Genomic DNA, 57671 nt, shown 5'->3' on the forward strand with positions numbered 1-57671 from the left:
GCGCCAGGCCCGAGCCGCCCGCCACCACCACGATGGGGCCGCTGTGGCGTTCGCGCAGATGCGAGGTGCCGTACGGGCCTTCCACCTGAACGCTATCCCCCACCGCCAGTTCCCGGGCCACATGGGCACTGGTGGTACCTCCCGGCACATGCCGCACGTGGAACTCGATGATGGGCTCATCCGGCCGGTTGGCCATGGAGTACTCCCGCGGCGGGCAGCCGGGGAAGGTCACCTGGGCATACTGGCCGGCGGTGAAGGTAAAGGGGCCGCCACTTTCCACCTGCAGACGGACCCGCTTGATGTCGTGGGTGACGTCGTCGAGTTCCGCCACCACACAGTCCAGTTTCTGCAGCGGGTGGGCGGCGAGTTCCTCGTCGTCGCCGAACCAGGCGAGAGTGCAGTCGCTGCGTGGCATGGCGCGACAGGCGAGCACCAGGCCGGCGTCACGCTCCTCCTCGCTGAGCGAGAAGCGCGTATGGGGGAGCATCTCGACCTCGCCATCCACCAGCCGCGACTTGCAGGCGCCGCAACGGCCGGCCTGGCAGCTGTGGGGGTAGGCGATGCCCGCCGCCAGGGCGGCATCGAGGATGGTGTCGCCGTCCTCCACGGTGATGGCCTTGCCGGCCGTCGTGATCTGAACGTCGTGACTCATGTTCTTGTTCTCCGAGCGTTGTTTAGGCGCCTCCCGCTTGGGGGAGGCGCGTCGTCAGTCAGGCAGTCAAGCGGCTTGCGTGACCGGGTGGCCAACCGGGGCGGCCTCATCCGCTTCGATCACGATCGGCGGCCGGAAGCCCTTGAGGCGCAGCGCGTTGGTGAGCACGCAGATGCTCGAAGCGGCCATGGCCACGGCGGCGAAGATCGGCGAGAGCAGGATCCCGAAGGCGGGAAACAGCGCGCCGGCGGCCACCGGGATCAGCACGGTGTTGTAGGCGAAGGCCCAGAACAGGTTCTGCTTGATGTTGCGGATGGTGGCCCGGGACAGCGCGATGGCATTGGGCACGTTGCGCAGGTCGCCGGACATCAGCACCACCTCGGCGGACTCGATGGCGATGTCGGTACCGGTGCCGATGGCGATGCCCACGTCGGCCTGGGCCAGCGCCGGCGCATCGTTGATGCCGTCACCCACGAAGGCCACCAGGCCGCCTTCGGCCTGCAGGCTCTTCACCGCATCCACCTTGCCGTCGGGCAGCACCTCGGCCACCACCTTGTCGATGCCGAGGCGGCGGGCGATGGCCTCGGCGGTGCGCCGGTTGTCGCCGGTGATCATCGCGACCTGCAGGCCCTCGGCGTGCAGCGCGCGGATGGCGGCCGGCGTGGACTCCTTGATCGGGTCGGCGACGGCGATGATGGCGGCCAGGCGGCCGTCGATGGCGGCATACAGCGGGCTCTTGCCCTCGTCGGCGAGGCGGTGCGCGGTCTTGGCGAAGACCTCCACGTCCAGGCCCAGCTTGCGCATGTAGCGGTCGGCACCGACGTCCACCCGATGGCCATCGACCTGTGCCGCGACACCGAAGCCGGGGATCGCCTCGAAGTCCTGGGTGGTGGCGGGTTCCAGCCCGCGGGCCTTGGCGGCGTTGACGATCGCCTCGGCGATGGGGTGTTCCGACTGGCGCTCGACGGAAGCCACCAGGCGCAGGGTGTCGGCCTCGTCGACGTCATTGGCCACCACCAGGTCGGTGAGTTCGGGCCGGCCCCGGGTCAGGGTCCCGGTCTTGTCCAGGGCGATCACCTTGGCGTCGCGCAGCGACTGCAGGGCTTCGCCCTTGCGGAACAGCACGCCCATCTTCGCTGCCTTGCCGGTGCCCACCATGATGGAGGTGGGGGTGGCCAGGCCCATGGCACACGGACAGGCGATGATCAGCACGGCCACGCCGTTGACCAGGGCGAAGGTCAGCGCCGGGGCGGGGCCGAAGATCAGCCAGATGCCCACGGTGACCAGGGCCGCGGCGATCACCGCCGGCACGAAATAGTTGGTGACCTTGTCCACCATGGCCTGGATGGGCAGCTTCGAGCCCTGGGCCTGCTCGACCATGCGCACGATCTGCGCGAGCAGGGTGTCGGCGCCGACCTTGGTGGCCTCGAAGGTGAAGCTGCCCACCTTGTTGATGGTGCCGCCGACCACGTCCACACCGGCCTCCTTGCGCACCGGCACGGGTTCGCCGGTGATCATCGACTCGTCGACGAAGGAACTGCCGTCGATGACCTGGCCGTCCACCGGGACCTTCTCGCCGGGCCGCACCAGCACGACATCGCCCTGGCGTACCTCGTCGATACCGATCTCCATTTCCTGGCCGTCGCGGACCACGCGGGCGGTCTTGGCCTGGAGCTTCATCAGCGCCTTGATGGCCTCGCTGGTGCGGCCCTTGGCGATGGCCTCGAAATAGCGGCCGACGAGAATCAGCAGGATGATTACCGCCGAGGCCTCGAAATAGACGTTCACCGTGCCGGCCGGCAGTACCTGGGGCAGGAAGGTGGCGACCACCGAATAGCCCCAGGCGGCGGAGGTGCCCAGCATCACCAGGGAGTTCATGTCCGGGCCGCCGCGCATCAACGCCGGCCAGCCCTTCTGGTAGAAGCGCAGGCCGGGGCCGAACTGCACGATCGAGGCCAGAACGAAGAACAGATAGAACAGGTTCTGTTGTCCCATGCTCATCTGCAGCCAGTGATGGAGTCCCGGAATGAAGTGCGAGCCCATCTCCAGCACGAAGAGGGGCAGCGTGAACACCCCGGCGATGGTGACCGCGCGCTTCAGCTCGGAGATTTCTCGCTCGCGGGCCTCGCGCTCACGGTCACTGCGGTCCGGTGCGTCGCTGGCGGCTTCGGCGTCGTAGCCCGCGGCCTGCACCGCCTCGATCAGGGCCTGCGGGGTCACGGCCTCGGCGATCACTTTCAGGGTCGCCGTTGACGTGGCCAGGTTGACGCTGGCGTCGAGCACGCCGGGTACGCCGGCGAGCTTGCGTTCCACGCGGCCGACGCAGGAGGCGCAGCTCATGCCCTTGACCGTCAGCTCGAGGGTGTCGGTGACGGCGGGATAGCCGGCGCTGTCCACCGCCTGCACGACACCGGCGATGTCCGCCTTGTCGGCGGCGAACGCCACCTGGGCGCGTTGGGTGGCCAGGTTGACGGAGGCATCGATGACCCCCGGCACGCCGCGGATCGCCTTCTCGACTCGACCCACGCAGGAGGCGCAGCTCATGCCCTCGATCCCCAGGGAGTATGAAGCGCCCGTGTCAGGGGTCTCCCCCTTGGTCGATCCTATCTTGGTGATGTTATTGGTTGGCATGGTCCAAGTTCCTCTGGTGTGCCGCAGTGGTCAGTGTGTTTAGGAACCTAGACCTTCCCAAGATGGGAAGGTCAAGGGGCGGGGGCCGGTTTTTTATAGGGGGGGGCGACGGAGGGCGGCGTGGATGTCCGGCTCGTCCAGGGCGGCGTCGAGGGTCGAGGACAGACGCTCGATGAGCCGATCGATATCCTCGGGGGAGCAGCACAACGGTGGCGCGAAGCCCAGGATGTCGTCGGCGAAGGCGCGGAAGATCAGTCCCCGTTCCCGGGCCAGGGTGAGCAGCCGGTCGGCCAGGCGCAGCGAGGGATGGGGTTTGGTCTTGCGCGCCTTGTCGGTGACCAGCTCCAGGGCACCCAGCAGGCCCCGTCCGCGGGATTCACCCACCAGCGGGTGGTCTTCCAGTTCGCGCAGGCGTTGCTGGAAGTACTTGCCCACCCGCTGTCCGTTGGCCAGCAGGCCGCCTTCTTCGTAGAGCCGCAGTACCTCCAGGCCCACCGCGCAGCTCACCGGGTGGCCGGAGTAGGTGAAGCCGTGCCCGACCGGCTTGCCCGCGGGGGCGTTGTCGGCAATACCCCGGTAGATGCCCTCGCTGAGTACCACTGCGCCCAGTGGGGCATAGCCGGACGTCAGGCCCTTGGCCATGGTCATGAGGTCGGGGACCACGCCTTCGTCTTCCAGGGCGAAGAGCGGGCCGGTGCGGCCGAAGCCGGTGATCACCTCGTCCACCACCAGCAGGACGCCGTATTCACGGCAGACCTGGTGCATGGCCTTCAGCCAGCCTCGGGGCGGAACGATGATGCCGCCCGAGCCCTGGATGGGCTCACAGAAGAAGGCCGCCACGTTTTCCGCGCCCAGTCGCTCGATGGTGGCCCGCAGTGTCTTCACGGACTCCGCGATGATGGCTTCCTCGGATGGCCCGGCGGGGTGGCGGTAAGGATAGGGAGAGGGGATATGGTGCTGGAACGGTGAGGGTCCGTCGAAGTCGTCATGGAACACCGGCAGGGCGGTCAGCCCCGAGCCGATGCTGGTCGATCCATGGTAGCCGCGTTCCAGGGCGATGAAGTGCTTGCGCTGCGGTGCGCCGGTGACGTTGTGGTAGTAACGGATGAAGCGCACGGCACTGTCGACGGCGTCCGAGCCGCCGAGGGTGAAGTAGACATGGTCGAGATCACCCGGGGTGCGCCGCGCGATGGCCTCGGCGAAACGGATGGCTGGTTCGCTGGCATAGTGGAAATAGCCGGTGGCATAGGGCAGTTGGCGCATCTGCCGGGCCGCCGCCTCGACCACGCTGTCGTGGCCGTAGCCGATGTTGACGCACCACAGGCCGGCGAAGCCGTCGAGGTACTCACGCCCCTCGCTGTCGCGTAGATAGGCGCCATTGCCGGATTCGAGGATCATTGCTCCCCGCCGCTCGTGCTCGCTCCAGGAGACCACCGGATGCACCAGGTGCGCGCGATCCAGCCCCTCTAGATAGTCGTTTTCCATGCTGTGCTTTCCCCGTGACTGCCTGTGCCCAGGCTGTGCTTTGACACCATCATCGATGGTTTACAAAATATTGTTTACAACATACCTTAGTCAATATATCTTTTACACTATGATGGTGCAAGAATCAGGAGAGTGATGGGCGGGACGCCCGCTGGTGAGTCCGTGGCGACGCGCTACATGGCAACAACAACAAGCATGAGGGCTAAGCAATAATGAGCATTCGAAACTGTTTGAAGGTGGCTCCCCCCTTTCTCAAAGGGGCGGTGGTCGCTGCCATGATCGGTCCGATGGCCGCTTCCGCCTTGGCAGCCTCCGACGGGAAGGTTGTCTTCGGCGAGCTCTTCACCCCGGCGTCGGGATGGGCGCTGGAGACCATCGATTCCTACGTGCTGTCGCGGGCCGGCTGCCTGGAATCGCTCACGTACATGGACTACGACGCCTCGATACAGCCGGCGCTGGCCGAGTCCTGGGAACAGGTGTCGCCGACAGAGTGGGAGTTCCAGTTGCGTGAGGGAGTGGCATTTCAAGATGGCACCGCCTTGACGCCGCAAGTGGTCAGCGATTCGCTCAACCGAGTGTTGAACGCATCGTCTCCGCCGCGAAGCTTCAATCCCGGTGTGATCGACTCCGTGGAACCGGCCGGTGAGCGTGCCGTGCGTATTACCACCAACGCGCCGGACGTCTTCGTGCCCAACCGTCTGGCCAGCACTGAAACCGGTATCCTCGCACCAGCGGCGTTCGACGACGATCGCATCAACCCGGTAGGGCACTGCACCGGGCCGTTCGAGATCGTTCGCGAGATTCCCCGCCAGGGCCTGGAACTCAAGCGCAACGACGACTATTGGGGCGGCGAGGTGCAACTGGCCGAAGCGGAGGTGCGCTACATCCCCGACGGGAAGGTGCGTTCCGTGATGGTGGAAACCGGCGAGATTCATATCGCTCGCCAGATGCCGTCATCGGCGTTGGCACAATTGGAGCGTTCGGAGACGGTGGAGGTGAAGACCATCGAGGCGCCGCGGACCACCTCGCTCTATCTCAACAATCGTGTCGCACCACTGGACAACATGAAGGTTCGTCAGGCGATTCAGAGCGCCATCGACCTGACAGGTATCGCCGAGGCGGTCTATGAAGGCTCGGTCAACCCGGCAGCGGGGCAGTTCTCCCCGAGCACGCCCTGGGCGCCGGAGAATGCCGCCCCCATGCCTCAGGACCTCGAGCGGGCTCGTCAGCTGCTGGCGGAGTCGGGTGTGCCGGCAAGCGAGCTGCAGTTCGAGCTTCTGGCCTATGTGGAGCGACCGGTACTGGCCGACCTCGCCGCCGTCATACAGTTCCAGCTTCAGCAGCTGGGGATGAACGTAGACATCCGGGTCTCGGAATATGGCGCGATCGAACCACAGCTGCTTGCGGGTGATTTCGACATGGTTTTGATGTCGCGAGGTTACCTGACCGATGTGGGGGATCCGGTCGGCATGCTGGTCGCGGACTACAGTTGTGACGGTGGTTACAACCTGGCCGGGTTCTGCGATCCCGAAGTGGATGCCCAGTTGGAACGAGCGAGCGCCATGGTGAATCCCGAGGAGCGTAACGTCATCTACCGGGATCTCGCGGCACGCCTGCAAGAGGAGGCGGTGAATGTGTTCCTGATCCACGAGACCATCAGCGAGGCGGTCGCCAAGAACGTGGAGAACTACCAGGTGCATGCCTACGAGCGCACCGCCTTGCACAAGGACCTGAAGCTCAACTCCCAGTAGTGACACTCCTGGAGGGAAACGCTGGCGAGCACGGCATGTCGGCGTTTCCCGAACCACTGTGCCGCGCTGAAGTGCGGGGTTCATTCGATCATTGGGAGGGCTGACAGAATGCCTATTTTCATATTGCGCCGACTCGCGGTGCTTGCACTGGCGCTGCTGGTCGTATCGTTTCTGGTCTTCCTGATTCCCTACATAGGAGACACGGATCCGGTACGGGCACTGGCCAGGGCGCGCTTCGGTCGCCTGGATCTGGATGCGTCCGCCATCGAGGCGCTGCGCATCGAATTGGGAATGCACAAGCCGCTGCTGGTGCAGTACCTGGACTGGCTGGGGAAAGCCGTCACCGGCGATTTTGGCAACTCGTACATGAGTCGTGAGCCGGTCATCGAGCAGGTCTGGTCGGCTCTCAAGGTGTCCATCGTGCTGACGCTGGCGGCGCTGGGCTTCGCCTTTGCCGTGGCCGTTCCTGTCGGCAGCATCGCTGCCCTGCGGCAAGGCGGCTCTTTCGACACTACGGTCAAATCGCTTAGCCAGGCGTTTGTGGCGGTACCCGAGTACTGGCTCGCCCCCATGAGCATCCTGGTCTTCGCCCTCTATCTGGGATGGTTGCCGTCGGCAGGCTGGCGGGGGCCTGAGTCGGTGATCCTGCCGGCCCTGGCCCTGTCGCTGCGTCCCATGGGCTATTTCACCCAGGTCATGCGGGCGTCGATGACCGACGTGCTCAATTCACCTCATATCGTGGCGGCGCACAGCCGCGGCCTGAGCGTCCGGCGCACGCTGATCGCCCATGGCCTGCGCAATGCCCTGCTGCCCGTGATCACGCTGTTCTCCATGTGGATGGCCGGGCTGCTGGGCGGTGCGGTCGTCATCGAGGTCATCTTCGCGGTGCCTGGCATGGGGCGGTTGGTCTATTCGGCGATCGTCAATGGCGACCTCCCGGTCCTTCAGGCAGGTCTGGTCGCTATCGTCACCTTTGCCGTGCTGATCAATACGCTCACGGACCTGGCCTACACCGTTCTCAACCCGGTAGTGAGGTTCGACAATGCCGCAGCTTGATACCCCAATGTCCCCGGACAGTGTGCAGGGCCTGAGGTCCAGAATGGGCAACGTCCACATGGCGTGGTCCTTCCTCGTCCACCTCTCCCGGTACAACCGTACGCTGTTGCTGGCCAGCATCGTGTTTGCCACGGTGATCGCCCTGTTGCTTCTCACGCCCTGGCTGGCTCCGCACGACCCTTCGAGCATGACACTCTCGGGTCGCTTCTCGGGCCCCAGTGCAGAACACTGGCTGGGGCTCGACCACCTGGGCCGGGACGTCTTCAGCCGTCTGCTCTACGGCGGTCAGTTCTCGGTCTCCATTACGGCCATCACCCTGGTGATCTCGGCCGTCGTTGGAACCTTGCTGGGCGTGATCAGTGCCCGGGTCGGTGGTGCCGTGGACGAATTCCTGATGCGCCTCGTGGATCTGATGATCTCGTTTCCGGATGTGCTGGTGGCACTGTTCCTGGTCGCCATCCTGGGGCCGGGCTATGGCACGCTGATCCTGGCGCTTACCCTGACCGGCTGGACGCCGTTTGCCCGCATGACGCGCGGGTTGGCCCTGGAGATCAACTCCAAGGATTATATCCGGGCAGCGGAGATACTCGGCTGTTCTCGAACCTTCATTATTGTGTACCACGTGATTCCCAATGTCCTGAGGCCGCTCGCCACGATTGCGTTCCTGCGCTTCGGACACAAGTTGATCACGGTGGGAAGCCTCTCCTTCCTGGGGCTCGGGGTGCAGCCGCCCGACACGGATTGGGCCGCGATGCTTGCGGAGGCGCTGCCCTACCTGGATCGTGCCCCCGCCCTGGTGTTGATTCCCGGTCTGGCGATCTTCATTACCGCGCTGAGTGTCACCCTGATCGGGCAAGGCCTGGAGGCGCATATGGATGCAAAAATGAAGTGGCGCCATGATGACAAGTGATTGATATTTCACTGATGATAAGGAGGAGTGCGCCATGATGAAGCTGCATGTGGGACCAAAACCCGTCGTTCGCTTGACCATGTCGAGCATGGTCACCGAACAGATTCGCGATGCCATCCTGTCCGGCGTCTATCCGCCGGGCATGCAGTTGAACGAAAAGCTGGTCGCCGAAAGCTGTGGCGTCAGTCGCGGGCCGGTCAGGGAGGCCATCCAACGCCTTCTCCAGGAGGGCTTACTGGTCAGTGTGCCGCACCGGGGGGTTTTCGTACTGGAACTCACGGAAGACGATCTCGAGGACATCTATTTCACCCGTGATGCGGTGGAGCGCGCGGCATTGCGGCGTATCGTCCATTCCGGTCGCGGAGAGGAGCTTTCCGGCCGGCTCATGGCGATCGTGGAGTCCATGAGACAAGCCGTCGAGCAGGAGGAGTGGACCGAAGTCGCTGCCTTGGATATCCGTTTCCACTCCGAGCTGGTGAATGCCGCCGGCAGTCAGCGGCTGTCCCGCCTGTATGCCACGCTGATGGCGGAAATGGGGCTCTGCATCAATCACTTGATCGGAGTATATCGCGGACGTGGGCGGTTGATCGAAGAGCATGAGCTCTTGACGAACCTGATAGCGAGCGGTGACGCTGAGCAACTCGAAAAAGCCATGGCCGAGCATCTTCAGGAGCCGGTCGAAACCATCTGCAAAGCCTGGGAAAAGGCGAGACAAGCGTCCGCGCAAACGGCCGTCACAGACAGGTAGGGGCAGGAGCCGAGTCGGCATAGTAGATGTCGAATAGGCGTGGCTAGCCACAATCACCCGCATAATCACAACTCAGAGGGGTTCCAGGATGCTTGCCAATCAAACAACTATGCAGCATCAGTTACGACCGGAGGTGTGTACCCCGGTTCTCGAAGTCGAACATCTCACAGTCGGTGTTCCTGGCGTCGGCGCCATCATCAATGATCTGAACTTGACGATTCAGCGCGGTGAGGTCCTGGCCCTGGTAGGCGAATCCGGCTCTGGCAAGAGCATGACCGCGCGTAGCCTGATGCGCCTGATGCCCTCCGGCATCTCGATTCTCGAGGGATCGGTACGGGTTGGCGGGGAAGAGGTGCTCTCCCTGTCCGAGGACAGTTTCAATAAACTCCGCGGATCCAGGATCGCGATGCTGTTTCAGCAACCCCACGTGATGCTGGATCCGACCTGCACGGTCGGTGCCCAGGCTGGTGAGGCGCTGCATGTCCACCAGCATCTTTCCGCCGAAGAGGAGCACGAACGGGTCGTCCAGTTGTTCCGTGACGTGGGAATCCCGGAGCCCGAGGAACGGATGAAGTGCTATCCGCACCAGATGTCCGGGGGGATGGCGCAGCGCGTGATGATCGCCGCGGCACTGAGCGCCGAGCCCGACCTGCTCATCGCCGATGAACCCACGACCGCGCTGGACGTCACCGTTCAGGCGCAGATCCTCCAGCTCCTGGATCGCAAGCGCCGGGAGAACAATCTTTCCATCCTGCTGATCACCCATGACCTCTCCGTCGTTTCGGCGATCGCCGACCGGGTGGCCGTGATGTACTCGGGAGAGATCGTGGAGCAGGGCACGACTGACGAGATCCTGCACAGTCCCAAGCACCCCTACACCCAGTCGCTGATTCACTGCTCACTCCTTGAAGCGGACGAATCGGGGCAACTGTATGCCATTCCGGGAAATCCTCCGGAACTGCTGTCGAAGATTCCGGGGTGCCGGTTCCGTTCGCGCTGTCAGGTCGCCGAACAGTGGGGGCACCCCGAAGTCTGCTCGCGGGTCGCCCCTCCGATGGTCGAGCATGATGGCCCCGGCTGCTGTGCGCGGTGCTGGGTCGGGGCATCAGGTGACATCCAGGCCCAGGCCATCAGGATCTGTCAGTCCGACGTGGAGGGTAACCATGATGGCTGTTGAGACACGAACCGATCCCAGGGCGCCGATTCTCCGCATTGCGGACGCCGTAAAATACTATCCATTGCGTGGAGGCCTACTACGCCAGCGTCGGCAGGTGCGATCCGTGGATGGCATCAGCCTCTCGGTGGCTCCGGGCGAATCCCTGGGGCTGGTGGGCGAGTCGGGCTGCGGCAAGAGCACGCTGGCTCGGCTGATTCTTGGCATGTCGTCGCTGACATCGGGCCATATCGACATCGACGGTATCGACGTCTCGACGGCCGGGGGGAGCGAGCGCAAGCGTCTGCGGCGTACCGTTCAACTGGTATTCCAGGATCCTTTCAGTGCGCTGGATCCTCGCATGGCGATAGGGCGCAGCCTGTATGCTCCGCTGTCCCAGAACCGGATCGGGACCCGGCCCGAGAGGCTGCAGCGGATCATCCGGGCCTTGAACGATGTCGGCCTGGATCCGAGCTTCATCAACCGCTTCCCCAGCCAGTGCTCCGGCGGTCAGCTGCAGCGGGTGGTGATCGCGCGTGCCCTGCTGCTCGAGCCGCAGGTGCTGGTGTGCGACGAGCCGACGTCGGCGCTGGACTCTTCCATGCGATCCCAGATATTGAACCTCCTGGCATCGCTCAAGCAGCGCTACAACCTCACCCTGTTGGTCATCTCCCATGACCTGCGCGTGGTGCATTATCTCTGCGAGCGAGTGGCCGTGATGTATCTGGGGCGCATCGTGGAGGTTGCCGAGAGCGAGGAGCTGTTCGAGAATCCGCTGCATCCCTATACCCGCTCGTTGATCAATTCCTCCATGCTCGAGGAGAAGGGGCTCGATGGGTGCACCATGGCACGTGGCGAGCCGCCGAGCCCGCTCGCTCCGCCGCCGGGCTGCAGTTTCCATCCTCGCTGTCCGATTGCCAGGCCAGAGTGCAGCCGTGCCCTCCCGGAGCTGATCGCAACCAGTGATGGGCACCAGGTCCGCTGCCCCTACCACGCCGCCGATTCGCAGGAGAGTGCCCCCGCCAGTCGTGCACACATGGCGGCAGTGGGGTCCGGTTAGAGGCACCGATCATGTTCGAGCCGCTGCGCGACTGGCGATATCGCCGCCTGTTCTCGGCCCAGTGCATCGCGCTGCTGGGCACCGGCCTGACCACCATCGCCCTGGCACTGCTGGCCTTCGAGCTGGCGGAGGAGCGGGCGGGGGTGGTCATGGGCACGGCGTTGGCCATCAAGATGGGGGCCTATGTCGTCGTCGCACCGCTGGCTCAGGCCTTCGCCGAACGCTTGCCCCGGCGTATGGTGCTGATCCTGCTGGAGCTGCTGCGCGGGACCATAGTGCTTGCGCTGCCCTTCGTCACCGAGGTGTGGCAGATCTACGTGCTGATCTTCGTGCTGCAGTCGGCGTCGGCGGCTTTCACCCCGGCGTTGCAGGCCACGATTCCCGCTGTGCTGCGCGAGGAGCGGCTCTACGTCAAGGGGCTCTCGCTGACCCGGCTGGCGCATGACCTGGAAAACCTGATCAGTCCGCTGCTGGCGGCTTATCTGTTGACCCTGATGTCCTTCAACCTGCTGTTCCTGGGCACGGCCCTGGCACTGTTCGCTTCGGCCGTCATCATCGCGATGACGGCGCTTCCGCACTTCGAATGCGCTCGGGAGCGCGGCTTCGCGACCCGGGTGCTCCGCGGGGTGACGATCTTCCTCCATACCCCCAGCCTGAAGGGGCTCACGGCCATCCACTTCGCCATCGCCGCGGGCGGCGCCATGGTGGCGGTGAACACCGTGGTCTACGTGCAGAGCGTGCTGGGGCTGGGGCAGCGGGACGTGGCGCTGGTCATGGCCTGCTTCGGTGCCGGTTCCATGACCGTGGCGCTGCTGGTGCCCTACTTGCTCAAGCATATGGAAGACCGCACCATCATGCTGGTCGGCTGCATGGTCACGGTGCTCGCGCTGAGCCTCGGCGCGATCGTCCCGCAGTCCCTGTCGAGCCTGCTGTTGCTATGGCCTCTGCTGGGGGTGGCCCTGGGCGCGGGGGTGACCACCGCGGGGCGGGTGCTGATTCACTCGGCCAGGGAAGGTGACCGCCCCGCCGTCTTCGCGGCACACTTTTCCATTGCCCATGCGGCCTGGCTGGTGACCTACCCCGTTGCCGGCCTGGTGGGGGCCCGGTTCGGCCTGGACACGGCCTTCCTGGTGCTCGCCGTGCTGGCCGCGCTGGGCACCCTGCTGGCCATGCGCGCCTGGCCGGCCGGACTCGTGCTGACGGTGGAGCATGAGCATGTCGACTTATCCCCCGACGATCCGCACCTGGCGGATGCTCATGGCGGGCGCCACGTCCATCCTATCGTGATCGATGACCTGCATGGCACCTGGCCGACGGCAGGGGGCAGAGTGGAACGTCTGTAAAGGGCGTCGATCGTTGCTGTCTGGCCTCATGTCGCTGTGGCCCCGGCACGCCGAGTACTGAATCGTTGCCGGCAACTGTCATTTTCCTGGGCTAAGGAAAATGCTGGAATTCCTGCCATTCTCGCCAGCACTTTTGATATTTTTTCGTTGTTAGCTCCAGGAAAGCGGCAACAAATGCCGGAGCGTGCGCCGTATACTGATTTGCATATAGCGGATATCGGCGGACTGCTCGGTTTCGGCCGACGTTCGATTATCCTCACCTTCAAACAAGGTTCCTGCTGTGTCCCCATTGATAAAGTACATCCCAAGCGATGAGCATCTGCCATCCTCTGCTGACGTCGTTATCATTGGTGGTGGCATCGTCGGCGCAACTGCAGCCTATTTTCTGGCCAGACGGGGTCTTTCAGTCGCCCTGATCGAGAAGGGCTATGTCGGCTGCGAACAGTCGAGTCGCAACTGGGGCTGGTGCCGACAGCAGAACCGTGATGCCCGCGAATTGCCGCTCTCCGGTGCAGCCATGCGGCTATGGGGTGAACTGACGGCGGAGATTGGCACTGACCTCGGATTTCGCCGCTGCGGCCTCAAGTACGCGACCGATGATCCCAAGCAGCTCGCCGAATGGGAAGCCTGGCTAGAGACGGCGCGCCAGTTCGACATCAATACGAGGATACTGAGCCCCGCAGAGGCGACCTCCGCGATCCCGTCCGTGGGGCGGAAATGGCTGGGCGGCGTCCACTCCGTTGATGACGGCAAGGCGGAGCCCGCCATCGCGGCGCCGGGGATTGCCGAGGGGGCGCGCGCCCATGGCGCCAGCATCCACCAGAACTGCGCCGCCCACGGTCTCGATATTACCAATGGCGCGGTGACGGGCGTGATCACCGAAAAGGGGGTTATCCGGACCAATGCGGTCCTGTGTGCCGCCGGCGCCTGGGCATCGGCGTTCTGTCGGCGGCACGGGCTTCGCTTCCCCCAGGCGAGCGTGCGCCAGACCGCGCTGCGTACGCGCCCGGCGCCGAACATCGGGGACGTGATCTACACGCCGGATTGCGCGCTTACCCGCCGCCTCGATGGCAGTTATACGATGGCCATCAGTGGCAAGGCACGGCTTGAAATCACCCCCCAGGGCCTCCGCTATGGGAAGGCCTTCCTGCCCATGTTCATCAAGCGGTTGGGCGCCATGGAGTTCGGCATCGGCAAGTCCTTCATTCACGGCCCGGAAGGGTTGGCAGGCTGGGGTTCGGCTAAGCCCTCCGCGTTCGAGCGCATCCGTGTGCTCGATCCCGCGGCCATGCCCGAGGCCGTTGCCGAGATCCTGAAGCGGGTCAGAAAACGCTTCCCGGCGCTGGCGAACATCGAAGTGGCCGAGACCTGGGGGGGCTATGTGGATTGCACGCCCGATGCAGTGCCGGTGATCTCCGCCGTGGATGGGATGTCAGGCTTCTTCCTTGCAGCGGGTTGTTCCGGGCATGGGTTCGGCCTGGGGCCGGGGATCGGTCATTTGGCGGCTGACCTGGTCGCCAACGATACCCCCTGTGTCGATCCCAAGCCCTACAGCCTCTCGCGCTTGCTCGATGGCTCGAAGGTGGAGGTAGGCGCGATTTAACTCGGACTAACCGTGACCAGCGCTGCTTTATCGTCGGTGGCGCTTCACCTGCGCCGCGCCTTGAACAGGCTGCCACGCAGCGAAATGTAGAATCAGGAGAGTCAGCATGGTGGTTAATCAGGCTTCCGTGGAGAAAGCCACGCTTCAAACGATCGAAACCCCGTGTCTGATGCTTGATGCGGACCGCATGGACCGCAATGTCCAGCGTCTGAAATCCCATCTGGCTACCCTCGGGCCCAGGTTGCGGCCGCATCTGAAAACAGGGAAGTCGGTGGAGGTGGCCCGCCGGGTCATGATGAGCGAGGCAGGTCCGGCAACGGTTTCGACGTTGAAGGAGGCGGAGCAATTCGCCGCCGCCGGTGTGCGCGACATCATCTATGCCGTCGGCATCGCGCCCGGAAAATTGGGCCGAGTGCTGGCCTTGCGCGCCGCGGGTGTGGACCTTGCCGTCATTCTCGACAGTGTCGAACAAGCGCACTTGGTGGCCGACGCTTCTCGCGAATCGAACACGCGCATTCCGGCGCTGATTGAAATCGATTGCGACGGCCATCGTTCGGGCGTGTTGCCGGACGAAACCGAAAGACTGGTTGAGATCGGCCGCGTCCTCCTCGACGGGAGAGCTGAGTTGCGCGGGGTGCTCACCCATGCCGGCGGCAGCTATTCCGCTCGGGGCCAAGCAGCGCTCGAGCAGTGCGCCGAAGAGGAACGCGCGGGGGCGGTCAAGGCGGCGGAAGTCCTGCGTGAAGCAGGGTTGCCATGCCCTGTGGTCAGTGTGGGGTCCACGCCCACGGCACATTTCAGCCGGGACCTCACCGGTGTCACCGAAGTCAGGGCCGGCGTTTTCGTCCTCTTTGACCTGGTCATGGCCGGAATCGGCGTCTGCACGGTGGACGATATCGCCCTCTCGGTACTGACGACGGTTATCGGGCACCAGCCGGACAAGGGATGGATTCTCGTCGATGCGGGCTGGATGGCCATGTCACGGGATCGCGGCACCGCCAAACAGGATGTCGACCAGGGTTACGGTCTGGTCTGCGACATACACGGCAAGCCCTATGACGACCTGATCATGGCGGATGCCAATCAGGAGCACGGCGTCATCGCCCTGCGCCCCGGATCAGAGGGCACCCTTCCCGATCTGCCGATCGGCACCCGGCTCCGCATCCTGCCCAATCATGCCTGTGCCACCGGCGCCCAGCATGGCAGCTATCATGTGGTTCGCGAAGGTTCCGATGTCATTGAGACCGAATGGCCGCGATTTGGAGGCTGGTGATGAGCGATAGCAGCCCTTCCGATATTGTGACAGTCCTGACTGATCGGGCCCCTGCGCCGGCCGGCCACTATGTCCAGGCCACGGTCTGTGGCGGGATGGTCCATGTGTCGGGCCAGCTGCCGGTCCGTGCCGACGGCACCCAAGCTCCCGCGGCGCCTTTCGGCGATCAGGCACGGCAGGCGCTGGACAATCTGCTGGCGGTGATCAGGGCGGCCGGCAGTTCGCCGGAACGCCTTCTGAAGGTAACCGCGTATATTGTCGGCGTGGAGAACTGGCCGCAATTCAATTCGGTCTATGCCGAAGCTCTCGGCGACATCAAGCCGGCCCGGGCCGTGGTTCCCGTTCCCGAGCTGCATTATGGCTATCTGGTGGAAATCGATGCCGTCGCGGCAGTCGATTCGAAATAGATTTAAATAGTACCAACCTAAAGGGGACATTGAATTTATTCGCGCAGTCGCGGGAATAAAATCAGTGTCCCCTTTACGTTTCCGCTCAGATCGCCAGATGGCGTTCGACGAGCGCGACATGCAGGCGAATCCCGGTCGCCAGGACATCGTCGTTGAAATCGTAACGTGGATGGTGCAGCGGTACCTCCGCGTCGCCGCGACCCTGGCCCAACCAGATATAAGCGCCCTCGCATGCCTGCAGCATGAACGCGAAATCCTCCGAGGTGAAGGCCGGTTCCGGCGCGAGTTCGGCACGGGCAATGCTGGCGGCAGCGGCCAACGCCTCGTCGGCGGCAGCCGCATCATTGACCGTCGCCGGGTAGTAGCGATTGTAGGACACGGTCATGCGTGTGCCGCTGGCCAGGGCCACGCCCTCGACGACCTGCCGCAGGGCTTCCTCGATCCTGTCCTGCACCGCGATATCGAAGGTGCGGACAGTGCCGACAATGCGGACCGCAGCGGGAAGGACGTTGTGCGAACTTCCTCCTGCAATCTGGGTCACGGAGAGCACCGCCGTGGACATTGGCGGAATCCGGCGTGACACCACCCCGTTGAGCTGGGTGACGAGGTCGCTTGCCGCCAGGATCGCGTCCGGTGTCTGGTGTGGCATCGCGGCATGGCCGCCGCGCCCCTCAATCAGGATGTCGAACTTGTCGGCCGCCGCCATGATCGGCCCCGGCCGCGTCGACACCGTCCCGGCCGGAAGATCCGGCCAGTTGTGGAAGGCGAAAACCCGGTCGCAGGGAAACCGGTCGAACAGCCCGTCCTCGACCATGGCCCGGGCGCCACCGTGTCCTTCTTCGGCCGGCTGAAAAATGAAATGGACGGTACCGTCGAAGCGACGGGTACGCGCCAGCTGCTGGGCGGCGCCCAGCAGCATCGCCACATGCCCGTCATGACCGCAGCCATGGAAGATGCCCGGGTTGCGGCTGGCGTAGGGCAGGCCCGTCTCCTCATGGATAGGCAGCGCGTCCATGTCGGCGCGCAAGCCAATGGCGCGATCGGAATTGCCCACCTTCAGAGACGCGACGACACCGGTTCCACCGATACCCGTGTGCACCTCCAGCCCGAGCTGGCGCAAAGCCTCTTCAATCTTGTTCGCCGTGCGGTGCTCTTCGTAGGCCAGTTCGGGGTTGGCATGAATATCACGACGAAACGACACCAGCGGCGCCACCAGATCGTCGATTTCCGCTACTTTATCAGACATTATCCAGCCTCCGTGGGGCAGCTTCAGCCATGTCCCGGTACCTGACCCTGCCGGTTGCCGGAAAGGTCTCGAATGAGATAAGCGATCGACAGTGCTGCTGCAATTGCGCTGCATGCGCGTATGTGAAGAGGGAGACGAATGAATAATCCACCTATTCACTTTACTACACTATGAGAATCACTGCGCGAGATCACTGCCAATATACTGCGCGAGATTACCGTCAATATCCTGCCATTATCGAGTGCGCCCATGGCATTTTCTACCGTTAACCCTGTGAAAGCAGCAGCCCATGCCGCCTGGTGTGGAGTATGCTTACTGCCTATTAGCAACAACATATTGGCAACCGGAAGGAGACTCTGATGTCATCCGCGACCGCAGCAGTTCGAGTCCAGTATCGCCCCATGCTGGAAAGCGACATCCCGGCAGCGCACGCCCTTTCCCAGGCGGTGCACTGGCGGCACCGGCCGGACGACTGGCGGCTCCTGCACCGCCTCGGCGGCAGCTTCGTCGCCGAGTGTGGCGGTAGCGTGATCGGTACTGCGTTGTGGTGGCCTCATGGCGACGACCATGCGTCGCTCGGCATGGTCATCGTCTCGCCGGAGGCCCAGGGGCGGGGCATTGGGCGCGAGTTGATGAACCGGCTGCTCGAGGCGATCGGCGAGCGCAGCACCCTGCTCCACGCCACACCGGCCGGGCAGCCCCTCTACGAACGGCTCGGCTTCGAGGTGATCGGCAGGGTCCACCAGCACCAGGGTACGGTCGCGCACCGCGCGCCCGTCGCGCCGCCGCCGGGCACGTGCCTGCGGGCGGCTGAGGCGGGTGACGGCGCCGCGCTGGTGGAGCTGGCCTCTCGCGCCGCCGGCATGGCGCGTGCGCAGGTCGTGAACGAGCTGCTGTGCATCGCCGAAGGCGTCGTCATCGAGGACAGTGACGGCAATCCGGTCGGTTTCGGCATCCTGCGCAGCTTCGGGCAAGGTGACATCATCGGTCCGGTGGTCGCTCCCGATGCAGAGCACGCCCGCGCGCTGCTCAGCCACTTGGCAGCGACGCGCACCGGCTCCTTCGTGCGTATCGACATGTGCGATGAGCACGGGCTGGATTCCTTGCTGAGCGAGCTGGGGCTGGCCAATGTCGATACTCCGATCGTCATGGTGCGGGGTAAAGCCCCGCAGGCCGACCCCGGCATCCACCAGTTTGCCATCGCCAGCCAGGCGTTTTTCTGAGCCCTGTGAGGGAGGGCATGCACGCCTTCCTCGCGCGTACACGTGAACGGCACAACTGACACTGGCGGACAATTTACACTGATAGCTAATGAACGGCAGGGATGTGGAAACATGTCAGAGCGAACTAACGAAGCGGTGGAGGCACGGGCACCTGAGCTGGCACGGTTCACTTCCGCGCACCTGCAACAGGCGGTGGGGCTGTCGTCCGAGTTGGGTTGGCCCTACCGGCTGGAGGATTGGGCCTTCGCCCAAGGCCTGGGAGAGGGCTTCGTGCTCGAACGTGCTGGCAGGCTGATCGGTACGGCCATGCGGTGGCAGTATGGCCATGCATTCTCCACGCTCGGCATGATCATCGTCGCGAACGCGGCCCAGGGGCACGGATATGGCGCACGCCTTTTCGACGCACTTCTGGACGACACGGGAACGCAGACCCTCCTGCTCAATTCCACTCGGGAGGGGTTGGGGCTCTACGGTCGCCGCGGGTTCCTGCCCATTGGTGAGGTGCATCAGCATCAAGGTGTGCCCACGCGGGGATTGTCCTCCCCGGAGTTGGGCTGTGTCCGGGCCGCCGAGATCAGCGACCTGCCAGTGATCGTGGAGTTGGATAGCGAGACAGTTGGCATGCCGAGGGGCCGTCTCTTGCAGTGTCTGGCGCAGGCAGGGCGGCTGAGCGTCATTGTCCGCAACGGTGTCGTGACCGGCTACGCCGCCTGCCGGCGCTTCGGCCGCGGCCATGTGATTGGCCCCGTGGTGGCGGCGGATGTGTCGCACGCACAGGCCCTCATGGAGAACGCTATCTCCAAACTGCCGGACACCTTCATCAGGGTGGACATTCCGGCCGTCTCCGGCCTCGGTTCATGGCTGGAAACAAGAGGCTTGAAGCGTGTTGATACGGTGACGTCCATGGTGCGGGGAGAGGCACCGCGGCCTTCTGGAGAAGCCCGTTCGTTTGCACTTTGCAGCCAGTCATTGGGTTAGGAGCACTCCAAGTGAGCACCGTTACGTCACTTCACCACGGCTATCTGATCGCGATCGAGGCGGTGTCCTCCGAGACCGGCGATACAGTGAGGACCTTATGAAACTCGAGTCGTACTGGCTGGATACCGCCCCCACTTTCACCGGCGTCTCGAAGGAGCCGGTGGCGGGCAAGGCCGATGTGGTCATCGTGGGGGGCGGGCTCACCGGCGCTTCGGCCGCGCTGGCCCTGGCGAAGAAAGGCGCGCGCGTCGTGCTTTGCGAGGCGGAAACCGTGGGCAGCGCCGCTTCAGGCCGCAACGGCGGCATGTGCAACAATGGTTTCGCCCAGGACTACGCCGCCATGGCGGCAAAGCTGGGCGTCGAGACAGCCAACCGCCTCTATCACGCCTTCGATGCGGGGGTGGACACCGTGGAGCGGCTGGTGCGGGAAGAGGGCATCGACTGCAGCTTCGCCCGCACGGGCAAACTCAAGCTGGCCGCAAAACCCGAGCACTACGACAAGCTTGCCCGCACCCAGGAGTTACTCGCCGCCCAAGCGGATCCCGAGACGCGCATGGTGTCTCGAGGGGACCTGCCGGCTGAGGTGGGCTCGCAGCGCTACTACGGCGGCATGATCTTCGAGAAGAGCGCCGGCATGCATGTCGGACGCTACGTGACGGGCCTTGCGGAGGCCGCTGCCCGTCGCGGCGTGCAAATCCATCAGCACACCCCCGTCATGGGGCTGCGCCCGCTGCCAGGCGGGGGACACGAGGTCACCACGCCGCAAGGACGCATCACCGCGTCTCAGGTGCTGCTCGCCAGCGGCACTTCCCATGTGGGGCCGCTGGGCTGGATCCGACGCCGCATCGTGCCGGTGGGGGCCTTCATCATCGTGACCGAACCGCTTCCGGTCGAGGTGCTGGACCGGCTCCTGCCGACCCGGCGCATGACGGTGGACACCAAGAACCTGGTGAACTATTGCCGGGTGACCCCGGACAACCGCTTGCTTTATGGCGGTCGCGCCCGCTTCGCCGTCTCCAATCCGAAGTCGGATGCCGAGAGCGGTGCCATCCTGCGCAAATCCATGGTCGAGATGTTCCCGGAACTGGCCGACGTGCGGATCGATTATTGCTGGGGCGGCATGGTGGACATGACCCGCGATCGCCTGCCTCGGGCCGGTGAGCGCAACGGGATTTTCTATTCCATGGGTTACAGCGGCCACGGCACCCAGATGTCGACCTACATGGGGACGGTGATGGCCGAGGTGATGGACGGGCGTACCGAGCTCAACCCGTGGAAAGATTTCGACTGGCCGGCCATACCCGGTCACTTCGGCACCCCGTGGTTCTTGCCCATCGTGGGCGCCTATTACCGTCTCAAGGATCGATTCCAATGATCTCACCCATCGCACATCTCAGGAACGCAGACCGTCTCGATCACATGTTCATCGACGGCGAGTGGACCTTACCCAAACCCTTGACCCGAACCGGTGTTGTCGACCCCTCGACGGAGGAGTCCGTCGCCGAGATCGCCCTGGGCAGTAGCACGGACGTCGACACGGCGGTGGCCGCGGCGAAGCGCGCGTTCGCGGGCTGGTCCACCATCTCGCCCGAGCGCCGGGCCCAGTTCCTGGATCGCATCCACGCCCTGATCCTCGAACGGACGGAACTGTTCGCCCATGCCCTCTCGCTGGAAATGGGTGCGCCCATCGGCTACGCGCGCAGTACTCAGGTAAAGCTTGCGGCGGAGCACATCCGCGTGGCACGGGACAATCTGGCCACCTATCCCTTCATCACCCATCGCGGCACCACGGCCATCCTGCGCGAGCCGATCGGCGTGTGCGGCCTGATCACCCCCTGGAACTGGCCGCTCTACCAGATCACCGCCAAGGTGGGCCCTGCCCTGGCAGCGGGATGTGCGGTCGTGCTCAAGCCAAGTGAGCTGTCGCCCCTGAGCGCCTTGCTCTTCGCGGAGGTGGTGCAGGACGCCGGCATTCCGGCGGGTGTCTTCAACCTCCTGAACGGTGATGGCCCCGGGGTCGGCGCGGCCCTGTCGGCCCATCCCGACGTGGACATGATCTCGCTGACCGGCTCGACCAGGGCCGGTGTCCTGGTGAGCCAAGCGGCCGCCCCGACGGTGAAACGGGTGGCCTTGGAACTCGGGGGCAAGTCGCCCAACATCATCCTGCCGGATGCGGACCTGGGCCGTGCCATCGCCCCCGGCGTGGCGGCCGCGTTCCGCAACCTCGGGCAGTCCTGCAGCGCGCCGACGCGCATGATCGTGCCCCGCCAGCAGCTCCAGGAGGTCGAGCGTCTCGCCTGCGCCGCGGTATCCGAGATGGTCGTCGGCGATCCGCGCTCAGAGCAGTCGACCCATGGCCCCGTGGCGAACCGCGCCCAGTTCGAGCGGGTGCAGGAGATGATCGCCGTGGGGATCGCCGAGGGCGCACGGCTCGTCTGTGGCGGCCCTGACCGACCCGAGGGTCTGACCCGGGGCTTCTACGTCCGCCCCACCGTCTTCTCCGACGTGCAGTCCCACATGAGGATCGCTCAGGAGGAGATTTTCGGACCGGTCCTCTGTGTCATTCCCTACGACACTATCGATGAGGCCGTGGCGATTGCCAACGATTCCATCTACGGCCTCGGCGCCCACGTCCAGGGCGGGGATCTCGAAGCGGCACGGTCAGTGGCGGCGCGGATCCGCTCCGGGCAGGTCCACCTCAACTACCCGGCCTGGGACCCCAACGCCCCCTTCGGCGGGTACAAGCGTTCGGGAAATGGCCGCGAATACGGCATCGAGGGCATGGAAGAGTATCTGGAGACGAAAGCCGTCATCGGGTACCAGTAGGCTGACGGACCACGACAGCCGCGGCGCAAGGCCATTCACCAACGACATCATCCTCACTTGTGATCGAGCTCAGGAGCCATCATGACGTCAGCCGTAATTCTCAATCGCGCCGACGGCGCCCCCCTCGGCACCGCATTCCGCAAGACCCCATTCGGGGAGGCGGATCCCTTCGCGCAGCACCGTGAAATCGCCTGGGACGGCGCAGACGCCATGGCCGCAGGCCGTGTCAGCTTCGCTGGAGAGCTCAAGGTATCGAGCTTCCCGCACACCGAAACCATGGTGGTCGTCGAGGGCGAGCTGACGCTGACCGAAGCCGGGGCGGAGCCGTTGGTCGTCGGTCCCGGGTGGGGGGTCGTCGTGGGACGCGGAACCGAGGTTCAGATCCAGGCCCAGCCTGGCACCCGCTTCGTGTTTTGCACGGCGGCCGGGGGTGCTTCGCCCATGCCTGGCCTCACCTCGCTCAGCCCGGACGCCAACTTCAAGCCGTCCGCGACCCTGCCGGCGGAAGTCCTGCTTGGCCCGGCCCCGGAATGCCGTAGCGATAACGTCTTTACCGACGACCAGACGCAGACTCTCGCCGGCACGTGGGATTCCACCGGTTATCACCGGATCATTCGACCTCAGGGCAAGAATGAGTTCATGTATCTGGTCGCTGGCAGTGTGAAGTTTGCCCTCCCCGATGGCGGCGCGCTGACGGTGAACGCCGGCGAATCGCTCTTCGTGCCCAAGGGCACCCCCATCGGATGGGAAAGCACCGAGCGCGTAGCGAAGTTCTACGTCGTCCAAGCCGTCCAAGACTGAGACGAGGTGCGCCGAAGAAGATTTGACATATCCTGCCGCCGCGGCCTGTAAACCAGTCATTTTATTTTCGGCGCCTCGGTGTACGCTCAAAGCGAGATCACCCACACTTCGCCAAGGCGCGGGCCGGTATGGTCCTGGCACAGGTACGAAGTACCCGACGCAAATCGAGAGCGTGTCTAGCATGTCAAATAATATGTCGAAACGGCTGCAGACGTACGAGCTGACTGTAAGAGACATTCATGAAACCGACATCGAAAAGCTGCATGAGCTGTCGGTTGGGGTCGGCTGGTCGCACCGGCCCGAAGACTGGCAGCTACTGATGCAGGTCGGGCGTGGCTATGTCGGCTGCGATGAAATCGGACGAGTCCTCGGCTCCGCGATGTGGTTTCCGATGGGTGATGATTTCGCCACCATCGGCATGGTCCTCACCTCGCCGCGTCTCCAGGCCTTGGGAGCCGGTCGCTGGCTGATGAAGCACGTCCTGCAGCAGTGCGGCGACCGCGACCTGCGGTTGAACGCAACGCGTGAGGCGTACCGCCTCTACATCTCATTGTCATTCGAGCCCACCGGGGTCGTCTGCCTGCACCAGGGCGAGGCCGTAGACCCCGGGCACGTTCCGGTTCCGAGTGGTACGCAAGTCCGCGCGGCCGAGGCGGCAGACCTCGCGGAGATGATCCGGCTCGACAGGGAGGCCTATGGTGCAGACCGGACGGCGATTCTCGAGCGCCTCGTCCGCCTTTCCGAAGGGACGGTGCTGATGCGAGAGGGGAGAGTGGCCGCATTCGCTCTGTGCCGCCCGTTCGGCCGTGGCCGGGTGGTAGGACCGATCGTCACCCGGGACGTCGACGAGGCCATGGCACTGACGGCGCCCCACTTGGCGCGTCACGCCGGCACGTTCGTGCGGGTCGACACGGACCGCAGCAACAGCGCTTTCACGGCTTTCCTGAGCCGTTGCGGCATGCCGCAGCATGACACGGTGACGACGATGTGCCTGGGTAAGCCTCGGGGTGGCGATGGCCAGATGAGGACGTTCGCCCTCTCCGGCCACACACTCGGGTAGGCGCGGTGGGGTCGGCCAGCACCGAATCGGGTTATTCGGACGTACGGTCCTGCTCGCATAGCAAGCGAAGCGGGTATTCGTGTTTCCGAATCGGCGATTTCACGACGATATAACTAAAGTATTTGGCAATGCCGACGTTTTCCTCCAGTAGCCCTTCGATGATCGTCTGGAAATGACTCAGGTCGCGCACGACCATTTTCACGAGATAGTCGAAACCGCCGCTGATCAGGTGACATTCGACAACCTCCTCGATCCGGCGAAGGCTGGTTTCGAAGAGAAGGAAATCTTCCCTCTTGTGCTGGCTAAGCGTAATTTCGAGAAATAACGTAACGTTATTGCCGAGCTTGCGCAGATCGATCAACGCTGAGTAGCCACTGATAAATCCCTCGCGCTGCAGGCGTTTCACGCGCAGGAGACACGGCGAGGGGGAAAGAGCGACCGAGTCGGCGAGCTGCGCATTCGTCACCCGTCCGTTTCGCTGCAGCTCGACAAGGATATTCATGTCTATACGGTCAAGGCGTGTTAAGGCCAATTTCTGATCCCTTCTGCATGCGCGCGCATTCCACGGAAGCCCCACCGCCTGGTAACGAGCGGCTTGTGGTGCGAAACGGGTCTGGATTGGAGGTTTACGACCGGCGCTCTATTGTATGTAGAAGGTAGTATGTAGACAATATACCTGTAAAGCCAATCGAACGCGGCCGAGGGGTAAAAGAAGAAGCCGACCCCGAGGGAGGGGGGGTGACATCTGTTGCAGGTACGATCAGGAAGAGAGGGCAGCGGAGACAGGGCCGAAGGCGCGAGCGTGCCTCCGGCCCTTGACTTGTCGCTATGCCGACTCGTTGGGGTAGCCGGCTTCCACGAGGACCGCGGACAGGGCGGCGGCATCGGCGCTGCTCTCGATCGCCACTTGCTGCTGCGTGAGATCGATTTCCACGTTGGCATCGGCATCGACGGTCTTGATCGCGGTGGTGACGGTCGAGGCGCAGTGGCCACAGGTCATCTTGGGTACCTTGAGCTTCAGCATGGTCCTTCTCCTTCAGGGTTGGGAATTTCCAGCGTAAAGCTTCCCATCGTTGGAAGGTCAAGCACTGAATCGAAAATGCCAGCCGCCCGGAATGGGGCGATCTCTGCCATCCGCCGATGATGCAGAAGATCTTGCGCACGGTCTCGTTGCGGGTCCAGCGGCATGCGGCGTTGGCAGGCGCCACCAGGGCCACACCGGCTTGGCGGACCAGTTGCGATCGGGCAGTGTTGTATGAGGTATCCTGTAGACAATATTCTGTCGCCCGTCGCGAGTGACCGGGACTTCTGGCCTGAAGTTTCCTATCATTGGAGAGTTGGACGCCTCATCTTCCAGGGGCGCGAGGCAGGCAGCCCAGAGTTCAGTGGAGCAGTGGGTGCCCCTGCGCGACGATAGCTTGAAAATGGAGGTATCTGATGAATATCGGAGAGGCGGCAAGAGCGTCTGGCATCTCGGGCAAGATGATTCGCTATTACGAAAGCATAGGCCTCATCGCGCCGGTCGGCCGGACAGATGCAGGGTACAGGGTGTTCAGCGACAAGGATATTCATACCCTGCGCTTCATTTTTCGGGCGCGAAGCCTGGGGTTCTCGGTGGAGCAGATGTCCGACCTGCTCGCCCTGTGGCAGGATCGCAACCGTGCCAGCGCGGACGTGAAGGCCGTCGCTTACGCCCATATCGAAGAGTTGGACAACAAGATCGAGAAGCTGATGTCCATGCGCCGGACCTTGCAGCACCTGGCCGAGCACTGCCATGGTGACCATCGCCCGGATTGTCCGATCATCGGAGATCTGGCCGGGCTCGCCGACCCACCCGATGCCTCCCTGTCAGCGGAGCGTCCGACATCATCGGAATCCGTGCGAGACACGGTCAGCCAGTCATGACCGGGCCCCGGGTCGGGTAGGGCCGGGCGGCGGGAATGCAGAACGCGCCGGGCTGGCCGACGCGTTCCGAGGGTGAAAGGGGAGGGGCTCAGTCCCGGTTGGCCAGCCGATAACTGCCGTTGAGCTGGGCATAGTCAAGCAGGATCTGGGCGGCTTCCAGTACCTGGACGCGGTCCACCGGCTCGTCTTCGTCATCGGCTTCCTCGTCGCGGACGTCGATCCATTCCTCGAGGGGGGCGAGTCCCAGGGCCCGGCGGCGCTGGTTCTCGAGGGCGAGCTGCTCGGCTTCCTGGTCCGCCACCTCGCGCTGGCGCTGTTCGCGGTTGAGGCTGACGCTGGTGGTCTGTTCGCGCATGCGCTTCGCCAGCTCGGCCTGCCGTTCCAGATAGCGGAAATTGGGCAACTCGTCGGCACGCGTGCGGTGACGGTCCTTGAGCGTCTCGAGGAACTGCCAGGGCTCGTCGTAGGTACGGTATTGCACCGCGCGCACGGTATCCCACTCGAGGGCATTGTCGAGGGCGCTCTCGCCGATCATCTCCGGGTCCACCAGGCTGGGGAAGATGATGTCGGGCTTGACCCCGCGGTGCTGGGTGCTCTCGCCGGAGATGCGGTAGAACTTGGCGCGGGTCAGCTTGATCTGGCCGTGGCTCAGTTCGTTGAGGGTCTGCACCGTGCCCTTGCCGAAGGTCGAATTACCCACTACCAGGCCACGGCCATAGTCCTGGATGGCGCCAGCGAAGATCTCCGAGGCCGAGGCCGAGAGACGGTTCACCAGCACTCCCAGCGGGCCGTCATAGACGGTGCCGGTCTCGGTGTCGCCGTAGAGGCTGATGCGCCCGCGGGCGTCACGCACCTGCACGGTGGGGCCGCGGTCGATGAACAGGCCGATCAGCGAGTTGGCCTCCTGCAGGGCGCCACCGCCGTTGTTGCGCAGGTCGAGGACGATGCCCTCGACGCCTTCCTCCTTGAGGCGCTGGATCTCCCGGGCCACGTCCCGGGTGGTGCTGCGGTAGTCCTCCTCGCCGGCCTGCCAGGCGTCGAAGTCGACGTAGAAGGTGGGGATCGTGATGGCGCCGATGCGGTGCACGCCGTCGTCGCGCTCGATCTCGATGACCTCGCCCTTGGCGGCCTGATCCTCCAGGCTGACGGTGTCGCGGGTGATCTCGACGACCTTGGAGCGGGTCATGTCGACGGCCTGGGCCGGCACCACGTCGAGACGGACCACCGATCCCTTGGGCCCGCGGATCAGGTCGACCACGTTGTCGAGCCGCATGCCCACCACGTTGACCATCTCCTCCTCGTCTTCCTGCCCCACGGCGATGATGCGGTCGGCGGGCTCCAGCACGCCGGCACGCTCGGCGGGGCCGCCGGGCACCAGGCTCGATATCTTGACGTACTCGCCGTCGGCCTGCAGCAGGGCGCCGATGCCTTCCAGCGAGAGGCGCATCTGGATGTCGAAGGACTCGCCCTGACGCGGCGAGAGGTACTCACTGTGGGGGTCGATGCTGCTGGTCACCGCCGCCATGAACAGCCCGAAGACGTCCTCGGCCTCGGTCTGACGCACGCGGGAGAGCTGGCCCTCATAGCGCTGGCGCAGGTTGCTCACGACCTGGTCGTCGTCCTGGCCGCTGATCTCCTGGGCGAGGGCGGCGTTCTTCAGGCGCTTGAGCCACAGCTCGTCGAGCTCGGCCTGGCTGTCGGCCCAGGCGGCATCCTCGCGCTCCAGTTCCAGGCGCAGGTCGGTGTCGAAACGAAAGGTGGTGTCCTCGTCGAGCCGGGCCAGCAGCCATTCGAGACGCGACTCGGTCCGCTCATGGTGGCGCCGGTAGAGGGCAAAGACCCGGTCCAGGTCGCCGTCGAAGAGGGCGTCGTCCATGGTGCTTTCCAGGTCCCGGAAGGCTTCCACGTCCTCGCGCAGTAGATAGGCGCGCTGACCGTCGAGAATGTCCAGGTAGCGCTCGAAGGCCCGGCGAGACCAGGCATTGTCGAGGCTGACATCGTCGTAGTGGCCATAGCGCAGTGACTCGGCCACTTCCACGGCCGCTTGACGCTGGGCCTCGGTGGGTTGCAGCGCTGCCTGGGCGGCGGTGGCGACCATCAGCAGCCCCACCAAGGCAACCGAACGCCCAAGGGTGGCAAACAGGCTCATCAATGAAGCACTCCCGGTTTCATGTACACTTCTTCCCTAGACCCTCGCGCGGCTGTCGAGTTGCGTGGACCGAGCTGGCATTGTAGCAGCTCGGATCGATCGTATGACCCCGGATGATCCAAGACCCCTGTATATAAGGAAGCCCATGTCACAGAGCGACCTGCTCGAGCGTCTGCTCGACTTCCTGCGCTGTTCACCCACCCCCTGGCACGCCGTGGCCAATATGGCCGCGCGACTCGAGGCTGCCGGATTCCGGCGTCTCGACGAGGGCGAGGCCTGGCGACTCGCACCGGGCGAGCGGGTCTATGTCACCCGCAACGACTCCTCGATCATCGCCCTGCAGCTGCCGCGGGACGCCCTGTCGGTGCTGCGCATGATCGGTGCCCACACCGACAGCCCGGGCCTGCGGCTCAAGCCCAATGCCGCCCAGACCGCCGCCGGCTGGTTGCAGCTCGGTGTCGAGGTCTATGGCGGCGCCCTGCTGGCCCCCTGGTTCGACCGCGACCTGGGCCTGGCCGGGCGCGTTCAGCTGCGCCATCCGGATGGCCGGCTCGAGGGCGTACTGCTCCATGTCGACCGACCGGTGGCGATCATCCCCAGCCTGGCGATCCACCTGGATCGCGAGGCCAACAACGGCCGCGCCATGAACGCCCAGACCGAGATGGCGCCGGTGTTCCTCCAGGGCGGCGAACGCCCCGACCTGGAGCGCTTGCTGCTGACCTGGCTGACCGAGCAGCATGGCCTCACGGGGGTCGAGATTCTCGACTTCGAGCTCGCCTTCCATGACATGCAGCCGCCCTCCCGGGTCGGCGTCGATGGCGAACTGGTCGCCGGGGCGCGGCTCGACAACCTGCTCTCCTGCTTCATCGGCCTGGAGGCACTGCTGGAGAGCGACGGCAGCCAGGGCGCCTTGCTGGTGGCCAACGATCACGAGGAGGTCGGCAGTGCCAGCGCCTGCGGGGCCCAGGGGCCCTTTCTCGGCGATGTGCTGCGGCGGGTCAACGCCCAGCTCGGGGAGGCCGGCGACGAGGGCTTCATCCGCCTGATCCAGGCCTCGAGGATGATCTCCTGCGACAACGCCCACGCCCTGCACCCGAACTTCCCGGACAAGCATGACGCTGCCCACGGTCCGGCGATCAACGGCGGGCCGGTGATCAAGGTCAACGCCAACCAGCGCTATGCCACCAACAGCGCCACGGCCGCCATGTTCCGCGATCTATGCCGCGAGGCGGGTGAGCCGGTGCAGACCTTCGCCGCCCGGGCCGACATGGCGTGCGGCAGCACCATCGGGCCGATCACCGCCACCGAGCTCGGTGTGCCGACCCTCGACGTCGGCGTGGCCCAGTGGGCGATGCACTCGATCCGCGAGACCGCGGGGGGGCGCGACGTGGCCTCGCTGACCCGGGTGCTGACCGCCTTCTGCAACCGTTCCCGGCTGGCCTGAGTTCGCCACGGGGCGTCGGCCGAAGCGCAGCCACGAAAAAACCCGACGCCAATAGCGCCGGGTTTTCGAATCTCTGGTGGCTACGCCCTGACTCGAACAGGGGACCCCATCATTATGAGTGATGTGCTCTAACCAACTGAGCTACGTAGCCTTGCAACGGGGGCGAAGTTTACGGATCCGCCTCCGTCAGGTCAAGGTTTCTGCTTACACATTGAAGCGGAAGTGGATGACGTCGCCGTCCTGGACCATGTACTCCTTGCCCTCCAGGCGCCACTTGCCGGCATCCTTGGCGGCCTGTTCGCCACCCAGGGTGACGAAATCGTCGTAGGAGATGACCTCCGCGCGGATGAAGCCCTTCTGGAAGTCGGTGTGGATCACCCCGGCCGCCTCGGGGGCGGTGGCGCCCACCTTCACCGTCCAGGCTCGCACCTCCTTGACCCCGGCGGTGAAGTAGGTCTGCAGGCCGAGCAACTGGTAGCCGGCGCGGATCACCCGGTCGAGGCCGGGCTCCGCCATGCCCATCTCGTCGAGGAACATGGCGCGTTCCTCATCGTCGAGCTCGGCGATCTCGGCCTCGAGCTGGTTGCACACCGGCACCACCACGGCGCCTTCCGCGGCGGCGATCTCGTTGACCACCTCGAGGTAGGGGTTGGCCTCGAAGCCATCCTCGTTGACATTGGCGATGTACATGGTCGGCTTCAGCGTCAGCAAGCCGAAGCTCTTGAGCTGGCGCTTCTCGTCGTCGTCGAGGCCGAAGCTTCTCAGCGGCAGGCCCTCGGCGAGGTGCGGCTGGATGCGCTCGAGGATCGCCTTGGTGGCGATGGCCTCCTTGTCGCCGCCCTTGGCCACGCGCACCAGGCGCTGGATCGCGCGCTCGACGGTGTCGAGGTCGGCCAGCGCCAGCTCCATGTTGATGATCTCGATGTCGGCCCGCGGATCGACCTGGTTGGCCACATGGATGACGTTGTCGTTGTCGAAGCAGCGCACCACATGGGCAATGGCCTGGGTCTCGCGGATATTGGCCAGGAACTGGTTGCCGAGCCCCTCGCCCTTGGAGGCGCCCGCCACCAGGCCGGCGATATCGACGAACTCCATGGTGGTGGGCAGCACCTTCTGCGGCTTCACGATCTCGGCCAGGGCATCGAGGCGCGGGTCGGGCATCGGTACGATGCCGACGTTGGGCTCGATGGTGCAGAACGGGAAGTTCTCGGCGTCGATACCGGACTTGGTCAGCGCATTGAAGAGCGTGGACTTGCCGACGTTGGGCAGGCCGACGATACCGCAGTTGAAACCCATGGAAGTGTCCTGGAAAGCGTGTTCGAAATTGGCGATTGGCCGGTATTCTACTCGACCGAGCTGTAAGCCATAAGCCGTAAGCCGTAAGAAAACCCATCCCGGCCAGCAGTGGGGGTGACTTACAGCTTCCAGCTTATGGCTGGCTTTTCAGCTGGAGGCGGAAAAGCTGTGCAGCCGGTTCATGGCGCGGGCCCAGTCGCCGGCCAGCGCCAGGGGCAGGGTGGCCAGGCATTCGTCGATGGCCGCCTCGATGGCCGTGTGCTCGGCCTTGCCGGGGCGCCCCAGCACATAGTGGGTCACCTGGCGGGCGTCGCCGGGGTGGCCGATACCGATGCGCAGGCGATGGAACGACCTGTCGTTGCCCAGCGCGCTGATGGTGTCGCGCAGGCCGTTGTGGCCACCGTGACCGCCGCCCTGCTTGTACCGTGCGGCGCCGGGGGGCAGGTCGAGTTCGTCGTGGGCCACCAGTAACTCGTCCGGGGCGAGGCGGAAGAACTGGCACAGTGCCGCCACGGCGCCGCCGCTGCGATTCATGAAGGTGCTCGGGTTGAGCAGGTGCAGGTCATGGCCATCGAGTTGCACCCGGGCATACAGGCCGAGGAATTTCTTCTCGGGGCGCAGTTCCCCGCCGGCCTGGCGGGCCACGGCCTCCACCAGCCAGGCGCCCGCATTGTGGCGGGTGGCCTCGTAATCGGCACCGGGGTTGCCCAGCCCGATGATCGCTTTGACCTGGCTCATCGTCGCGGTCTCCAAAAAAAATCAAGCGCGAAAGCGCTTGATCGGAAGAGGGAGGGGGCCATGCACGCATGGCCCCGGGGCAGACGCGATTACTCGGCGCTGCCTTCGCCTTCTTCGCTTCCACCTTGGTCGCCTTCGTCTGCGGCTTCCTCACCGCGGACCTTGGCCTTGGTGATGCTCAGTACGGCGTTGTCGTGGTCCTCGCCGTGGGTCAGGTCGACCAGGGTGACACCGGCCGGCACCTGGAGATCGGACAGGTGCAGGGTGGTACCTAGCTCGACCGCGGCGATGTCGACTTCCAGGTAATCGGGCAGGTCCTTGGGCAGGCAGCTGATCTGGATCTCGTTGGAGAGCACGTGCAGCTCGCCACCCTGGTCCTTGATGCCGGCACACTTGTCTTCGCCCACCACGTGCAGCGGCACGTTGATGGTGATCTCGTGGGTGGCGTCGACGCGCAGGAAGTCGGCGTGGGTGACCAGCGGCTTGAAGGGGTGGCGCTGCAGGTCACGGACGACGACCTGCTCGCTCTTGCCGTCCACTACCAGGTTGATCACCGAGGAGAAGAAGGACTCGTCCTCGATCGCCTTGTAGAAGGGCGCCTTCTCGACGGAGACCGGCTGGGGGGCCTGTTCGCCACCGTAGATGATGGCCGGCACCTGGAGGTTCGCACGACGCAGGCGGCGGCTCGCACCTTTCCCCAGGTCGTTGCGAACGCTGGCATTGAGGGTAAAATCGGACATGGTGTTGCCTCTTGCTTGATGTAAGGGAGGCGTTGCGGCCCGCGACCTGACCGCAGCGTTCCCGAAAGCCCCGCAGGGCGCTATTCCGGCGCGTGTCCCGAGCTTCAGTGGAACATCGCGCTGACGGATTCCTCGTTGCTGACCCGGCGGATCGCCTCGGCGATCAGCCCGGCCACGCTCAATTGGCGAATCTTGCCGCTGCGCCGCGCGGTGTCGGACAGCGGGATGGTATCGGTAACGACGACCTCGTCGAGCACCGAGCCGGTGATGTTGTCGACCGCGGGACCGGAGAGGATCGGGTGGGTGGCGTAGGCCACCACGCGGTGAGCGCCGTGCTCCTTGAGTGCTTCACCGGCCTTGCACAGGGTGCCGGCGGTGTCGATCATGTCGTCGACCACCACGCAGTTGCGCCCCTCGATCTCGCCGATGATATGCATCACCTGGGCCTGGTTGGCCTGGGGGCGACGCTTGTCGATGATGGCGAGATCGGCGTTGAGCTGCTTGGCGATGGCGCGGGCACGCACCACGCCGCCCACGTCCGGTGAGACCACCACCAGGTCCTCGTAGTTCTGGCGCTCGATGTCGTCGAGCAGGATCGGCGAGCCGTAGACGTTGTCCACCGGCACGTCGAAGAAGCCCTGAATCTGGTCGGCATGCAGGTCCATGGTCATGACCCGGTCGACCCCGGCCTTGACCATCATGTCGGCGACGATCTTGGCGGAGATCGGTACCCGGGCGGAGCGCACGCGACGATCCTGGCGGGCATAGCCGAAGTAGGGCACCACGGCGGTGATCCGTGAGGCGGAGGCCCGGCGCAGGGCATCGACCATCAGGATCAGTTCCAGCAGATTGTCGTTGGTCGGTGCACAGGTGGATTGCAGGACGAAGACGTCCTTGCCGCGCACGTTCTCGTTGATCTCGACCGCGATCTCGCCGTCGCTGAACTGGCCCACCGTGGCGTTGCCCATGCGGGTGTCCAGACTCTCGGCAATCTTCCGGGCGAGGTCGGGATTGGCGTTCCCGGCGAAAACCATTAATTTTGACACGCGCAGCCACCTTTGCAGTGTTGGGGATCTCTGGGGGTCATGCCTGCGGGCCGGCGCCGCACTCATCGACCCAGCACGGCATGGAGAGGGGAGTGGTTGACGCCCCGTGTCAGGAAGGCCTGCCAGCGATGCCGGGTCGCTTCGGCCAGCAGGCGGTCTGCCTCGGCCTCGCTCGGAAGCCGGGCGAAGACACAGGCACCGGTGCCGGTCAGCATGGTCGGGGCCCGGCTCGCCAGCCAGTCGAGGGCCCGTGCCACCTCCGGATAGAGTTCCCGCACCGTGGCCTCGCAGTCGTTGCGCCAGCTCGACGCTCCCCCCTGCAGTGCGCGCGCCATGGTAATCGGGGGGGTGTCGCGTGTCAATTGCGCGGCCCCGAACACCGCCGGGGTGGACACCGCCACGCGGGGATGGATCACCACGAACCAGGGGGTGTCGAGCTCGACCGGGGTGAGGCGCTCACCGATGCCTTCGGCCCAGGCGGCCCGGCCGTGGACGAAGACCGGCACGTCGGCGCCGAGCCCCAGGCCCAGTACCGCCAGGCGATCGAGGTCGAGGCCGAGTCCCCACAGGCGGTCGAGGCCGAGCAGCGCGGTGGCCGCGTCGGAGCTGCCGCCGCCCAGGCCGCCACCCAGGGGCAGGCGTTTCTCCAGGCGAATCTCGGCGCCGAGCCGGCAGCCGGTTTCGGCCTGCAGCGCCCGCGCGGCCCGCAGGATCAGGTTGTCCTCGGCGGCGATGCCGGGCAGCGCCGGCGTCAGGCGAAGCTCGCCGTCCTTGCGTGGCGAGAGGTGCAGGGTGTCGCCATGGTCGAGGAACTGGAACAGGGTCTGCAGCTCGTGGTAGCCGTCGGGTCGCCGGCCGGTGATCCGCAGCAGCCGGTTGAGCTTGGCCGGTGCCGGCAGCGTGAGGAGACCCGGCTCAGGCATCGTCGAGGACCGGGCGCCAGTCGGTGACCACCAGCGTCACCCGCAGCTCGTCGATCTCCATGACCAGGCGACGCGGCAGCCACACCTCCTCGACGAGTATCCAGTCGCGATAGTCGATCTGCCAGCCGTCCTGGCGCAGGCGCAGCGGAAAGCCCAGTTCGTCGTGCTCGAGCTGGTGCTCGCTGGCCTCGGAGGGCAGGCCGCGGATCCAGTCGGAGAGCGCGCTCACCGGCAGCGACCAGCCGAGCTGCCGCTCCATCAGCGCTTCCGGGGTCTGGGCCTCGAAGCGGCCCTCGGCGGTGGTCAACGAGAAGCGCCCCTCGCGGCCCTCGAGGGTGCTGCGGCCGCTGCCGAAGGGCCCGCTGATCAGCAGGCGGTAGTAGTGGGGGTGCTGGCTCCAGTCGAGGTTGGCGCTGGTCGACTCCTGGGGCATGCGCAGGCCGGCCTTGCCGGCCAGCACCCAGGTGTCGAGGTTCTCGATCCGGTCGGCCTGGGCCGCCCACTGGCCGGCGGCACGTTCGCCGTCCGGGGCCGGGGGGCGCCCGGCACAGCCGGCCAGCAGGACCAGGATCAGCAGGGGGATCAGCAATCGCGGCGGGGTGGCATGTGGCATGGAGATCTCTCGTCGTGGTGTTCGCGTCGGGCGGCGAGCGCTCAGGGGCTCAGCTCGGGGATCCGTTCGAGCAGGTCGTCGAGCAGCGGGCGTACGTCGAAGCGCTCGATGGCCTCGCGCACCAGGGCACGGGCCTCATCGCGGCGTTCCAGCGCCCAGAGCACCTCGGCCAGGTGGGCGGCGATCTCCTGGTCGGGCATGGCGCCATACGCCCGCTCGAGCCAGGGGAGGGCGCGCTCGGGGTCGCCGAGGCGGAAATGGACCCAGCCCAGGCTGTCCATGATGGCGGGGCTGCCGGGCTCGAGTTCGTGGGCCCGCTCGATCATCTCCCGGGCCTCCTCCAGGCGCCCCTCGATGCCGAGGTCGGCCAGGGTATAGCCCAGGGCATTGAGGGCGGTGACATTGTCGGGGTTGCGCTCGATGACGCGCCCCAGGTCGCGCTCCATGGCCTCGAGGTCGCCGGCCTCCCAGGCGCGCATGGCGCGCAGGTAGAGCAGTTGTTCGTCGTTGGGGGTGCGGTCCAGTTCCCGGTCGAGCAGGGCGTCGGCATCGTCGGATCGCCCGGCACGCTCCAGCAGTTCCACTTCCAGCGATACCAGGTCGGCGAAATAGGTTTCGTGGCGCAGCCGCTCGATGCGCAGGAAGGCCCGGGCGTCGATCAGCCGGTCGTCCTCGATCAACATGCTGGCGGCGCTCAGGCGTGCCGGCAGGAAGTCGTCGCCCGGTGGCACCTGGCGGTAATAGAGCAGGGCGTTGTCGACCTCGCCTTCCGCCTCGGCGATGGCGCCGAGCAGGTAGAAGGCCTGCGCCGGGGTGTCGGTCTCGCCGACCAGTGGCAACAGCAGGCGTCGGGCCGGCTCGGGGTGGTTCTCCTCGAGATAGAGCTGGGCCAGCGCCAGGCGCAGCTCCTGATTGTCGGCCTGGGACTCGAGCAGGTTGTCGGTCTGTGCCTCGGCGGCGTCGATGTTGCCCAGGCGCAATTCGCTCTGGGCCAGCATCAGGACAAAGCGCGGATCGCCGGGGGAGATGGTCAGGCCGCGTCGTACCGCCTCACGAGCCCGTGTGTGGTCGCCGGACTCCTGGGCCAGGCGTGCCTGGGCCAGCCACAGTTCGGGACGTTCCGGCGAGCGTTCGGCCAGCCGATCGAGGCGGCGCTGGGCGGAGGTGGTGTCGCCGACGGCGACTTCCAGCAGGGCGGTGGCCAGTTCGGCATCGTGATGCTGGGGGTGTTCGTCGGCCCCCGGGCGCGCCAGGTGGTGCCGCATCAGCTCCAGCAGCGGGGCCGGGTCGGCCCTTTCGCCCAGGGCCAGTTCGACGAAGGCGGTCAGTTCCCCCTGGCCGCCCCGCGCGACCACCTGCAGCCGCTGGGCCAGCGCCTCGGGCCAGTCGCCGCGCTGCAGGGCCAGGCTGGCGAGCAGCCGGGTCGGCGCGTCGGAATCGGGGGCCAGGGTGCGCCACAGCTCGGCGGTGTCGGTGAGCAGCTGGGGGTCGTTGCTGAAGCGGGCAGCCAGGGCGGCACGCTCCACCAGCGCCACCGAACCGTAGCGTTCGGCACCCTCGAGGTAGCCGAGGGTGGCGCGTCGATAGTCGCCGCGCTGGCCGGCGAGCTCGGCGGTCAGCAGGCCGGAAAGGCCCTGGGCATCGAGTCCGCGCTCGATGGGCGGCGCGCCGGCCAGCGGGTCGTCGCCCTGTGCGTTGTCGGAACCGGCCGGCAGGGCCTGGCAGCCGGCGACCAGCATCGTCAGTGCCAGGGGCGCCAGGCAGGACCGAACACAAAGGGGCAGGGTATCGAGTGCGGAGGGCATGCGAGTCTCGTTCAGGATGCCGAGCCGCCAGCATAACGGCTTGGCTGCCCCGGGCAAAGGTCGCCGCCACGGTCATGGCGCTAGGGCAGGCTGGGCTGTGCTAGAATTGGGCGCCTCGATATGGTGGGTGGACCCGCACCGCCGGATGAACTAGCGAAGACGCCGAACGCATGACGCTGCTTGCCCTTGGAATCAATCACCGGACCGCGACCGTGGAGGTGCGTGAACAGGTCGCCTTCACGCCCACCCAACTGGAGGCGGCGCTCGGGGAACTGCGTGGCCTGCCCGAGGTGCGCGAGGCGGCGGTGCTGTCCACCTGCAATCGCACCGAACTCTACTGCATTATCGACGCCAGCGGCGAACAGGCGATTCTCCACTGGCTGGGCCGCTTCCATGACCTCCAGGTGGAGGATCTTTCGCGCTGCGCCTATCACTACCTCGACAGCGACGCCGCCCGCCACCTGATGCGGGTCGCGGTGGGACTCGACTCCATGGTGCTCGGCGAGCCGCAGATCCTGGGCCAGCTCAAGGACGCCTACCAGAGTGCCCGCGAGGCGAGGGGGCTGGGCGGCGAGCTCGAGCGACTCTTCCAGCACACCTTCGCCGTGGCCAAGCAGGTGCGCACCGAGACCGGCATCGGCCGCAACCCGGTCTCGGTGGCCTATGCCGCGGTCAGCCTGGCGAGCCGCATCTTCGACGACTTCTCCCGGTCCCGGGCGTTGCTGATCGGTGCCGGCGAGACCATCGAGCTGGTGGCGCGTCACCTCCATGAAGCCGGGGTTCACCAGCTCACCGTGGCCAATCGCACGCGCGAACGCGCCGATCGCCTGGCCGGCTCCCTGGGCGGGCGCGCGATCACCCTGGACGAGATCCCCACGGCGCTGGAGCAGTCCGACATCGTCATCTCCTCCACCGCCGCGCCGCTGCCGATCCTCGGCAAGGGCATGGTCGAGCGGGCGCTGAAGAAGCGCCGCCACCGGCCGATCTTCATGGTCGACATCGCCGTGCCCCGGGACATCGAGCCGGAGGTGGGCGAACTCGGCGACGTCTTCCTCTATACCGTCGACGATCTCCAGGAGGTGATCGAGGAGAATCGCCGCCACCGGCAGGTGGCCGCCGACCAGGCCGAGTCGCTGATCGAGCACGGCGTGGGTGCCTGGCAGCATGAGCGGCGCATCCGCAGCGGTGGCGAGCTGATCCGCGACTACCGTACCCGGGCCGAGGCGCTGCGCGATCTCTCCGAGCAGCAGGCGCTGGCCGGGCTGGCCCGCGGCGAGGACCCCGAGGCGGTGGTGCGCCGCCTCGCCCACCAGTTGACCAATCGCCTGCTGCATCGCCCCACCGTGGCGCTGCGCCAGGCGGCCTCCGCCGAGCGCCACGACCTGCTCGATGCCGCCACGGCACTGCTGCTCGACGGCTCATCCGACAAGACCCCATAGGACTGCCCATGAAAGCTTCCCTGCGTCAGCGCCTCGACGCCTTCGCCGAGCGCTTCGAGGAACTCGCCGCCCTGCTGGCGGAGCCCGAGGTGATCGCCGACCAGGCTCGTTTCCGCGGCTATTCCCGCGAGTACGCCGAGCTCGAGGCCCTGGTGGACGCCTGGCAGCGCTACCGCACCATCGAGGGGGACATCGCGTCGGCCGAGCAGTTGACCGGCGACAGCGATGCCGAGATGCGCGAGCTGGCCGAGATGGAGCTGGCGGAGGGGCGCGAGCGCCTCGAGGCCATGGAGGGGCGGCTCAAGCAGCTGCTGGTGCCCAAGGATCCCGACGACCGGCGCAATGTGTTTCTCGAGGTGCGGGCCGGCACCGGTGGCGACGAGGCGGCGCTGTTCGCCGGCGACCTCTTCCGCATGTACTCCCGCTATGCCGAGAAGCGCGGCTGGAAGGTCGAGGTGGTCAGCGCCAGCCACGGCGAGCAGGGCGGCTACAAGGAGATCATCTCGCGGGTCAAGGGCGAGGGGGTCTATGCCCGGCTCAAGTTCGAATCCGGCGCCCACCGGGTGCAGCGGGTACCGGCCACCGAGTCCCAGGGACGCATCCATACGTCGGCCTGCACCGTGGCGGTGATGCCCGAGGCCGACGAGGTGAGCGACATCGACATCAACCCCAACGACCTGCGGGTGGATACCTTCCGCTCCAGCGGTGCCGGCGGCCAGCACGTCAACACCACCGACTCGGCGATCCGCATCACCCACCTGCCCAGCGGGGTGGTGGTGGAGTGCCAGGAGGAGCGCAGTCAGCACAAGAACCGGGCCAAGGCGATGTCGCTGCTCGCCGCCCGGCTCAGGCAAGCCGCGGTGGAGGGGCGTCGGCAGGCCCAGGCCGACGCCCGCCGCTCGCTGGTCGGGTCGGGCGATCGCAGCGAGCGCATCCGTACCTACAATTTCCCCCAGGGACGGATCACCGACCACCGCATCAACCTCACCCTCTACAAGCTCGGCGAGGTGATCAGCGGCGAACAGCTCGACGAGGTGATCGAGCCCTTGATTCACGAGTATCAGGCCGAGCAGCTCGCCGCCCTGCAGCAGGAGGCCTGATGTGCGGGAAGGGATAGTGCGGCTGGATGTCCTGGTGGCGCGGGGGGCGGCGCGCCTGGCGCGGGCCGGTTCGCCCAGCGCGCGCCTCGATGCCGAGGTGCTGCTGTGTCATGTGCTGGGGGTCGACCGTACCTGGCTCTATACCTGGGGCGACCGCGAGGCGCCGCGCCTCGAGCGCGCCCGCTTCGAGGCGCTCCTCGCGGCTCGTGCCACCGGCCGGCCGGTGGCCTACCTCACCGGTGAGCGGGAGTTCTGGGGGCTTCGGCTGGCCACCGCCCCGAGCACCCTGATTCCGCGTCCGGACACCGAGGCGCTGGTCGAGGCGGCCCTGGCCAGGGCCGTGGCGCCGCAGGGGCGGCTGCTCGACCTCGGCACCGGCACCGGGGCCATCGCCCTGGCGTTTGCCAGCGAGCGACCCGGGTGGCGGGTGCTGGGGGTCGACCTGCGGCCGGAAGCGGTGGCGCTGGCCCGGTGCAATGCCGAACGGCTGGGCATCGCCAACGCCGAGTTCCGCCAGAGCGACTGGTTCGTGGCGCTCACCGGCGAGGCGTTCGAGCTGATCGTCGCCAACCCCCCCTACGTGGCCGAGGACGACCCGCACCTGTCGATCGGTGATGTGCGCTTCGAGCCGCACGGCGCGCTGGTGGCGGAGGCGCAGGGCCTGGCCGACCTTCTCCACCTGGTGCGCGAGGCTCGCAATCACCTCGAGCCGGGGGGCTGGCTGCTGCTCGAGCACGGCTTCGACCAGGCCGCGGCGGTGCGCCGTGCCCTCGTCGCTGCGGGCTATGGGGAGGTGGCGAGCCTGCACGACCTGGCCGGCCATGAGCGGGTCAGCCTGGGGCGGCAGCGGCAGCACCGGCATTGACGGTGTGGCACTGGAGCCGCGCGGCCCCCTGTGGTACACCTTGGGGCAGGAAAAACTTCCAGACGCTGCCGTGATTACGTGACCGAACACTGGAGAGTCGCCATCGGTATGGTGATTTTCAGTCGATTCGCCTGCCATGGCGGCGTGTCAGCCACCCTCGACCGGCGTGCCATACGACAATGAAAGCCAAGACCCGCTCGCTCGACCGCATCGACCTCAAGATCCTGCGTTGTCTGCAGGAGAACGCCCGTATCTCCTATGTCGACCTGGCGTCCCAGGTGGGACTCTCCACCACGCCCTGCCTGGAGCGCGTCAAGCGCCTGGAGCGGGCGGGGATCATCCGCGGCTACAAGGCGGTGCTCGACCCCCGGGCACTCAAGGCCAACCTGCTGGTCTTCGTGGAGATCAGCCTCGAGACCCAGTCGCCGGCGGTGTTCGACGAGTTCCGCCGCGCCGTGGCCAAGCTGCCGCAGATCCAGGAGTGCCACCTGGTCTCGGGACAGTTCGACTACATCCTCAAGTGCCGCATCCCCGAGATGTCCGCCTATCGCCAGCTGCTCGGTGACGTGGTGCTGACCCTGCCCGGGGTCAAGGAGTCGAAGAGCTACGTGGTGATGGAGGAGGTCAAGGAAGACTTCTCGCTGCATGTGCCCGACATCGAGGAGTTCGAGGACAAGTGATTCGCCATGCCCATGAATGACGACGACCTGCTGCGCTACAGCCGCCAGATCATGCTCGAGCAGATCGACATCGCCGGCCAGGAGCGGCTGCTCGCCGGCCACGCCCTGGTGGTCGGCGCCGGCGGGCTGGGCTCGCCGGTTGCGCTCTATCTCGCCGCCGCCGGGGTGGGCCGGCTGACCCTGGCCGACGCCGACGAGGTCGAGCTCTCGAACCTGCAGCGCCAGATCGCCCACGGCCAGGCCGACATCGGCCGCAACAAGGCCGCGTCGGCCCGGGAGGCGGCGCTGACCCTCAACCCGGGCTGTGAGGTCGCCACCCTGACCTCGCACCTGGAGGGCGAGGCGCTGGCGCGAGCGGTGGGTGAGGCGGACGTGGTGCTCGACTGCACCGACCGCTTCTCGAGCCGCTATGCCATCAACGCCGCCTGCCGGGCCGCCGGGGTGCCGCTGGTCTCGGGGGCGGCGATCCGCTTCTCGGGCCAGCTGGCGGTGTTCGATCCCCGGGATCCCGAATGTCCCTGCTACGCTTGTCTCTATCCGCCCGGGGGCGATGACGAGGAGCTGCGCTGTGCCGAGAACGGGGTGGTGGCGCCGCTGGTCGGGCTGATCGGCTGCTTCCAGGCGCTCGAGGCGATCAAGCTGCTCAGCGGGGCCGGCACGCCCCACGGCGGGCTTTCCACCTTCGACGGCCTCACCGGCCAGTGGCGCCACTTCCGGGTGCCGAAGGACCCGGCCTGCCCGGTCTGTGGCTGAGTGCCGATGTCGCCTCTGATGGCCTTTTCTTGACGATATGATCGCCGGCGTCGCCGCTCTTCCGGCCATCTCGGCGACACCCGTTACCCCTTGAGGAGCCGCTTGTCGCGCGGAATGGGGGCGCATCAGCGCTCGGACTCTCGCCGGGTTGGCATGGTGGTTGTTATTGAATACTTGACATTGCGGGGGCGGCTGGTGTCAAACTGAGGGCATCACGAATAACAACGAGCGCTGCGCGCATGACGGCACAGATTCCTTCCTCTCCCCTCGCGTCCCCGCGGGTCGCCTCCTGGTACCGCGACTCCATCGACCCCGAGGTAGCCATCCACCCCGGTGACTGCCCGCCGCTGGCGGGCGAGGTGCGCGCCGATGTCTGCGTGATCGGCGGTGGCGTCACCGGTTGTTCGGCGGCCCTGCACCTCGCCGAGCGCGGCTACTCGGTGGTGCTGCTGGAGGCGGCCGAGATCGGCCATGGCGCCTCCGGCCGCAGCGGCGGGCAGATCCTGCCGGGGCTCGGCACCGATATCGCCACCGTGGAGCAGACGCTCGGCCTCGCGCGCGCCCGGGAGGTCTGGGAGATGAGTCGCGAGGCGGTGCGGCTGACCGCCGAGCTGATCGACCGCCATGCCATTCCCTGCGAACTCGCCTGGGGCTACCTGCACGCCGCGGTCAGGCCGCGTCATGTCCGCGAGCTGCTGGCCTTTCGCGACCGCCTGGCCCGCGACTACGACTATCGGGCGCTCGACTGGCTCGCGGGTGACGCCCTGCGTGCGCATGTGGTCACCGATGCCTACCCGGGTGCCCTCTTCGAGAGCGAGGGCGGCCACCTGCACCCGCTCAACTATACCCTGGGCCTGGCCCGGGCCGCCCGCCGGGCCGGGGCGGTCATCCACCAGGGCAGCCCCGCGGTCGAGATCCGCCGCGGCAAGCCCGCCTCGGTCGTCACCCCGGGCGGTCGCGTGACCGCCGACTTCGTGGTGATGGGCACCAACGCTTTCCAGAACGGCCTGATCCCCGAGCTTTCCGGGCGCATCATGCGCGCCGCCAACTACATCATCGCCACCGAGCAGCTGTCGGTCGCACAGGCTGAACGGGTGCTGCCATGCAACGATGCGCTGTCCGACGCCAACTTCGTGCTCGACTACTATCGCCTCTCCGCCGACCGGCGGTTGCTCTACGGCGGTGAAGTGAGCTACACCGGCCGCGAGCCGCGGGGGTTGCAGGCGCGCATGGACGCCAAGATCGCCGGGCTCTTCCCGGTACTGCGCGGCGTGCGCATCGACTATCGCTGGGGCGGCGAGGTGGCCATCACCCTCAACCGGGCGCCGGACTTCGGTCGGCTGGACGACAATCTCTACTACGCCCAGGGCTACTCCGGCCACGGCATGGCACTGGCGGGCCTGGCCGGCAGGCTGATGGCCGAGTCGGTGGCCGGGCAGAGCGAACGCTTCGACGTCTTCGCCGCCATGCCGCACCGCCGGTTTCCCGGCGGCGAGCGACTACGCACGCCGCTGCTGCTGCTGGCCACCACCTTTTACAAGCTGCGCGACCGGCTCTGAGCGGTCCCGGGGCGATGAATGCACCCGACACGGGCATGACACGAGGTTCCCATGAAAGACCTGGAAAGCTGGCTGAAGGAGCGACACATCACCGAGGTGGAGTGCCTGGTCAGCGACATCACCGGCATCGCCCGCGGCAAGATCACCCCGGTTTCCAAGTTCGTCGCCGAGAAGGGTATGCGCCTGCCCGAGAGCGTGCTGCTGCAATCGGTGACCGGCGACTACGTCGAGGACGACATCTACTACTCGCTGCTCGACCCCGCCGACATCGACATGATCTGCAAGCCCGATTCCGGCGCCGCCTACCCGGTGCCCTGGGCGCTGGAACCCACCGCTCAGGTGATCCACGACTGCTACGACAAGATGGGCAACCCCATCGAGCTCTCGGCGCGCAACCAGCTCAAGAAGGTGCTGGCGCTCTACGCCGAGCAGGGCTGGAAACCGGTGGTGGCGCCGGAGATGGAGTTCTACCTGACCAAGCGCTGCGAGGATCCGGACCTGCCGCTGCAGCCGCCCATCGGCCGCTCCGGCCGCCAGGAGACCGGCCGCCAGTCGTTCTCCATCGACGCGGCCAACGAGTTCGACCCGCTGTTCGAGGACATGTACGACTGGTGCGAGGCCCAGGGGCTCGACATCGATACCCTGATCCACGAGGAGGGCACCGCCCAGATGGAGATCAACTTCCGTCACGGCGACCCGCTCTCCCTGGCCGACCAGGTGTTCCTGTTCAAGCGCACCATGCGCGAGGCGGCGCTCAAGCACGACGTGGCGGCCACCTTCATGGCCAAGCCGGTGACCAACGAGCCGGGCAGTGCCATGCACATCCACCAGAGCGTGCTGGATGCAGAGAGCGGGCGCAGCGTCTTCTCCAACGACGACGGCACCATGAGCGAGCTGTTCCTGCAGCACATCGGCGGGCTGCAGAAGTACATTCCCGAGGCGCTGCCGCTGATGGCGCCCAACGTCAACTCCTTCCGCCGCTTCCTGCCCGATACCTCGGCTCCGGTGAACGTGGAGTGGGGCGAGGAGAACCGCACCTGCGGGCTGCGGGTGCCCGATTCCAGTGCCCAGAACCGGCGGGTGGAGAATCGTCTGCCGGGGGCCGACGCCAATGCCTACCTGGCCATCGCCGCGAGCCTGCTGTGCGGCTATATGGGCATGATGCGCAAGATCAATCCCTCGGCGCCGGTGCAGGGGCGGGCCTTCGAGCGGCGCAACCTGCGCCTGCCCTTCACTCTGGAGATGGCGCTGGAGCGCATGGAGCACTGCGAGGAGCTTGCGACCTACCTGGGCAGCAAGTTCGTCACCGGCTATGTGGCGGTGAAGCGGGTCGAGAACGAAAACTTCAAGCGGGTAATCAGCTCCTGGGAGCGGGAGTTCCTGCTGCTTAGCGTGTAAGGCCCGGCCGCGCCGGGGGCCGTCCCGTTGAGACCGCCGCGGGACGCTCCGGACAGGCTGGGGTGTCGGCTTTTCTGATCCAACAACAACGACATAGAGGTGCCAAGATGTCCTACCAACGCAAGCTGTCCCTGGCCGTTGCCGCGGCCTCCCTGACCCTGGCCGCCGCGGCCGCCCAGGCCAATGAGGTACGGGTCTACAACTGGTCCGACTATATCGCCGAGGATACTCTGGAGCGATTCACCGCCGAGACCGGCATCGAGGTGGTCTACGACGTCTACGACAGCAACGAGGTACTGGAGGCGGCGCTGCTCTCCGGGCGTTCCGGCTATGACGTGGTGATCCCCTCCAACCACTACCTGGTGCGTCAGATGGCCGCCGGCGTCTATGGGAAGCTCGACCACGACAAGCTGCCCAATATCGTCAACCTGGACCCGGCCCTGCTCGCACAGCTGGAGAACGTCGATCCAGGCAACCACTACTCCATCCCCTATATGTGGGGCACCAACGGCATCGGCTACAACGCGGGGCGCCTCCAGGACATCCTCGGCGAGGACGCCCCGCTGGACTCCTGGGCGCTGCTCTTCGACCCCGAGGTGACCGGGGCCCTGCACGCGGCGGGTTGCGGCATCTCCATGCTCGACTCCGGGGACGAGATGCTGCCGGCGGCGATGGCCTACCTGGGGCTCGATCCCCATAGCACCGACGCCGATGATATTGCCCAGGCCGGCGATGCCATCGCCGCGGTGCGCGAACATATCACCTACTTCCACTCCTCCCGCTATATCTCCGACCTGGCCAATGGCGACCTCTGCGTGGCCGCCGGCTATTCCGGCGATATCTTCCAGGCCGCCGACCGTGCCGAGGAGGCCGGCAACGGTCACGAGATCGCCTATACCATTCCCAGGGAAGGGGCGGCGCTGTGGTTCGACCTGATGGCCATCCCCGCCGATGCGCCCAACCCGGAGAACGCCCACGCCTTTATCAACTTTATCCTCGAACCGGAGGTCGCCGCCGGCATCACCGAGTACGTGCTCTTCGCCAACCCCAACCGGGCGGCCAACGACTACCTGCCCGAGGAGATCCTGAACGATGCCTCCATCTATCCCACCGAGGAGGTGATGGAGAAGCTGTTCGTGGCCAAGGCCAAGCCGCTCGCCGCCCAGCGGGTCATCACCCGCACCTGGAACCGGGTCAAGTCCGGCAACTGATCGGCGCGCCGCCCCTTCGCCATGCGAGGGGGGGCCGCTTTCCCTTCGCGGATGTCCTGGAGACTAGTGCAATGACCCAACCCATGACCCTGGCCGATACCCCAGCCCAGGTGCATCCGGCGAGAGAGACCACGCCGTCATCGGGCAAGAGTTCGCGTGTCCAGAAGGAGACGTTGATGGAGATCCGCCGCGTCAGCAAGCGCTTCGACGAGGTGCTGGCGGTGGATGACGTCAACCTGACCATTCGCCGCGGCGAGATCTTCGCCCTGCTGGGGGGCTCCGGCTCCGGCAAGTCGACGTTGCTGCGCATGCTGGCCGGCTTCGAGAAACCCAGCGAGGGACAGATCCTGCTGGAGGGGCAGGATATTTCCCGCACGCCCCCCTACGAGCGGGCCATCAACATGATGTTCCAGTCCTATGCGCTCTTCCCGCATATGACGGTGGCCGAGAACATCGCCTTCGGCCTCAAGCAGGACAAGTTGCCCAAGGCGGAGATTCGCGAGCGGGTCGCCGAGATGCTCAAGCTGGTGCATATGGAGGGTTTCGCCAAGCGCAAGCCCCACCAGCTTTCCGGTGGCCAGCGCCAGCGCGTGGCCCTGGCCCGCTCCCTGGCCAAGCGCCCCAGCCTGCTGCTGCTCGACGAGCCCATGGGCGCCCTGGACAAGAAGCTGCGCACCGAGATGCAGCTCGAGGTGGTGGAGATCCTCGAGCGGGTCGGGGTGACCTGCATCATGGTCACCCACGACCAGGAGGAGGCCATGACCATGGCCGACCGGGTGGCGATCATGTCCGACGGCTGGATCGTCCAGGTGGGCTCGCCCATGGACGTCTACGAGAGCCCGGCCAATCGCATGGTGGCGGAGTTCGTCGGTACCGTGAATCTGTTCGCCGGGGAGATCGTGGTGGACGAGGCGGATCATTGCATCATCGATAGCCCCGAGCTGGGGCGGCGTATCCGCATCGATCACGGCATCAGCACCCCCGCCGACGAGCGCGGCGTCTGGGTGGCGGTGCGCCCGGAGAAGACCCTGTTGAGTCGTGAGCGGCCCGAGGGCGACTTCAACTGGGCCGCCGGCACGGTGGAGGATATCGCCTACCTGGGCGGGCTCTCGGTCTACTACGTGCGCACCGAGCAGGGCCATCTGGTCAAGGTGAGCCTGGCCAATACCACCCGCCGCAGCGAGCGTCCCAGTTGGGGCGATACGGTCTATATCCACTGGGATGAACGCAGCGCCGTCGTCTTGCGTGACTAGCACTGCGCGACTCGCCGACCCTGGATTCCCCGCTCCCGATCGGAGACGACTTATGCCTGCCCTGACTTCGCAACGCCTGCGGCGGTGGCTCAAGCCCCGTCGCGGCTGGGTCATCGCCGTGCCCCTGCTATGGCTGACCCTGTTCTTCCTGCTGCCCTTCGGCATCGTGCTCAAGATCAGCCTCTCCGAGGCGGCCATCGCCATTCCGCCCTACAGCGCCATGGTGGATGTTGGCGCCGAGACCCTGAGCCTGGTGGTGACCTTCGGCAACTACCTCTTCCTGATGTCCGACAGCCTCTATGTGTCGGCCTACTGGGGCTCGCTGAAGATCGCCTTCGTCTCGACCCTGGCCTGCCTGCTGATCGGCTACCCCATGGCCTATGCCATGGCCCGGGCCCCGGCCCACTGGCAGCTGGTGCTGCTGCTGCTGGTGATGCTGCCCTCCTGGACCTCCTTCCTGATCCGGGTCTATGCCTGGATGGGGATCCTCAGCAACAACGGGCTGGTCAACAGCGTGCTGCTCTGGGCCGGGCTGATCGACACGCCGATCCGCATGATGAACACCAACTTCGCGGTGATCCTCGGCATCGTCTACGCCTATCTGCCCTTCATGGTGCTGCCGCTCTACGCCAACCTGACCCGCCTCGACGGCTCCCTGCTGGAGGCCGCCTCGGATCTCGGTTCGCGGAGCCTCAATACCTTCCTCAGGGTGACCCTGCCGCTCTCCAAGGGCGGGATCATCGCCGGCTCCATGCTGGTGTTCATTCCAGCGGTGGGGGAGTACGTGATCCCCGAGCTGCTGGGCGGCCCCGATACGCTGATGATCGGCAAGGTGCTATGGGAGGAGTTCTTCAACAACCGCGACTGGCCGGTGGCCTCGTCGCTGGCCATGGTGATGCTGGCGCTGCTGTTGATCCCCATCGCGCTCTTCCATCGCTATCAGTCCCGTGAACTCAAGGAGTGACCATGAGAAAGCCATCCTTTACCACGGTGATGCTGATCTTGGGGCTGGTGTTTCTCTACCTGCCGATGCTGATCCTGGTCTTCTACTCCTTCAATGCCTCGCGGCTGGTCACGGTCTGGGCGGGCTTCTCCGGGCGTTGGTATATCGAGCTGTTGCGCGACCAGCAGATCCTCGATGCGGTCTGGACCAGCCTGCGGATTGCCTTCTTCTCCGCCAGCATGGCGGTCTGCCTGGGGACCCTCGCCGCCTTCGTGATGGTGCGCTTCGGTCGCTTCCGCGGCAAGACGGCGCTGGCCAGCATGATCACCGCGCCCCTGGTGATGCCGGAGGTGATCACCGGCCTCTCGCTGCTGCTGCTGTTCGTGCATATGGCGGAGCTGATCGGCTGGCCAGGGGATCGTGGCATGACCACCATCTGGATCGCCCATACCACCTTCTGCAGCGCCTATGTGGCGGTGGTGGTCTCCTCGCGGCTGCGCGAGGTAGACCTCTCCCTGGAGGAGGCGGCCATGGACCTGGGCGCCCCCCCGGTGAAGACCTTCTTCCAGATCACCCTGCCGGTAATCGCCCCGGCGCTGGCCGCCGGCTGGCTGCTGGCCTTCACCCTCTCTCTTGATGACCTGGTGATTGCCAGCTTCGTCTCCGGGCCCGGCGCCACCACCCTGCCCATGGTGGTCTTTTCCTCGGTGCGTCTCGGGGTCTCACCGAAGATCAATGCCCTCGCCACCCTGATCATCCTGGCGGTGTCGCTGGCCACCTTCCTGGCCTGGTACCTGATGCGCCGCAGCGAGGCCAAGCGGCGCCAGGCGATGCAGTTGGCGATGCAGGAGGCCTGAGCCTCCTAGGTGATGATAATGCAGTTGTAGTGGAATACTCGACGATCGGAGTGGTCGGGTACGACCCCGAAGCCCCAATGGCTTGTTGCCGTTGGGGCATTTTTTGGCGAATTTTAGGTGTCTGGCTAGCCATCAAGCTGGGCGGTTATGCTAGCATGGTTTAAATAATCAACACGTGAGGAGTGTGCCAATGACCGTCCAGCCGCCCGCCGCCCATGTGGCCTCCTGGTACGCGGCCACCGCCAACCCCGCCCCGGAGCGTCCGGGGCTCTCCGGCGAGATCGACTGCGACGTCTGCGTGGTGGGGGCCGGTTTCACCGGTATCTCGTCTGCCCTGCACCTGGCCGAGCAGGGGCTGTCGGTGGTGGTGCTGGAGGCCGCCCGGGTCGGCTTCGGCGCCTCGGGGCGCAATGGTGGCCAGATCGTCAACAGCTACAGCCGCGACATGGACGTGATCGAGGCCAAGTATGGGGCCGAGAGCGCCCGGGCCCTGGGCGACATGGCCTTCGAGGGCAACCGCATCATCCGCCACCGCATCGAACAGTACGGTATCGCCTGTGACCTGCGTGACGGCAACCTCTTCGCCGCCTGCAACGCGAAGCAGCTCGAGGGGCTCCGCGAGCACAAGGCGCTCTGGGAACGCTACGGCCATGATCAGTTGGAGCTGCTGGAGGGGGAGGCGGTCAAGCGGGAGGTGGGAAGCTCACGCTACACCGGTGCGCTGATCGACCACTCCGGGGGCCATATCCATCCCCTCAACCTGGTGTTGGGTCAGGCCGCCGCCGTCGAATCGCTGGGCGGGCGGATCTTCGAGCAGTCGCCGGTCACCGAGGTGGTCCACGGCGAGCCGGTGGTGCTGACGACGCCGCGCGGGAAGGTGCGCGCCGAACGGGTGGTGATGGCCGGCAATGCCTACCTGCAGGGGGTGCTGCCGGTGCTGGAGGGCAGGTCGATGCCCTGTGGCACCCAGATCGTCACCACCGAGCCCCTGGGCGAGGCGCTGGCCAGGGAGCTGATCCCGAACGACAAGGCGGTGGAGGACTGCAACTACCTGCTCGACTACTATCGCCTCACCGCCGACAACCGCCTGCTCTACGGAGGCGGGACCAGCTATGGCGGCCAGGATCTGGCCAGCATCGAGTCGGTGATACGCCCCAAGCTGCTCAGGACCTTCCCCCAGTTGGCCGACGTCAAGGTGGATTACGCCTGGAGCGGCAACTTCCTGCTGACCCTCAATCGCCTGCCGCAGTTCGGGGTGATCAACGGCAACGTCTACTACGCCCAGGGCTATTCCGGGCATGGCGTCACCTGCTCGCACCTGGCCGGCAAGCTGATCGCCGAGGTGATGCACGGCCAGGGCGAGCGCTTCGACGCCTTCGCCGGCATCCCCCACCTGCCGTTCCCCGGCGGGCGCCTGCTGCGGGTGCCGCTCTCGGCACTGGGGGCCTGGTACTACGCGACCCGCGATCGCCTGGGTGTCTGAACTCGGCGCCTGCAGCGGGTTCAATAGAGCCCGGTGATCTCGCCGTTGTCGTCGATATCGATATGGGCGGCGGCCGGATCGGCGCCCAGGCCGGGCATGGTGCGGATGTCGCCGCACAGGGCATAGAGGAAACCGGCGCCGGCGGATAGCCGCACCTCGCGCACCGGCAGGGTCCAGCCGGTGGGGGCGCCGAGCCGCGCCGGGTCCGCGGTGAGCGACAGGTGGGTCTTGGCGATGCACACCGGCAAGGCGCCATGGCCCTGCTGCCGATAGGCATCGAGCTGGTCGCGTGCTTCGGGGGAGAAGGCGACGTCGGCGGCGCCGTAGAGCCGGGTGGCGATGCGTTCGATCTTGGCGTCCGGCGGCATGTCGTCCGGGTAGAGGAAGCGGAACTCGCTGCCGCCGTCGGCGGCAGCGACCACGGCCTGTGCCAGCTCGATGGCGCCGGCGCCGCCGTCGCGGACATGGGTCGTGACCACGGCGCGGACGCCGGCGGCCTCGGCGATGTCGCGAATGACGGCATGCTCGCCGGGGCTGTCCGACGGGAAGGCATTGATCGCCACCACCGGCGTGACGCCGTGGGCGCGGATGTTGTCGATCTGCTTGATCAGGTTGGCGGCACCGGCGCGCACGTCCTCGGGGCACTCCGCCAGCATGGCGGCGGGAAGCGGCTTGCCGGGCACCACGCGGTAGTGCCCGGAGTGGTACTTCAGGGCCCGTACCGTGACCACGAGTACCGCGGCGTCCGGCGTCAGCCCGGAGGCGCGACACTTGATGTTGAAGAACCGCTCGGCCCCCATGTCCGCACCGAAGCCCGCCTCGGTGACGAGGTAGTCCCCGGCGTGAATGCCGATCCGGTCGGCGACGATGGAGGAGTTGCCGTGGGCGATGTTGCCGAACGGCCCGGCGTGGATGAGCGCCGGCGCGTGCTCCAGGGTCTGCAGCAGGTTGGGCTTGATCGCCTCCTTGAGCAGGGCGGTCATGGCGCCGGCCGCCCCGATCTCCTCGGCGGTGACCGGCTCGCCGGCGCGGGTGTAGCCCACCACCATGCGGCCCAGGCGCTGACGCAGGTCCCGCAGGGAGTCGGCCAGGGCGAGCACCGCCATGACCTCGGAGGCGGCGGTGATCTCGAAGCCGCTCTGGCGGGTGACGCCATCGGCGCGCGGGCCCAGGCCCGTGACGATGTGACGCAGGGCGCGGTCGTTGATGTCGACCGCCCGCTGCCAGCGAACGTTCTCCGGGTCCAGGTCGAGCTGGCGGCGATGGTGGAGGTGATTGTCGATCATCGCCGCGAGCAGGTTATGGGCCGCGGTGACCGCATGGATATCACCGGTCAGGTGCAGGTTGATGCGCTCCATGGGGACCACCTGGCTATAGCCGCCGCCGGCGGCTCCGCCCTTCATGCCCAGCGTCGGTCCCATGGAGGACTGTCGCAGGGCGACCGTGGCGGCATGGCCGAGCTGCTGCAGGCCCTGGACGAGGCCGATGGCGGTGGTGGTCTTGCCTTCGCCGGGTGGGGTGGGCGTGATCGCCGAGACCACCACGTAGCGAGCCCGCGGGCGCCCGGCGAGGGCATTCGCGGCACTCAGGTCCAGCTTGGCCACGCCCCGGCCGTAGGGTTCCACGGCCTCGCCGGGCACGTCCATGCGATGGGCGATCTCCTCGATGGGCCAGAGCCGTGCACCACGGGCGATGGTGAGGTTGTCCGGCAGCGACGGCCGCGCGTGCCTGACTTCTTGCGGGATGGTAGCCATCGCCCGACCTCCTGGCGTCTCAACCCTGAACTAGCCAACGGGGCATGCGGGTTGCGTTAGGCCCAGTATTCACGCCCGCGTGCGGCCGGTTTTGCTCATCCACGTCAATGGGCTTGGTCACAGCGACACCGGGCCGCGCAACTATCCCCGTGGATCGACTGTCGTTAAAGTAGCGAAGAGACAACCCGACTCCGGGAGGAAGGCGCGATGAAGTCCATTGCCACACCGGCGAACGGCCACTACGAGATCGGCTTCCTGCTGGTGCCGGGCTTCTCTCAGCTCGCCTTCTCCTCGGCGCTGGAACCGCTGCGCATGGCCAACCATCTCGTCGACCGCCGGTGCTACACCTGGCACCTGGTGAGCCGGGACGGCGCCCCGGTGAGTGCCAGCAGCGGTCTGCAGACCGGCGTGGACCATGGGTTCGACGAGGACCTGTCGCTGGACCTCGTGCTGGTGTGTGCCGGAGTCGACGTCCAGCGCCACTGCGATCGCGATACCCTGAGATGGCTGCGTCGCCTGGCCGGGCGACGCATTCCCCTGGGGGGGGTCTGCACCGGCGGCTACGTGCTCGCCCAGGCGGGGCTGCTCAACGGCTATCGCTGCACCCTGCACTGGGAACATATCTCGAGCATCCACGAGGCGCGCATGTTTCCCGAGGTGACCTTCACCTCGCAGCTGTTCGTCATGGACCGTGACCGCTACACCTGCTCCGGCGGCATCTCGCCCCTCGACATGATGCTCACTCTCATCGCCCGACAGCAGGGCCTGGAACTGGCCGAGGCCATCGCCGAGGAGTTCATCCACGAGCGGATCCGGGACGTCGGCGATCGTCAGCGCACCCCGCTCCGGGTGCGCCTCGGTCACAGCCATCCCAAGCTGGAGGAGGTGGCCACCCTCATGGAGGCGAACCTGCAGGAGCCGCTGTCGCTCGACGAACTGGCGAGCTATGCCGACCTCTCGCGGCGCCAACTGGAGCGGCTGTTCCAGCGCTATGTCGATTGCCCGCCGTTGAAGTACTACATGGACCTGCGCCTGATGCGGGCGCGACTGCTGCTGCGGCAGACCCACATGCCGATCACCGACGTGGCGCTGGCGTGCGGGTTCATCTCGCCGCCGCACTTCACCAAGTGTTACCACGACCGCTTCGGTCATTCGCCCAGTGGCGAACGCAAGCGGCGCAGTGACCGGGTGGCGGAGGCGGCGACCCAGCACGCCGAGGCGGCCCGCCCCCCCGGTGAGGAGTGAACGCGGCGCCGCGGTATCCAGTTTCCGGCCGGGTAGGCTCAGGATGAATCACCTACCGAGAGATCACATCTAGCTCCTGGGGCGCCGATTGTCCGGGTCATACAGGGCGCGATAACCGACGGCCTCGACGCGCAGTGGATAGTGCTCGCCGAAGTACTCCATGGCGAGCACGTGGCCCTCACGGGCATGCTCCGCCGGCAGGTAACCCAGGGCGATGATCCGGCCCAACGAGGGGCCGTAGGCGATGCTGGTCACGTAGGAGCGGCGCCCCAGGGCGTCCACCAGCACCTCGCCGCTCTCCGGGTCGAGGATCGGCGAGTGGCCCACCGGATAGCGGGGCACGCCCCCGGCGTCCCGGTTCTCGTCCAGGGTCAGGGTGCAGAGGTAGGCCGGCTGGCGCTCACGCTCGCGCTGCTCCAGGTAGGCGGCGCGGCCATGGAAATCCGCCGGTTTGACCCTGGGGCGCGCGAGCCCCGCCTCGACGAGGTTGTACTCGGTGAGCAGGTCGACGTTCTGCAGCCGCAGGCTCTTCTCCAGGCGGCGGCTGTTGGCGTAGGTCTCGATGCCCACCGGCGTCACGCCTTGTTCGTACAGCAGGTCCCACAGGGCGAGCCCGTAGCTGAACGGGATGTACAGCTCCCAGCCCTGCTCGCCCACATAGGAGATGCGGAAGGCCCAGATCGGCAGGCCGCGTACGCGGATCTCGCGGGCCGTGGCGAAGGGGAAGCGCTCGTCCTCCAGCGCCTGGGGGGTGTCGGCGAGCGCCTGCAGCGTGCGCCGGGCATTGGGCCCCCACAGGCCCAGGGTGGCCAGGGTGTCGGTGCGATCCTCGACATGCACGCGGGTCAGTCCCCTGGCCTCGGCCATGCGCGTCATCCACACGTAGTCGCGATGGCCGGTATCGCCGCCGCAGATCACCCGGAAGGCATCGGTGGCGAGGCGCACGATGGTCAGGTCGGAGTGCACGCCGCCGACCTCGTCGAGAAAGTGGGTGTAGACCCCCTTGCCGAGCGGCGTCTCGCCGCCCACCCGGGCCACCGAGAGGTACTCCAGCAGCGCCTCGGCGTCGGGCCCGGAGACGTCGAAGATGGCGAAGTGGGAGAGGTTGATCATGCCCACGTCCTCGCTCAGCGCGAGGTGCTCGGCGTTGGAGACCCGCCAGAAGTGGCGAGCGTCCCACTCGTTGGGGCGGTCGGGCACCCGGTCAGCGTAGCGCTCGAGCAGGTCCTCGTTGGCGGCATAGCCGTGGGCGCGCTCCCAGCCCGCCGCCTCCATGAAGTAGCCGCCGAGCGCCTGCTCCCGGGGCCAGAAGGGGCCGCGCCGCAGGTCGCGGCCCGAGGCGAAGGGCTCGCGGGGGTGCACCGGCGGGTCGTAGATCTTCCTGGCGATCTCGAGACAGCGCCCGCGGACATAGTGCGACGTCTTCTGCACCGGGTAGAAGCGCGCGATGTCGATGCCGTGGGGGTCGAGCTCCGGTCTTCCCCGGGTGATCCAGTCGGCGAGCACCTTGCCCATGCCCGGGCCGTCCTTGACCCAGACCGCCTCGCAGAACCACAGGCCGCGGGTCTCCGGTGACTCGCCGACCAGCGAGCCGCCGTCGACGGTGACCGACAGCAGGCCGTTGAACGAGTGCTTCTCGTCCCAGCCCAGTTCGCCGAGCGCGGGGGTGAGTTCCACCGCGCGGGTGAAGGCGTCCATGACCTGGTCGATCTCGAGGTCGCGCATGGACGGCGACAGCCGTGCCTGATGGCGCTCGAGGATCTCGTCGGGGGACACCAGGCGCGGGGCGGTGGCTTCGTAGTAGCCCCACTCGAGCCGACCGCCCTCGGCGGTCGTCGGATCACCGGTGTCGCGCATGTAGGCGGAGTTGCCCTGGTCGCGCAGCAGCGGGTAACCGATCTCCTCGCCGGTACCGGCGAAGACATCGAAGGGGCCGAAGAACAGCAGGGGGTGTTCCACCGGCATCAACGGCAGCGCCGCACCGGCCATGGCCGCCGGGATCGGCCCCCAGATCCCCGCGGTGACGATCACCACCGGGGTCTCGATATAGCCCTTGTCGGTTGCCACGCCACGCACCCGACCGTCCTTGACGTCGATGTCCAGTGCCGGGGTGTCGGCGAAGGCCCTGAGCCGGCCGGAGGCCACCGCCTGCTCGATCAGCTCGCCCGCCACCCGCTGTGAGCGGGGCACCACCAGCCCGGCGTCGGGGTCCCACAGCGCGCCCTGGATCAGCTCCCGCTGTACCAGCGGAAAGCGCTCGACGACCTCGTCGGGGCCGATGAGCCGGACATTGGTGCCGAACGCCTTGCCCGAGGCGACCTTGCGCTTGAGCTCCTCCATGCGCGCGTCGTCGCCGACGCGTGCCACCTCGAGGCCGCCGATGCGCCGATAGTGGCCCAGGCGCTCGTAGAAACGCCGGCTGTAGGTGGTGGTGTAGCACGACATCTTGTCGTGGGACGTCATGTAGCAGAAGTCGGAGGCGTGGGAGGTGGAGCCGATGTCCGAGGGAAGGGCGGACTTGTCGAGCCCCACGAGGTTGTCCCAGCCCAACTCGATCAGGTGGTGGGCCACCGAGGCGCCGACGATGCCGCCCTGGCCGATGATCACCGCACTTGCCTGCCTGGGTAGTGTCGCCATGACTGCTCTCCTGTGGTGACCCGCCCTTGTCACCATAATCCAAGCCAGGCCCTCTTGCTGTGCTGTGACGACTGCGACTTTCGTCGCTGCGACCGCAGGTTGCGACGCGGAGTTTGCCGATTGCGACAGCCAGGACGGGTCGGTGTCGCAGCCACCAAAGCGGCCGTCGTCGCTGGCGCCATGATCAGGTGCCGGCGGCACTAGCTTCGATTCAAGGACGGTGATCGCCGTCCCTCCGCGACCCCTTGGTACGGGTCAGGAACGGAAAGGAGACATGAGCATGTCCCAGGTCATCGAAAGCATCGAACATACTCGGGAGGCACCGGAGATCCTGCTCTACCCGAGGATCCGCAAGTCACCGTTCTTCTACGCCTCTCGCCGTCACGGAGTGCGCAAGTACAGCGTCTACAACCACCACTATCATCCGCGGCTGTATACCGACCCGGTCGACGAGTACTGGGCCCTGGTGCAGGGCGTCACCCTCTGGGACGTGGGCGTGGAGCGGCAGATCGAGATCGCAGGCCCGGACGCCTTCGCCTTCACCCAGATGCTGGTGCCCCGCGACATGCGCCAGTGCCGGGTCGGGCAGTGCAAGTACGTCTTCGTCACCGCACCCGACGGCGGCATCATCAACGACCCGGTGCTGCTGCGCATCGACGAGGATCGCTTCTGGCTGTCGCTGGCCGACAGTGACGTGATGCTGTGGTGCCAGGGGCTGGCCTACCACTCGGGCATGGACGTCACCATCCGGGAGGTGGACGTGGCACCGGTACAGGTCCAGGGCCCGAAGGCCAAGCAGGTCATGATCGACCTGTTCGGCGAGCGGGTGCTGGAGATCCCCTACTACCACCTCATGGAAGCGACGCTCGACGACATGTCGGTGGTGGTCTCGCGCACCGGCTATTCCGGCGAGATCGGCTACGAGATCTACCTCCGCGATGCGTCCCGTCACGGCGAGCGCCTCTGGCAACGGGTCTTCGAGGCCGGCCGGCCCCATCAGTTGCAGGTCATCGGACCCTGTCACATCCGCCGCATCGAGGGGGGGATCCTCGCCTTCGGCTGCGACATCTGGTACGACACCAACCCCTTCGAAGTGGGCATGGGCTACGACTGGATGGTCGACCTGCGCGGCGACGACGACTTCATCGGCCGCGCGGCGCTGGAACGCATCAAGGCCGAGGGGGTGTCGCGCAAGCTGGTGGGCGTGGAGATCGAGGGGCCGAGCGTCGGCTACTTCACCGACGGGGCGATGATCGATGTCTTCCCGGTATACGACACCGCCGGCGAACGCATCGGCCAGGTGACCTCGGCCACCCACTCGCCGCGCCAGGACCGCAATATCGGTTATGCCATGGTGCCGACGGCCCATGCCGAGCTCGGCACGCCACTGCGTATCGAGGCCAATACCGGGATGCAGGACGCCGTGGTGGTGCCGAAGCCGTTCCATGACCCGAGCAAGGAAATCCCCAAGGGCTGAGCCATGAACGACATGCAGCGGTTGGCGACGGTCGAGGCAGTCGGCAGGATCCGCGAGGTCCTTGCCGCCCCCCGCTACGAACTGCTGCCGCTCAAGGGTATGCAGGAGGCGGCCCGGTTCCTGCCAGCGGGGGCCGTGGTCACCGTGACCTG

At 66.2% G+C, this 57671-nt stretch carries 49 protein-coding genes and 1 tRNA gene (2 of these 50 cut by a window edge); 33 read left to right on the forward strand and 17 right to left on the reverse strand.

Going from position 1 to position 57671, the window contains the following annotated elements:
• The 3 genes from QLQ85_RS05450 to QLQ85_RS05460 all read right to left on the reverse strand — a co-directional run.
• On the reverse strand, positions 1–652 hold the 5' portion of the coding sequence (locus QLQ85_RS05450; RefSeq protein ID WP_282738057.1) for an NADH:ubiquinone reductase (Na(+)-transporting) subunit F. Its footprint begins 443 nt before the window's first position; only the first 652 of its 1095 coding nucleotides appear in the window; the start codon lies at positions 650–652; its stop codon lies beyond the left edge, outside the window.
• A 66-nt stretch (positions 653–718) separates the two neighbouring features.
• Positions 719–3283 carry a heavy metal translocating P-type ATPase gene (locus QLQ85_RS05455; RefSeq protein WP_282738058.1) on the reverse strand — a complete coding sequence of 855 codons (2565 nt, stop codon included), beginning with the start codon at positions 3281–3283 and terminating at the stop codon, positions 719–721.
• Positions 3284–3376: 93 nt separating this feature from the next.
• Entirely contained in the window at positions 3377–4768 is a 1392-nt protein-coding gene (locus QLQ85_RS05460; RefSeq protein ID WP_282738059.1) for an aminotransferase class III-fold pyridoxal phosphate-dependent enzyme, read from the reverse strand.
• 212 nt (positions 4769–4980) lie between these two features.
• On the opposite strand from QLQ85_RS05460, the gene QLQ85_RS05465 reads away from it, so the two are divergent.
• The 10 genes from QLQ85_RS05465 to QLQ85_RS05510 all read left to right on the forward strand — a co-directional run bounded on the left by QLQ85_RS05465 (position 4981) and on the right by QLQ85_RS05510 (position 16072).
• Positions 4981–6519 carry an ABC transporter substrate-binding protein gene (locus QLQ85_RS05465; protein WP_282738060.1) on the forward strand — a complete coding sequence of 513 codons (1539 nt, stop codon included), beginning with the start codon at positions 4981–4983 and terminating at the stop codon, positions 6517–6519.
• Between the two features lie 108 nt (positions 6520–6627).
• Entirely contained in the window at positions 6628–7575 is a 948-nt protein-coding gene (locus tag QLQ85_RS05470) for an ABC transporter permease (protein WP_282738061.1), read from the forward strand.
• A gap of 43 nt (positions 7576–7618) precedes the next feature.
• The gene (locus QLQ85_RS05475; RefSeq protein WP_282738062.1) at positions 7619–8485 is read left to right on the forward strand and encodes an ABC transporter permease; all 867 of its coding nucleotides are present in this window, start codon (positions 7619–7621) and stop codon (positions 8483–8485) included.
• Between the two features lie 34 nt (positions 8486–8519).
• On the forward strand, positions 8520–9233 hold the full coding sequence (locus QLQ85_RS05480) for a GntR family transcriptional regulator (protein WP_282738063.1): 714 nt from the start codon (positions 8520–8522) through the stop codon (positions 9231–9233).
• Between the two features lie 88 nt (positions 9234–9321).
• Complete coding sequence (locus tag QLQ85_RS05485) at positions 9322–10410, forward strand: ABC transporter ATP-binding protein (protein ID WP_282738064.1); 1089 nt, start codon at positions 9322–9324, stop codon at positions 10408–10410.
• A gap of 103 nt (positions 10411–10513) precedes the next feature.
• Positions 10514–11446, forward strand: a complete 933-nt coding sequence (locus QLQ85_RS05490; RefSeq protein WP_282738065.1) for an oligopeptide/dipeptide ABC transporter ATP-binding protein — start codon at positions 10514–10516, stop codon at positions 11444–11446.
• Positions 11447–11457: 11 nt separating this feature from the next.
• Entirely contained in the window at positions 11458–12789 is a 1332-nt protein-coding gene (locus QLQ85_RS05495; protein ID WP_282738066.1) for an MFS transporter, read from the forward strand.
• A gap of 280 nt (positions 12790–13069) precedes the next feature.
• Positions 13070–14392, forward strand: coding sequence for an NAD(P)/FAD-dependent oxidoreductase (locus QLQ85_RS05500; RefSeq protein ID WP_282738067.1), 1323 nt, complete (start codon positions 13070–13072; stop codon positions 14390–14392).
• A gap of 106 nt (positions 14393–14498) precedes the next feature.
• The gene (locus tag QLQ85_RS05505; RefSeq protein WP_282738068.1) at positions 14499–15665 is read left to right on the forward strand and encodes a DSD1 family PLP-dependent enzyme; all 1167 of its coding nucleotides are present in this window, start codon (positions 14499–14501) and stop codon (positions 15663–15665) included.
• Positions 15665–16072, forward strand: a complete 408-nt coding sequence (locus QLQ85_RS05510) for a RidA family protein (RefSeq protein ID WP_282738069.1) — start codon at positions 15665–15667, stop codon at positions 16070–16072. Before QLQ85_RS05505 ends, QLQ85_RS05510 begins: the two co-directional genes overlap by 1 nt.
• Positions 16073–16157: 85 nt before the next feature.
• Here QLQ85_RS05510 and QLQ85_RS05515 read toward each other — a convergent pair whose 3' ends face one another.
• Complete coding sequence (locus QLQ85_RS05515; RefSeq protein WP_282738070.1) at positions 16158–17318, reverse strand: M20 aminoacylase family protein; 1161 nt, start codon at positions 17316–17318, stop codon at positions 16158–16160.
• A 359-nt stretch (positions 17319–17677) separates the two neighbouring features.
• Between QLQ85_RS05515 and QLQ85_RS05520 the strand changes: the two genes are divergently transcribed.
• The 6 genes from QLQ85_RS05520 to QLQ85_RS05545 all read left to right on the forward strand — a co-directional run bounded on the left by QLQ85_RS05520 (position 17678) and on the right by QLQ85_RS05545 (position 24206).
• Positions 17678–18541: a GNAT family N-acetyltransferase gene (locus tag QLQ85_RS05520; RefSeq protein ID WP_282738071.1), complete on the forward strand. Its 864-nt coding sequence runs from the start codon at positions 17678–17680 to the stop codon at positions 18539–18541.
• 111 nt (positions 18542–18652) lie between these two features.
• The gene (locus QLQ85_RS05525) at positions 18653–19519 is read left to right on the forward strand and encodes a GNAT family N-acetyltransferase (RefSeq protein ID WP_282738072.1); all 867 of its coding nucleotides are present in this window, start codon (positions 18653–18655) and stop codon (positions 19517–19519) included.
• A gap of 97 nt (positions 19520–19616) precedes the next feature.
• On the forward strand, positions 19617–20894 hold the full coding sequence (locus tag QLQ85_RS05530) for an NAD(P)/FAD-dependent oxidoreductase (RefSeq protein WP_282738073.1): 1278 nt from the start codon (positions 19617–19619) through the stop codon (positions 20892–20894).
• On the forward strand, positions 20891–22345 hold the full coding sequence (locus tag QLQ85_RS05535; protein ID WP_282738074.1) for an aldehyde dehydrogenase family protein: 1455 nt from the start codon (positions 20891–20893) through the stop codon (positions 22343–22345). Before QLQ85_RS05530 ends, QLQ85_RS05535 begins: the two co-directional genes overlap by 4 nt.
• Positions 22346–22426: 81 nt before the next feature.
• Positions 22427–23146, forward strand: coding sequence for a cupin domain-containing protein (locus tag QLQ85_RS05540; RefSeq protein WP_282738075.1), 720 nt, complete (start codon positions 22427–22429; stop codon positions 23144–23146).
• Between the two features lie 193 nt (positions 23147–23339).
• Positions 23340–24206 (forward strand): GNAT family N-acetyltransferase, encoded by an 867-nt coding sequence (locus tag QLQ85_RS05545; protein ID WP_282738076.1) that lies wholly within the window; start codon positions 23340–23342, stop codon positions 24204–24206.
• Positions 24207–24237: 31 nt separating this feature from the next.
• Here QLQ85_RS05545 and QLQ85_RS05550 read toward each other — a convergent pair whose 3' ends face one another.
• Positions 24238–24783 carry an Lrp/AsnC ligand binding domain-containing protein gene (locus tag QLQ85_RS05550; RefSeq protein WP_282738077.1) on the reverse strand — a complete coding sequence of 182 codons (546 nt, stop codon included), beginning with the start codon at positions 24781–24783 and terminating at the stop codon, positions 24238–24240.
• 249 nt (positions 24784–25032) lie between these two features.
• Complete coding sequence (locus tag QLQ85_RS05555; RefSeq protein ID WP_282738078.1) at positions 25033–25230, reverse strand: heavy-metal-associated domain-containing protein; 198 nt, start codon at positions 25228–25230, stop codon at positions 25033–25035.
• Positions 25231–25643: 413 nt separating this feature from the next.
• Here QLQ85_RS05555 and cueR point away from each other — a divergent pair, with 413 nt between their 5' ends.
• Complete coding sequence (cueR, locus tag QLQ85_RS05560; RefSeq protein ID WP_282738079.1) at positions 25644–26111, forward strand: Cu(I)-responsive transcriptional regulator; 468 nt, start codon at positions 25644–25646, stop codon at positions 26109–26111.
• An 88-nt stretch (positions 26112–26199) separates the two neighbouring features.
• On the opposite strand, the gene QLQ85_RS05565 is transcribed toward cueR, so the two are convergent.
• Positions 26200–28260, reverse strand: coding sequence for a carboxy terminal-processing peptidase (locus QLQ85_RS05565; RefSeq protein WP_282738080.1), 2061 nt, complete (start codon positions 28258–28260; stop codon positions 26200–26202).
• 145 nt (positions 28261–28405) lie between these two features.
• On the opposite strand from QLQ85_RS05565, the gene QLQ85_RS05570 reads away from it, so the two are divergent.
• Positions 28406–29704, forward strand: coding sequence for a M18 family aminopeptidase (locus tag QLQ85_RS05570; RefSeq protein ID WP_282723561.1), 1299 nt, complete (start codon positions 28406–28408; stop codon positions 29702–29704).
• A gap of 74 nt (positions 29705–29778) precedes the next feature.
• Here the strand turns inward: QLQ85_RS05570 and QLQ85_RS05575 are convergent.
• The 8 genes from QLQ85_RS05575 to QLQ85_RS05610 form a co-directional block, all read right to left on the reverse strand.
• Positions 29779–29855, reverse strand: a tRNA-Met gene (locus QLQ85_RS05575).
• A 53-nt stretch (positions 29856–29908) separates the two neighbouring features.
• A complete protein-coding gene (ychF, locus tag QLQ85_RS05580; RefSeq protein WP_282738081.1) occupies positions 29909–31000 on the reverse strand; it encodes a redox-regulated ATPase YchF in 1092 nt (363 codons plus the stop codon).
• A 147-nt stretch (positions 31001–31147) separates the two neighbouring features.
• On the reverse strand, positions 31148–31738 hold the full coding sequence (gene pth / locus QLQ85_RS05585) for an aminoacyl-tRNA hydrolase (RefSeq protein WP_282738082.1): 591 nt from the start codon (positions 31736–31738) through the stop codon (positions 31148–31150).
• Positions 31739–31827: 89 nt separating this feature from the next.
• Positions 31828–32478, reverse strand: a complete 651-nt coding sequence (locus tag QLQ85_RS05590; RefSeq protein WP_282723564.1) for a 50S ribosomal protein L25/general stress protein Ctc — start codon at positions 32476–32478, stop codon at positions 31828–31830.
• A 104-nt stretch (positions 32479–32582) separates the two neighbouring features.
• Positions 32583–33524, reverse strand: a complete 942-nt coding sequence (locus QLQ85_RS05595; protein WP_181423443.1) for a ribose-phosphate pyrophosphokinase — start codon at positions 33522–33524, stop codon at positions 32583–32585.
• 62 nt (positions 33525–33586) lie between these two features.
• Positions 33587–34447, reverse strand: a complete 861-nt coding sequence (gene ispE, locus QLQ85_RS05600) for a 4-(cytidine 5'-diphospho)-2-C-methyl-D-erythritol kinase (protein WP_282738083.1) — start codon at positions 34445–34447, stop codon at positions 33587–33589.
• Entirely contained in the window at positions 34440–35060 is a 621-nt protein-coding gene (gene lolB / locus QLQ85_RS05605; RefSeq protein ID WP_282738084.1) for a lipoprotein insertase outer membrane protein LolB, read from the reverse strand. Before lolB ends, ispE begins: the two co-directional genes overlap by 8 nt.
• Before the next feature lie 41 nt (positions 35061–35101).
• Positions 35102–36865, reverse strand: coding sequence for a tetratricopeptide repeat protein (locus QLQ85_RS05610; protein WP_282738085.1), 1764 nt, complete (start codon positions 36863–36865; stop codon positions 35102–35104).
• A 170-nt stretch (positions 36866–37035) separates the two neighbouring features.
• On the opposite strand from QLQ85_RS05610, the gene hemA reads away from it, so the two are divergent.
• The 12 genes from hemA (at position 37036) to QLQ85_RS05670 (ending at position 50406) form a co-directional block, all read left to right on the forward strand.
• Complete coding sequence (hemA, locus tag QLQ85_RS05615) at positions 37036–38304, forward strand: glutamyl-tRNA reductase (protein ID WP_282738086.1); 1269 nt, start codon at positions 37036–37038, stop codon at positions 38302–38304.
• 8 nt (positions 38305–38312) lie between these two features.
• Positions 38313–39404, forward strand: a complete 1092-nt coding sequence (gene prfA, locus QLQ85_RS05620) for a peptide chain release factor 1 (RefSeq protein ID WP_282738087.1) — start codon at positions 38313–38315, stop codon at positions 39402–39404.
• A gap of 16 nt (positions 39405–39420) precedes the next feature.
• On the forward strand, positions 39421–40269 hold the full coding sequence (prmC, locus tag QLQ85_RS05625; RefSeq protein WP_282738187.1) for a peptide chain release factor N(5)-glutamine methyltransferase: 849 nt from the start codon (positions 39421–39423) through the stop codon (positions 40267–40269).
• Between the two features lie 179 nt (positions 40270–40448).
• Positions 40449–40949: an Lrp/AsnC ligand binding domain-containing protein gene (locus QLQ85_RS05630; protein WP_102629723.1), complete on the forward strand. Its 501-nt coding sequence runs from the start codon at positions 40449–40451 to the stop codon at positions 40947–40949.
• Positions 40950–40961: 12 nt separating this feature from the next.
• Positions 40962–41702, forward strand: coding sequence for a HesA/MoeB/ThiF family protein (locus tag QLQ85_RS05635; protein WP_282723697.1), 741 nt, complete (start codon positions 40962–40964; stop codon positions 41700–41702).
• Between the two features lie 239 nt (positions 41703–41941).
• On the forward strand, positions 41942–43261 hold the full coding sequence (locus QLQ85_RS05640; protein WP_282738088.1) for an NAD(P)/FAD-dependent oxidoreductase: 1320 nt from the start codon (positions 41942–41944) through the stop codon (positions 43259–43261).
• A gap of 51 nt (positions 43262–43312) precedes the next feature.
• A complete protein-coding gene (locus QLQ85_RS05645) occupies positions 43313–44659 on the forward strand; it encodes a glutamine synthetase family protein (RefSeq protein WP_282738089.1) in 1347 nt (448 codons plus the stop codon).
• Positions 44660–44766: 107 nt separating this feature from the next.
• Positions 44767–45870, forward strand: coding sequence for a polyamine ABC transporter substrate-binding protein (locus QLQ85_RS05650; protein ID WP_282738090.1), 1104 nt, complete (start codon positions 44767–44769; stop codon positions 45868–45870).
• Positions 45871–45959: 89 nt separating this feature from the next.
• Positions 45960–47123, forward strand: coding sequence for an ABC transporter ATP-binding protein (locus tag QLQ85_RS05655; protein WP_407650351.1), 1164 nt, complete (start codon positions 45960–45962; stop codon positions 47121–47123).
• A 52-nt stretch (positions 47124–47175) separates the two neighbouring features.
• Positions 47176–48087 (forward strand): ABC transporter permease subunit, encoded by a 912-nt coding sequence (locus tag QLQ85_RS05660; RefSeq protein ID WP_282738091.1) that lies wholly within the window; start codon positions 47176–47178, stop codon positions 48085–48087.
• Between the two features lie 2 nt (positions 48088–48089).
• Positions 48090–48923 (forward strand): ABC transporter permease subunit, encoded by an 834-nt coding sequence (locus QLQ85_RS05665; RefSeq protein WP_282723574.1) that lies wholly within the window; start codon positions 48090–48092, stop codon positions 48921–48923.
• 190 nt (positions 48924–49113) lie between these two features.
• Positions 49114–50406, forward strand: a complete 1293-nt coding sequence (locus QLQ85_RS05670) for an NAD(P)/FAD-dependent oxidoreductase (protein ID WP_282738092.1) — start codon at positions 49114–49116, stop codon at positions 50404–50406.
• A 20-nt stretch (positions 50407–50426) separates the two neighbouring features.
• Here the strand turns inward: QLQ85_RS05670 and QLQ85_RS05675 are convergent, their stop codons facing one another.
• Complete coding sequence (locus tag QLQ85_RS05675) at positions 50427–52160, reverse strand: formate--tetrahydrofolate ligase (RefSeq protein WP_282738093.1); 1734 nt, start codon at positions 52158–52160, stop codon at positions 50427–50429.
• Between the two features lie 207 nt (positions 52161–52367).
• Between QLQ85_RS05675 and QLQ85_RS05680 the strand changes: the two genes are divergently transcribed.
• A complete protein-coding gene (locus QLQ85_RS05680) occupies positions 52368–53405 on the forward strand; it encodes a GlxA family transcriptional regulator (RefSeq protein WP_282738094.1) in 1038 nt (345 codons plus the stop codon).
• A 69-nt stretch (positions 53406–53474) separates the two neighbouring features.
• Here QLQ85_RS05680 and QLQ85_RS05685 read toward each other — a convergent pair whose 3' ends face one another.
• The gene (locus tag QLQ85_RS05685; RefSeq protein ID WP_282738095.1) at positions 53475–56042 is read right to left on the reverse strand and encodes a GcvT family protein; all 2568 of its coding nucleotides are present in this window, start codon (positions 56040–56042) and stop codon (positions 53475–53477) included.
• A gap of 280 nt (positions 56043–56322) precedes the next feature.
• On the opposite strand from QLQ85_RS05685, the gene QLQ85_RS05690 reads away from it, so the two are divergent.
• A complete protein-coding gene (locus QLQ85_RS05690; protein WP_282738096.1) occupies positions 56323–57519 on the forward strand; it encodes a glycine cleavage T C-terminal barrel domain-containing protein in 1197 nt (398 codons plus the stop codon).
• A 3-nt stretch (positions 57520–57522) separates the two neighbouring features.
• Positions 57523–57671, forward strand: the start of a protein-coding gene (locus QLQ85_RS05695) for a methylenetetrahydrofolate reductase (RefSeq protein WP_282738097.1). 766 nt of this gene lie beyond the right edge of the window; only the first 149 of its 915 coding nucleotides appear in the window; its start codon is at positions 57523–57525; its stop codon lies beyond the right edge, outside the window.

The organism is Halomonas kalidii, from assembly GCF_030010475.1.
Taxonomy (GTDB): Bacteria; Pseudomonadota; Gammaproteobacteria; order Pseudomonadales; family Halomonadaceae; genus Halomonas; species Halomonas heilongjiangensis.

What these genes read in the sequence shown, in the direction of transcription:
- QLQ85_RS05535 (WP_282738074.1), top strand. Translation starts at nt 20,891, where the DNA reads ATGATCTCACCCATCGCACATCTCAGGAACGCAGACCGTCTCGATCAC.
- QLQ85_RS05540 (WP_282738075.1), top strand. Translation starts at nt 22,427, where the DNA reads ATGACGTCAGCCGTAATTCTCAATCGCGCCGACGGCGCCCCCCTCGGC.
- QLQ85_RS05630 (WP_102629723.1), top strand. Translation starts at nt 40,449, where the DNA reads ATGAAAGCCAAGACCCGCTCGCTCGACCGCATCGACCTCAAGATCCTG.
- QLQ85_RS05510 (WP_282738069.1), top strand. Translation starts at nt 15,665, where the DNA reads ATGAGCGATAGCAGCCCTTCCGATATTGTGACAGTCCTGACTGATCGG.
- QLQ85_RS05455 (WP_282738058.1), bottom strand. Translation starts at nt 3,283, where the DNA reads ATGCCAACCAATAACATCACCAAGATAGGATCGACCAAGGGGGAGACC.
- cueR (WP_282738079.1), top strand. Translation starts at nt 25,644, where the DNA reads ATGAATATCGGAGAGGCGGCAAGAGCGTCTGGCATCTCGGGCAAGATG.
- hemA (WP_282738086.1), top strand. Translation starts at nt 37,036, where the DNA reads ATGACGCTGCTTGCCCTTGGAATCAATCACCGGACCGCGACCGTGGAG.
- QLQ85_RS05685 (WP_282738095.1), bottom strand. Translation starts at nt 56,042, where the DNA reads ATGGCGACACTACCCAGGCAGGCAAGTGCGGTGATCATCGGCCAGGGC.
- QLQ85_RS05570 (WP_282723561.1), top strand. Translation starts at nt 28,406, where the DNA reads ATGTCACAGAGCGACCTGCTCGAGCGTCTGCTCGACTTCCTGCGCTGT.
- pth (WP_282738082.1), bottom strand. Translation starts at nt 31,738, where the DNA reads ATGAGCCAGGTCAAAGCGATCATCGGGCTGGGCAACCCCGGTGCCGAT.
- QLQ85_RS05565 (WP_282738080.1), bottom strand. Translation starts at nt 28,260, where the DNA reads ATGAGCCTGTTTGCCACCCTTGGGCGTTCGGTTGCCTTGGTGGGGCTG.
- QLQ85_RS05475 (WP_282738062.1), top strand. Translation starts at nt 7,619, where the DNA reads ATGGGCAACGTCCACATGGCGTGGTCCTTCCTCGTCCACCTCTCCCGG.
- QLQ85_RS05650 (WP_282738090.1), top strand. Translation starts at nt 44,767, where the DNA reads ATGTCCTACCAACGCAAGCTGTCCCTGGCCGTTGCCGCGGCCTCCCTG.
- QLQ85_RS05545 (WP_282738076.1), top strand. Translation starts at nt 23,340, where the DNA reads ATGTCGAAACGGCTGCAGACGTACGAGCTGACTGTAAGAGACATTCAT.
- QLQ85_RS05515 (WP_282738070.1), bottom strand. Translation starts at nt 17,318, where the DNA reads ATGTCTGATAAAGTAGCGGAAATCGACGATCTGGTGGCGCCGCTGGTG.
- QLQ85_RS05555 (WP_282738078.1), bottom strand. Translation starts at nt 25,230, where the DNA reads ATGCTGAAGCTCAAGGTACCCAAGATGACCTGTGGCCACTGCGCCTCG.
- QLQ85_RS05640 (WP_282738088.1), top strand. Translation starts at nt 41,942, where the DNA reads ATGACGGCACAGATTCCTTCCTCTCCCCTCGCGTCCCCGCGGGTCGCC.
- QLQ85_RS05680 (WP_282738094.1), top strand. Translation starts at nt 52,368, where the DNA reads ATGAAGTCCATTGCCACACCGGCGAACGGCCACTACGAGATCGGCTTC.
- ychF (WP_282738081.1), bottom strand. Translation starts at nt 31,000, where the DNA reads ATGGGTTTCAACTGCGGTATCGTCGGCCTGCCCAACGTCGGCAAGTCC.
- QLQ85_RS05525 (WP_282738072.1), top strand. Translation starts at nt 18,653, where the DNA reads ATGTCAGAGCGAACTAACGAAGCGGTGGAGGCACGGGCACCTGAGCTG.
- QLQ85_RS05690 (WP_282738096.1), top strand. Translation starts at nt 56,323, where the DNA reads ATGTCCCAGGTCATCGAAAGCATCGAACATACTCGGGAGGCACCGGAG.
- QLQ85_RS05645 (WP_282738089.1), top strand. Translation starts at nt 43,313, where the DNA reads ATGAAAGACCTGGAAAGCTGGCTGAAGGAGCGACACATCACCGAGGTG.
- QLQ85_RS05480 (WP_282738063.1), top strand. Translation starts at nt 8,520, where the DNA reads ATGATGAAGCTGCATGTGGGACCAAAACCCGTCGTTCGCTTGACCATG.
- ispE (WP_282738083.1), bottom strand. Translation starts at nt 34,447, where the DNA reads ATGCCTGAGCCGGGTCTCCTCACGCTGCCGGCACCGGCCAAGCTCAAC.
- QLQ85_RS05520 (WP_282738071.1), top strand. Translation starts at nt 17,678, where the DNA reads ATGTCATCCGCGACCGCAGCAGTTCGAGTCCAGTATCGCCCCATGCTG.
- QLQ85_RS05470 (WP_282738061.1), top strand. Translation starts at nt 6,628, where the DNA reads ATGCCTATTTTCATATTGCGCCGACTCGCGGTGCTTGCACTGGCGCTG.
- lolB (WP_282738084.1), bottom strand. Translation starts at nt 35,060, where the DNA reads ATGCCACATGCCACCCCGCCGCGATTGCTGATCCCCCTGCTGATCCTG.
- QLQ85_RS05635 (WP_282723697.1), top strand. Translation starts at nt 40,962, where the DNA reads ATGAATGACGACGACCTGCTGCGCTACAGCCGCCAGATCATGCTCGAG.
- QLQ85_RS05460 (WP_282738059.1), bottom strand. Translation starts at nt 4,768, where the DNA reads ATGGAAAACGACTATCTAGAGGGGCTGGATCGCGCGCACCTGGTGCAT.
- prfA (WP_282738087.1), top strand. Translation starts at nt 38,313, where the DNA reads ATGAAAGCTTCCCTGCGTCAGCGCCTCGACGCCTTCGCCGAGCGCTTC.
- QLQ85_RS05485 (WP_282738064.1), top strand. Translation starts at nt 9,322, where the DNA reads ATGCTTGCCAATCAAACAACTATGCAGCATCAGTTACGACCGGAGGTG.
- QLQ85_RS05465 (WP_282738060.1), top strand. Translation starts at nt 4,981, where the DNA reads ATGAGCATTCGAAACTGTTTGAAGGTGGCTCCCCCCTTTCTCAAAGGG.
- QLQ85_RS05660 (WP_282738091.1), top strand. Translation starts at nt 47,176, where the DNA reads ATGCCTGCCCTGACTTCGCAACGCCTGCGGCGGTGGCTCAAGCCCCGT.
- QLQ85_RS05505 (WP_282738068.1), top strand. Translation starts at nt 14,499, where the DNA reads ATGGTGGTTAATCAGGCTTCCGTGGAGAAAGCCACGCTTCAAACGATC.
- QLQ85_RS05590 (WP_282723564.1), bottom strand. Translation starts at nt 32,478, where the DNA reads ATGTCCGATTTTACCCTCAATGCCAGCGTTCGCAACGACCTGGGGAAA.
- QLQ85_RS05665 (WP_282723574.1), top strand. Translation starts at nt 48,090, where the DNA reads ATGAGAAAGCCATCCTTTACCACGGTGATGCTGATCTTGGGGCTGGTG.
- QLQ85_RS05530 (WP_282738073.1), top strand. Translation starts at nt 19,617, where the DNA reads ATGAAACTCGAGTCGTACTGGCTGGATACCGCCCCCACTTTCACCGGC.
- QLQ85_RS05670 (WP_282738092.1), top strand. Translation starts at nt 49,114, where the DNA reads ATGACCGTCCAGCCGCCCGCCGCCCATGTGGCCTCCTGGTACGCGGCC.
- QLQ85_RS05610 (WP_282738085.1), bottom strand. Translation starts at nt 36,865, where the DNA reads ATGCCCTCCGCACTCGATACCCTGCCCCTTTGTGTTCGGTCCTGCCTG.
- QLQ85_RS05675 (WP_282738093.1), bottom strand. Translation starts at nt 52,160, where the DNA reads ATGGCTACCATCCCGCAAGAAGTCAGGCACGCGCGGCCGTCGCTGCCG.
- QLQ85_RS05495 (WP_282738066.1), top strand. Translation starts at nt 11,458, where the DNA reads ATGTTCGAGCCGCTGCGCGACTGGCGATATCGCCGCCTGTTCTCGGCC.